Here is a 56359-nt window from a genome sequence, read left to right as displayed (position 1 = left end):
CCTCTACGTCGGCGGCGGTGTCATCAAGTCCGGCGCCACGGCCGAGCTGAAGGTCCTGGCCGAGCTGACCGGCGCCCCCGTCACCACCACCCTGATGGCCCTGGGCGCCTTCCCCGACAGCCACCCGCAGCACGTCGGCATGCCCGGCATGCACGGTGCCGTCACCGCCGTCACCGCGCTCCAGAAGGCCGACCTGATCGTCGCCCTCGGCGCCCGCTTCGACGACCGCGTCACCGGCAAGCTGGACAGCTTCGCCCCGTACGCCAAGATCGTCCACGCGGACATCGACCCGGCCGAGATCGGCAAGAACCGCGCCGCCGACGTCCCGATCGTGGGCGACGCCCGCGAGGTCATCGCCGACCTGGTCCAGGCCGTCCAGGCCGAGCACACCGAGGGCAACAAGGGCGACTACACCGCCTGGTGGTCCGACCTGAACCGCTGGCGCGAGACCTACCCGCTCGGCTACGACCTGCCGGAGGACGGCAGCCTCTCGCCGCAGCAGGTCATCCAGCGCGTCGGGCAGCTGGCCCCCGAGGGCACGATCTTCGCGGCCGGCGTCGGCCAGCACCAGATGTGGGCCGCCCACTTCATCGACTACGAGAAGCCCGCCACCTGGCTGAACTCCGGCGGCGCCGGGACCATGGGCTACGCCGTCCCGGCCGCCATGGGCGCCAAGGCCGGCATGCCCGAGCGCACGGTCTGGGCGATCGACGGCGACGGCTGTTTCCAGATGACCAATCAGGAGCTCACCACCTGCGCCCTGAACAACATCCCGATCAAGGTCGCCATCATCAACAACGGCGCCCTCGGGATGGTCCGCCAGTGGCAGACCCTCTTCTACAACCAGCGTTACTCCAACACCGTCCTGCACTCCGGCCCGGACGACGTCAACCCGGAGGCCAAGGGCACCCGTGTCCCGGACTTCGTGAAGCTCTCCGAGGCCATGGGCTGTGTCGCCCTGCGCTGCGAGTCCCCGGAGGACCTCGACAAGGTCATCGCCGAGGCCAACGCCATCAACGACCGGCCGGTCGTCGTCGACTTCATCGTCCACGAGGACGCCCAGGTCTGGCCGATGGTCGCCGCCGGCACCTCCAACGACGAGGTCATGGCCGCCCGGGGCGTCCGCCCCGACTTCGGCGACGGCGAAGACGACTGAGCAGCGACGAGCCACAGGGAAGAGACCCACACACCATGTCCAAGCACACGCTCTCCGTCCTGGTCGAGAACACGCCCGGCATCCTCGCCCGGATCGCCGCCCTGTTCTCCCGCCGCGGCTTCAACATCGACTCCCTCGCCGTCGGCGTCACCGAGCACCCCGACATCAGCCGCATCACCATCGTGGTCAACGTCGAGGACCTGCCCCTGGAGCAGGTGACCAAGCAGCTCAACAAGCTGGTCAACGTCCTGAAGATCGTCGAACTCGAGCCCAGCGCCGCGATCCAGCGCGAGCTCGTCCTGGTGAAGGTCCGCGCCGACAACGAGACCCGCTCCCAGATCGTCGAGATCGTCAAGCTCTTCCGCGCCAAGACCGTCGACGTCTCGCCCGAGGCCGTCACCATCGAGGCCACCGGTTCGAGCGACAAGCTGGACGCCATGCTCAAGATGCTGGAGCAGTTCGGCGTCAAGGAGCTCGTCCAGTCGGGCACCATCGCCATAGGGCGCGGCGCCCGGTCCATCACGGACCGGTCCCTGCGGGCGCTCGACCGTTCCGCCTGACGAGACCAGAAGACTTCCTGTCCACCACCCGCCGTACGGTGGGACGCAACACCAGCACACCAAGGAGAATCCCAGTGGCCGAGCTGTTCTACGACGCCGACGCCGACCTCTCGATCATCCAGGGCCGCAAGGTCGCGGTGATCGGTTACGGCAGCCAGGGTCACGCCCACGCCCTGTCGCTCCGCGACTCGGGTGTCGACGTCCGCGTCGGTCTGCACGAGGGCTCGAAGTCCAAGGCCAAGGCCGAGGAGCAGGGCCTGCGCGTGGTCACCCCCGCCGAGGCGGCGGCCGAGGCCGACCTCATCATGATCCTGATCCCGGACCCGATCCAGGCCAAGGTCTACGAGGAGTCCATCGCGCCGAACCTGAAGGACGGCGACGCGCTGTTCTTCGCCCACGGCTTCAACGTCCGCTTCGGCTTCATCAAGCCCCCGGCCGGCGTCGACGTCGCCCTGGTCGCCCCGAAGGGCCCGGGCCACCTGGTCCGCCGTCAGTACGAGGAGGGCCGCGGCGTCCCCGCGATCGCCGCCGTCGAGCAGGACGCCACCGGCAACGCGTTCGCCCTGGCCCTGTCGTACGCGAAGGCGATCGGCGGCACCCGCGCCGGCGTCATCAAGACGACCTTCACCGAGGAGACCGAGACCGACCTCTTCGGCGAGCAGGCCGTCCTCTGCGGTGGCGCCTCCGCGCTCGTCAAGGCGGGCTTCGAGACCCTGGTCGAGGCCGGCTACCAGCCGGAGATCGCCTACTTCGAGTGCCTCCACGAGCTGAAGCTGATCGTCGACCTCATGTACGAGGGCGGCCTGGAGAAGATGCGCTGGTCCGTCTCCGAGACCGCCGAGTGGGGCGACTACATCACCGGCCCGCGCGTCATCACCGCCGACACCAAGGCCGAGATGAAGAAGGTCCTCACCGAGATCCAGGACGGCACCTTCGCCAAGAACTGGATGGACGAGTACCACGGCGGCCTGAAGAAGTACAACGAGTACAAGACCCAGGACGAGCAGCACCTCCTGGAGACCACCGGCAAGGAGCTGCGCAAGCTCATGAGCTGGGTGAACGACGAGGAGGCGTAAGCCTCTCGGCGCGGGGCCGGACACTTCGTCCGGCCCCGCGCCGCATCCTTGGACACCTCGTCCAACCACGGACGGGTGATCCTTCCAACGAGGCGTACGACGTGCGCCGATGCGGCACTACACTGCTCAACAACATCGCGTCTGGCCCACAGCGTCGTGCGCTTCCACGCGGCAAGCCCCCTCCACCGCCTGCGGCCGTCGGGACGGCCGTCCGCACTGCCTCTGTGAGGACTCACGTGAGCTCGAAACCTGTCGTACTCATCGCTGAAGAGCTGTCGCCCGCCACCGTCGACGCCCTGGGACCGGACTTCGAGATCCGGCACTGCAACGGCGCCGACCGCGCCGAGCTGATCCCCGCGATCGCCGACGTCGACGCCATCCTCATCCGCTCGGCGACCAAGGTCGACGCGGAGGCCATCGCCGCCGCCAAGAAGCTGCGGGTCGTCGCCCGCGCCGGCGTCGGCCTGGACAACGTGGACGTCTCCGCCGCCACCAAGGCCGGCGTGATGGTCGTGAACGCCCCGACCTCCAACATCGTCACCGCCGCCGAGCTCGCCTGCGGCCTTCTCGTCGCCACCGCGCGCAACATCCCGCAGGCCAACACCGCGCTGAAGAACGGCGAGTGGAAGCGGAACAAGTACACGGGCGTCGAGCTCAGCGAGAAGACCCTCGGCGTCGTCGGCCTCGGCCGCATCGGCGTCCTGGTCGCCCAGCGCATGTCCGCCTTCGGCATGAAGATCGTCGCGTACGACCCCTACGTGCAGCCGGCCCGCGCCGCCCAGATGGGGGTGAAGCTGCTGACCCTGGACGAGCTCCTGGAGGTCGCCGACTTCATCACCGTCCACCTGCCGAAGACCCCGGAGACCCTCGGTCTCATCGGTGACGAGGCGCTGCACAAGGTCAAGCCGAGCGTCCGCATCGTCAACGCCGCCCGCGGCGGGATCGTCGACGAGGCCGCGCTGTACTCGGCCCTCAAGGAGGGCCGCGTCGCCGGCGCCGGCCTCGACGTGTACGCCAAGGAGCCCTGCACGGACTCCCCGCTCTTCGAGCTCGACCAGGTCGTCTGCACCCCGCACCTCGGCGCCTCCACCGACGAGGCCCAGGAGAAGGCCGGCATCGCCGTCGCCAGGTCGGTGCGCCTCGCGCTCGCCGGCGAGCTGGTGCCGGACGCGGTCAACGTCCAGGGCGGCGTCATCGCCGAGGACGTGAAGCCGGGTCTGCCGCTCGCCGAGAAGCTCGGCCGGATCTTCACCGCCCTCGCGGGCGAGGTCGCGGCCCGCCTCGACGTCGAGGTGTACGGAGAGATCACCCAGCACGACGTCAAGGTGCTCGAACTCTCCGCGCTCAAGGGCGTGTTCGAGGACGTCGTCGACGAGACCGTGTCCTATGTGAACGCCCCGCTCTTCGCGCAGGAGCGCGGTGTCGAGGTCCGCCTCACCACCAGCTCCGAGTCGCCCGACCACCGCAACATGGTCACCGTGCGCGGCACGCTCTCCAGCGGCGAGGAGGTGTCGGTCTCCGGCACCCTGGCCGGCCCCAAGCACCTCCAGAAGATCGTCGCCGTCGGCGACTACGACGTGGACCTGGCGCTCGCCGACCACATGGTCGTGCTGCGCTACGAGGACCGCCCCGGCGTCGTCGGCACCGTCGGCCGGATCCTCGGCGAGGCCGGTCTGAACATCGCCGGCATGCAGGTCTCCCGTACGGAGGAGGGCGGCGAGGCGCTCGTCGTCCTCACCGTCGACGACACCGTCCCCGCGGCCGTGATCGCCGAGATCTCCACGGAGATCGGCGCCACCTCGGCCCGCTCGGTCAACCTGATCTGACACCCGGCCCGCACGGCCCGTCTCCCGCACCCGGTCCCCGGACGACCGCCCCTCAGGGGCCGTCCGGCGGCCGGGTGCGGTGCTGTTTGCCCGTGATCCCGCCCCGGCCGGCGGGGTCCCCTCGTACACTCCGGGAATGGCGGAGACACGGGTGGGGGACTGGCTCGTCGACGACACCGCGCCGCTCGGCAGCGGGCACTTCGCGCGGGTGCTGCCGGCCCGCCGGGTGCGGCAGGACATGGACGGACACGTCGAGCACCGGGCGGTGAAGATCTACCACGCCCGGGGCGACGCGGAGCAGCGCCGGCGGGCCCTGGACGAGATCCGGGTCCAGGAGCGGCTGATGGGCTGCCCGCACGCGGTGGCGTACGTGGACGCCTTCATCGCCCCGGAAGGGCCCTTCGCCGGCTGCCTGGTGCAGGTGATGGAGCTGGGCGACCGCTCGCTCGGCCATCACCTGGACGCCGTGGGCCCGCTGCCGCCGTACGACGCGGCCGCCGCGCTCGCGGGAGTGGCGGAGGCGCTGGAGCACGTGCACGGCAGGGGACTGGTGCACGCGGACCTGAAGCCCGGCAACATCGTGCGCTGCCGCGGCCTGTGGAAGATCGCGGACTTCAACGTGGCCACGGCCCTGCGGGAGACCGTCGCCCGGGACCTGGGAGGCACACCGTCCTACATGTCGCCGCAGCGGCTGGCGGCGGCCACGGGAGGGCGCCGCGAGGTGCGGCCGGCCGACGACGCCTGGGCCCTGGGCGTCGTCCTCGCCCAGTGTCTGCTCGGCGGTCTGCCCTCGTACGTCGGCGAGCCGCGCGCCGAGGAGGCGTCCCGGCTGGCCCGGGAGCTCCTGGACGCGCTCGGCGCCCGCGGCACGGATCCGCGCGCGGCCGACCTGGTGCGGGAGCTGCTCGCGGCCGAGCCCGCGGACCGGCCCACCGCGAGGGCGGCCGCGCGCCGGCTGCGGGACCTGGCCGGGACGGTGCCGCTCCCGCGCACCCGCCCGCTGCCGTACGCGGCGGTGGCGGTGGCCTCCTACGGCGACCCGCACCTGGAGGTCTTCGCGGCGGACTCCCGCGGACTGTGCCACGGCTGGAACGTCTACGGCTGGAGCAAGTGGCACCCGATGGACGCGCCCGCGCCCGCCGCCGCCCTGGCGGCCGGCGCCCCGGAGACGTACCGGCAGCACCTGTGGCTCCTCGACCGCGACGGGCGGCTGTGGCAGCGGGCCCTGTCCGTGGATCCGAAGACCCATGTGCCGATCGACGACTGGGCGGCGTGGGAGTCCGTCCCGACGCCCGGCGGTGCCCCGCTGGCGGACATCGCGGCGGCCGGGGCGCCGTGGGCCGCGCACCGGCTGTACGCGGTCGACGGGGACGGCGTCGGCTGGCAGCGGGAGCGGCGGGAGGACGACGGGTGGGCGCCCTGGGCGCCGGTGCCCGGCACGCACGGGGAGCTGGTGGCCCTGCGGCCGGGCGTCGCCTGCGGCGGTCTCGCCGCCGTCGACCGGTCCGGCGCCGTGTGGCGCGGCCACGGGGGCGCCACGGGCCGGTGGCGACGGGAGCCGGACGGGGACGGCCCGGTGCTCGCCGTCGTGCCGCTGCCGGACGAGGCCCTGGTCGTCCTCGCGGGCGGCCGCTGCGTCCTGCGGCCCGGCGGCCTGTACACCGGCCCCTTCCCCGAGCCGCCGCCGGCCGCCTACACGCGCCTCGCCGGCACCTCGCGCTGGAACGGGCACATCGAACTCGTCCTCGGCGACGACGAGGGCCGGCTCGTGCACACCTGGGCCATGCGGGACTCCGCCGGGTGCTGGCGGTGGGACGCCCGGTGGTGGGAGCTGCGGGACGCCGGGCCGACCGGCTGAACCGGCCGGTGCCTCAGAGCCGGTCCCTCAGAGCCGGGCCGCCTTCAGGGCCATGTGGAGGAGGAGGCGGTCCTCGCCGGAGTCCAGGTCGAGGCCGGTGAGCTGTTCGACCCGGGAGAGGCGGTAGTAGAGCGTCTGCCGGTGGATGCCCAGGGCCGCCGCCGTGCGGCCCGCCTGGCCCGCGTGGTCGAGGAACACCTCGGCCGTGCGGGCCAGTTCCGTGTGCGCGGGAGCGAGCAGCGCCCGCACCGCCGGGTCGGGCTCGGCCCGCGGGAGGGCGGTGAGCAGCCGGTACGCGCCGAGCTCCGACCAGTGGGCGAGCGGGCCGAGGCGGGGCTGGGAGTGCGCGGTACGGGCGGCGGCCGAGGCCTCGCGCCAGCAGAGGTCCAGCTCCCCGAGTCCCCGCCGGGGCGCGGCGATCCCCGCCACGGCCGCCGGCCCGGCCGTGTCCCGCAGCCGCCCGGCGGCGGTGGTCGCGGGGGAGAGGTTGTCGCCGGAGCGCAGCCGCACCAGCACCGCGAGGGCCCGCTGCGGCCCGGGCCCGGGGGCGTAGCCCCGGTCGGACGGTGCCGCGGAGGGTCCCTGCCCGGCCGCCGTGCCGCGCGCGGAGCCGGTAGCGGCGGACGCGGCGCGGGCCCCCCGGGCCGGGCCGCCGCGGGCCGGGTCGGGCCCGGGGGCCGCGTCGCCCCCGGTCGTGCCGGCGCCCCGGGCCGGGGCACCGGCGTGGTGGCCGCCCGGGCCCTGCCAGGGGAGGGCGCAGACGGCGGCGGCGCCGGGGACCGTACGGGGGGAGGGGGAGTCCTCGCCGGTCCAGGGGGCGACGCAGAGCAGGGCGTGGAGGCCGTCCGCGTCCGGGCCCAGGGCCGTGCGGAGGGCGGCGACGGCCATGTCGTACTGCCAGCCGCGCTCCGCCGTGAGGACGGCCCGCAGCTCGCGGGAGAGGTCGGCGCCCGCCCGTTCCTCGTCGGCGAGGAGCTCGCCGATGCGCGCGGCGACCTCCATCGCGGCGGTGAGCCGCTCGTGCGAGGGGCCGGGCTCGGCGTCCAGGAGCCAGACGTAGCCGAGGACGACACCCCGATGGCGCACCGGGAGGCAGATCCGGTCCCGGTAGACGCCCGCGTCGGGCGCGGCCGGGATGCGGACGGGGCCGGTGGCCCGGGTGATGCCGAAGCCCTCGAACCAGGCGCGGACCGCCGGGGTGGACTTGCGGGTCAGGATCGAGCGGGTGCGGACCGGGTCCATCGCGCTGTCGTCGTCGCTGTCGTGGGCCCCGAAGGCGATCAGCCCGAAATCGCGGTTCTCCAGGGTCGCCGGGGTGCCGAGCAGCGCCGAGATCTCGTCCACCAGCTCCTGGTAATCGCCCTTCACGGGGCCCATTCTCGCACCGCCGGACGGTTCCTTCAGACAGTTGTCTGAGGGCGTGTTCACGGATGCGTGACAGCTGTAGATGGCGCAGGATCGGAGCGATCCTTAGGTTTCACGGTGGTTACCCGTGCTGTTCCCGGTTCGTACCCCCGCGACCGGTAATGGCCCCGTTCTTCCTTGCCCCTCTGGAGGTGCCCCGTGCTGGGTCCCGTGATCCTCGCCGCCTCGCGCAGCGACAAGATGCGCCGTCTCGTGTCGGCCGCGCCCGGGACCAAGCAGGTCGTCGCGCGCTTCATCGCCGGCGAGATCGTGGACGACGTCGTCCCGATCGTCCGGGACCTGACCGCCCGCGGCCTGGAGGTCACGCTCGACGTCGTCGGCGAGGACATCACCACCGTCGAGCAGTCCCACGCCGCCCGGGACGCCTACCTGGAGCTGATCGGCCGCCTCAAGGAGCTGGGCCTCGGCGAGCGCGCCGAGATGTCCGTGAAGCTCTCGATGTTCGGCCAGTCGCTGGAGAACGGCCACGAGCTGGCCCTTTCCAACGTGCGCCCGGTCGTCGTCGCCGCCGCCGAGATCGGCACCACGGTCACCCTGGACGCCGAGGACCACACCACCCTCGACTCGATGTTCGCCATCCACGAGGAGCTGCGGAAGGACTTCCCGCAGACCGGCTGCGTCATCCAGGCCTACCTCTTCCGCACCGAGGAGGACGCCCGCCGCCTCGCCGCGAACGGCTCCCGGGTGCGCATCGTGAAGGGCGCCTACAAGGAGCCCGCCGAGGTCGCCCTCCAGGACAAGGCCGAGATCGACAAGGCGTACGTCCGGATCATGAAGATCCTGATGGACGGCGAGGGCTACCCGATGATCGGCTCGCACGACCCGCGCCTGATCGCCATCGGCCAGGAGCTGGCCCGCCGCGCCGGGCGCAAGCTGGACGAGTACGAGTTCCAGATGCTGTACGGCATCCGCTCCGAGGAGCAGAACCGCCTCGCCGCCGAGGGCCACCGCATGCGCGTCTACACGGCCTACGGCACCGACTGGTACGGCTACTTCATGCGCCGCCTGGCGGAGAAGCCGGCCAACCTGCTCTTCTTCGTCCGCTCCATCCTGACCAAGGGCTGAGCCCACCTCCCCCTCTTTGAAGGAGTCAAGACCCTCATGGACGCTGTGACCCAGGTCCCCGCTCCCGTCAACGAGCCGGTGCACGGCTACGCCCCCGGTTCCCCGGAGCGCGCCCGTCTGGAGGCCAGGCTCAAGGAGCTGGCCGACAACCCGCGCGAGCTGCCGATGACCATCGGCGGCGTGAAGCGCATGGGCGGCGGCGACGAGTTCAAGGTCGTCCAGCCGCACAACCACAAGTCCGTCATCGGCACCTTCCGCGGCGCCACGCAGCAGGACGCCCAGGACGCGATCGACGCGGCCCTGGCCGCCGCCCCGGCCTGGCGCGCGATGTCCTTCGACGACCGCGCCGCGATCATCCTGCGCGCCGCCGAGCTGCTCGCCGGCCCCTGGCGCGAGACGCTGGCCGCCTCGACCATGCTCGGCCAGTCGAAGACCGCCCAGCAGGCCGAGATCGACACCCCGTGCGAGCTCGTCGACTTCTGGCGCTTCAACGTGGCGTACGCCCGTCAGATCCTGGCCGAGCAGCCGCCGGCCAACTCCCCGGGCGTGTGGAACCGACTGGACCACCGCCCGCTGGAGGGCTTCGTCTACGCGATCACGCCGTTCAACTTCACGGCCATCGCGGGCAACCTGCCCACCGCCCCCGCCCTCATGGGCAACGTGGTGGTCTGGAAGCCGTCCCCGACGCAGACCCACTCCGCCGTGCTCCTCATGGAGCTCCTGGAGGAGGCCGGCCTGCCGAAGGGCGTCATCAACCTGGTCACCGGCGACGGCATCGCCGTCTCCGAGGTGGCGCTGCACCACCGCGACCTCGCCGGCATCCACTTCACCGGCTCGACCAAGACCTTCCAGCACCTGTGGAAGACGGTCGGCACCAACATCGAGAAGTACCGCTCCTACCCGCGGATCGTCGGCGAGACCGGCGGCAAGGACTTCGTCGTCGCCCACCCCAGCGCCGACCGCGCCGTCCTGAAGACCGCGCTGACCCGCGGCTCCTTCGAGTTCCAGGGCCAGAAGTGCTCCGCGTCCTCGCGGGCGTACATCCCGGCCTCCATCTGGAACGACGGCTTCAAGGAGGAGTTCGCGGCCGAGGTCGACGGCATCGCCATGGGTGACGTCACCGACCTGTCGAACTTCATCGGTGCCGTCATCGACGACCGCTCGTTCGCGAAGAACAAGGCGGCGATCGACCGTGCGTCCTCCGACCCGAGCTGCACGATCGTCGCCGGCGGCACCTACGACGACTCGGAGGGCTACTTCGTCCGCCCGACCGTCATCGAGTGCACCGACCCGGAGAACGAGGTCTTCAAGGCCGAGTACTTCGGCCCGATCCTCGCCGTCCACGTCTACGAGGACGACCAGTACGACGCCATGCTGGAGCAGATGGAGTCGGTCTCCGACTACGCGCTGACCGGCGCCGTCATCTCCAACGACCGCGCCGCCGCCGCGCACACGATGGAGAAGCTCCGCTTCGCCGCGGGCAACTTCTACATCAACGACAAGTCGACCGGCGCCGTCGTCGGCCAGCAGCCCTTCGGCGGCGGCCGCGCCTCCGGCACCAACGACAAGGCCGGCGCCCCGCAGAACCTGATGCGCTGGACGCTGACCCGCGCCATCAAGGAGACGCTGGTCCCGCCGACCGAGTACGGCTACCCGCACATGGGCTGAGCCCCGCCCGCCGCGTCAGCGGCCCCTGATCACCGCCCCCCTCCCCGGTCCCCCCAGGCCGGGGTCGGGGGCGGTACTCATGTCCCCCCGGGGGCGCCCGGGCGGCTGTGGAAGGGTGAGGGGATGACGACCGTGCGGACCGCACCCACCCACGAACTCGGCGCGGAGCGGCTGGCGGCCGTCCGCGCGCTGCTCGACGCCGCCTTCGAGGGGGACTTCTCCGCGGAGGACTGGGACCACACCCTGGGCGGGATCCACGCCTGGGCGGAGGACGCGGCCGGGCTCGTCGCCCACGGGGCCGTCGTCCAGCGCCGGGTGCTGCACCGCGGCGGCTCGTACCGGATCGGGTACGTGGAGGGCGTCGCCGTCCGGGCCGACGCGCGGCGCCGGGGGCTCGGCGGGGCGGTCGTGGACGCCCTGGAGCGGGTCGTCGACGCCACCCACCGCTTCGGCGCGCTCTCCGCCTCCGACGAGGGCGCGGCGCTCTACCGGGCGCGCGGCTGGCAGGTGTGGGGCGGCCGGATCGCGGTGCTCGGGCCGGACGGCACCGTCCCGCTCCCCGAGGAGGAGGGCGGGGTCCTCGTCCGCCCGGCCGCCGGGCTCGCGCTGCCCGACCCCGGCGCCCCGCTGGTCTTCGACTGGCGCGACGGCGACGTGGTCTGAGCCCGCCGCGCCCGCCGTCCTACTTCGCCCCGGCCTGCCGCTCGCGGCCGGTGGCCGTCTCCAGGGAGGCCGTCCACACGCCGAGGAGGGACGAGAACAGGGCGACGGCGAGCGCGAACCCGGGGGCGCCGAGCCCGCCGACGAAGAACGCCAACGTCGCGCCGCCCGTCAGGAGCACCCACACCGCGAGCGCCGCCTTGCCCCGGCGGCTCAGGAACAGCCACTGGCGCGGGGCGGCCGGCGGGGCGGCCAGCGCGCCCGCCGGGCCGGCCGTCGCCGCCGCCGGGCGCTTGAAGTAGCCGTACACCAGCCACTCGCCGCACAGCTCCCAGCCCTCCGGCGTCAGCTCGTCCTCGACCCGGGCGCGCCGCCGGCCGGCGATCACCTCGCGGCGGTACTCCCAGCGGAGCGCCGTGCCGGGGGTGCGGCGGCAGACGAAGCGGCCGAGGGGGTCGAGGGACTCGACCTCCCAGCCCTGGGCGCCGTGCACCGTCAGCATCCGCCGGTCGTTGAAGAGGTCGGCGGTCCACGTCCAGTGCTCGGCCGCCTCGTCGGGGCCGTCCGGCTCGGGGGCCCGCCCGCCGAGCCGGGCCGCGAACCTGGCGGCCGGGCCGAACTCCTCCTCGGGGGAGGCGCCGGTCTCGGCGAGGTGGGCCCGCAGGTCCTCCACGGTGGCCTCGATCTGCGCCGCCGGGACGCCGCCGGCGGCGAGGACCCCGGCCACCTCGGCGAAGTAGTCGTCGTCGTTCATGTGGTGCTTCCCCCTGTGTGCGGTGCGGTGTCGTGCAGCGCGCCGTCGACGGCGCGGTGGAACTCCCGCCACGCCCGGCTCTCCCCGGCGAGGCGCTCGCGCCCCAGGGGGGTCAGCCGGTAGTAGCGGCGGCCCGGGCCGCGCTCGGCGGCCCGGAACTCGGCCTCCACCAGTCCGGCCTCCTCCAGGCGGTTCAGGACGGGATAGAGCGTCCCGCCCTTGATCTCGCCGAGGCCCGCCTCGGCGAGCGCCTTGGCGATCTCGTACCCGTAGCTCTCTCCGTCGGTCAGGCGGGAGAGGACGAGCAGGTCGAGGACTCCCTTGAGCCAACTGGATCTGCGGTCTGCGGCCATGATCGCATTGCATCACCACCTAGGTAGGAACGCAAGCTAGGTAGGCACGGCGAGGCCCGGGCGTCTCAGATAGTAGGAAGTCCGAGTAATTGTGGAGACAGATGCGGGTCCCTGGCCTAGCTTTGTAGAAGCCGAACGTCTCGCTTCATCAGCGAATGGCGGTCGAGAGCGCGACGCCCTGTGCAGGCAACCCCTGCGGCGGCGCTCCCCGCCCCTTCCGGCGCCTTCGATCACCACTGATCTCCGCACGCCCGGATCACCACTGATCTCAAGGAGTCGATCCCCCATGGCCGTTCAGACCGCCCCCCGCGTCCGTCACTCCGTCGCCCGTCCCAGCGACGAGGCCCGGCAGAACGCCGCCGCCGCCCTCCAGCGCGCCCTCGACCGCCGTGACAACGGCGGCTCCACCGGCCACTGATCCGTCGGGCCGGACCCGTCCGGCCGCCCGACGCCTGGCGGTTCGTCCACATGGTGGACGTACCGTGTCAGACGATGGGACGAAGAGTAGGGTGCCGCCATGTCTCACAGCATCAATCTCGCAGTCATTCCCGGCGACGGCATCGGCCAGGAGGTCGTGGCCCAGGGCCTCAAGGTCCTCACGGCCGTGCTTCCCCAGGACGTGAAGCTGGAGACGGAGGAGTACGACTTCGGCGCCCGGCGCTACCACGCCACCGGTGAGACCCTCACCGACGCCGACCTCGACTCCCTCAAGAAGCACGACGCCATCCTGCTCGGCGCGATCGGCGACCCCTCGGTCCCGTCCGGCGTCCTGGAGCGCGGCTTCCTCCTGAAGCTGCGCTTCGCCTTCGACCACCACGTCAACCTGCGCCCCTCCCGGCTGCTCCCCGGCGTCGCGACCCCGCTCGCCGGCCAGCCCGCGATCGACTTCGTCGTCGTCCGCGAGGGCACCGAGGGCCCGTACACGGGCAACGGCGGCACCATCCGCAAGGGCACCGAGCACGAGGTCGCCACCGAGGTCTCGGTCAACACCGCCTTCGGCGTCGAGCGCGTGGTCCGGGACGCCTTCGCCCGCGCCCAGGCCCGCCCGCGCAAGAAGCTGACGCTGGTCCACAAGAACAACGTGCTGACCTTCGCAGGCCACCTCTGGACCGACATCTTCAACCGGGTCGCCCAGGAGTTCCCCGAGGTCACCACCGACTACCTGCACGTCGACGCGGCGACGATCTTCCTCGTCACCGACCCGGCCCGCTTCGACGTCATCGTCACCGACAACCTCTTCGGCGACATCATCACCGACCTCGCCGCGGCCGTCTCCGGCGGCATCGGCGTCGCCGCCTCGGGCAACATCAACCCGAGCCGCGACTTCCCGTCCATGTTCGAGCCGGTCCACGGCTCCGCGCCGGACATCGCGGGCCAGGGCAAGGCCGACCCCACGGCCACCGTCCTCTCCGTCGCCCTCCTCCTGCGCCACCTCGGCTACGAGGCCGAGGCCGCCCGCGTCGAAGCGGCCGTCGAGGCCGACCTGACCGAGCGGGGCGCCGCCGTCCGCACGACGGACGAGATCGGCGACGCGCTCGCCGCGCGAGTAGCGAGCTGACCCGCGCGTCACTGACATCTCTCAGCAGCCGCCGGGTCTCCCACGCACCCGGCGGCTGTTCTCGTACGGTCGCGGGGTGCCGCCATCGACCACGGACCGCCTCACCCGCCTTTCGTACCCGGCTTCCCACGCGCGATAATCGGACGTGGGCCGCCACATGCGGGAAAGCTCGGACGTCCTAGCAGTCATGCCGGGCGGGCGGGGCGCGGTCCGACACACACAACCGGTGAAGGACAAGCACCCATGACGACGATCGAGCTCAAGCCCTCCTCCAGCACGCTGTCCGACGCGGAGCGCGCGGAGATCCTGGCCAACCCGGGATTCGGCCGCCACTTCACCGACCACATGGTCACCGTCCGCTGGACCGAGGGCCGCGGCTGGCACGACGGCCAGCTCGTGCCGTACGGCCCGCTCTCCCTCGACCCCGCGACCAACGTGCTCCACTACGCCCAGGAGATCTTCGAGGGCCTGAAGGCGTACCGCCGCCCCGACGGCTCGGTCGCCTCCTTCCGCCCGGACGCCAACGCCCGCCGCTTCCAGCGCTCCGCGCACCGGCTCGGCATGCCCGAACTGCCGGTCGAGACCTTCATCGAGGCGTGCGACCTGCTGGTCCGCCAGGACGAGGCCTGGGTGCCGGAGCACGGCGGCGAGTCCTCGCTCTACCTGCGCCCGTTCATGATCGCCACCGAGGTCGGCCTGGGCGTCCGCCCGGCCAACGAGTACCTCTTCGTCGTCATCGCCTCCCCGGCGGGCCCGTACTTCCCCGGCGGCGTCAAGCCGGTCTCCATCTGGGCCTCCGAGGACCGCGTCCGCGCCGTCCCCGGCGGCATGGGCGACGCCAAGACCGGCGGCAACTACGCGGCCTCCCTGCTCGCGCAGGCCGAGGCGGCGGCCAAGGGCTGCGAGCAGGTCTGCTACCTCGACGCGGTCGAGCACAAGTGGGTCGAGGAACTCGGCGGCATGAACATGTACTTCGTGTACGGGAACAAGATCATCACCCCGGCCCTCACCGGCTCCATCCTGGAGGGCATCACCCGCGACTCGCTCCTCGCCCTCGCCGCCGACCTCGGCTACGAGGTCGAGGAGGGCCGCGTCTCCATCGACCAGTGGCAGGCGGACAGCGCCGCCGGCACCCTCACCGAGGTCTTCGCCTGCGGCACCGCCGCGGCCATCACCCCGGTCGGCACGGTCAAGTCCGCCCGGGGCGAGTGGCAGCAGTCGGGCGGCGAGCCCGGCGAGGTCACGATGAAGCTGCGCGAGGCGCTGCTCGCCATCCAGACCGGCAAGGCCGAGGACGTCCACGGCTGGATGCACGAGCTCGGCAAGTAGTCACTCCGTCGGTCACTCCGACGCCGCCAGGGCTTCCGGGGCCGTCACGGTCCCGGAGGCCCCGCGCGGCGTCAGGGCGGCGTACAGGACGCCGCCCACCACTCCCGAGAGCACGAAGCTGCAGTCGATCCCGCCGGTCAGGGCCAGCAGCGGACCCTCGTACAGCGGGGTGGAGACGGCCGCGAGACCGACGGCCGCGCCGAGCACCCAGGAGGCGGTGGCGCGCGGGTGCCAGCCTGCCGCGTACCAGTAGATCCCGCCGCGCGAGCGCCGGTTGTAGACCTGGAGCGCCTCGGGGTCGTACTCCCCGCGGCAGCGCGCGTGCCCGATGAGGGTGATGACCGCCCACGGGGTGCCGATCGCGGTCAGGAGCAGGACGAACGAGGTCATCGCCGACTGGGCGTCCGAGGCGAAGTGGCCGAGGAAGACGAAGCCGGTGGCGACCGCCGCCACCACGACCGTGGCGCGCGCCCGGGTGGCCCGGGGCAGGATCGCGTCCAGGTCCAGGCCCATCGAGTAGAGCATCAGACCGGCGTTGCCGACGGAGCCGGCGGTGGCGGCCAGCAGCAGCGGGACCAGGTACCAGCCGGGGGAGGCGGCGACCAGCGGCCCCGCGTAGTCGAGGCCCGCGCGGGCGGCCAGCGCCGTGTACGTACCGAAGAGCTGGGGCACCAGCAGGCCGACGAGGAGGCCCAGCCAGGTGGCCCGGCGGACCGCGCGGACGCTGTGCCGGGCGGGGGAGACGTAGCGGGTGTAGTCGCCGAGCAGGGTGATGAAGGCGACCGGGCCGCTGAGCCCCGCGGCGACCGCCGAGAGCAGCCAGGTCGGCCAGAAGGTGCCGAGCAGGTACGGGGTGTCCGGTGCGGGCGCGGCGGTGAAGTCGCCGGCGTACGCGACGAGTCCGAGGCCCAGCAGGGCGGTCATGCCGACGGCGAGCGCCTTGCTGAGGCGGAGCAGCAGCCGGTAGCCGTACACGGCGGCCACCGCCGTGCAGGCCGCGAGCAGCGCGTAGACGACGGCGTGCGCGCCGTCCCCGGTGGACGCCCCGGTGAGCCGGGCGAGCACGCCCACGATGACGTCGCCGCCGATCCACAGGGTCAGGGCGGTGTAGCCGAGCGAGAGCAGCAGCCCCACCACCGAGCCGACGAGCCGGCCGCGGACGCCGAAGAAGGCGCCCGAGGAGGTGGACAGGTTGGTGGCGGTACGCAGCGAGACCAGCGCCAGCGGGGCGGTGACGGCGACGCCGGCGAGGGTGCCGGCGACCACGGAGGTCACCGAGCCCCACAGGCCGAGGCCGAAGGAGACCGGCAGCCAGCCGAAGACGATCACGCCCAGGCAGAGGTTGGAGCCGAGCAGGATCGCGACGAGGTCGCGGGGGCCGCTGGTGCGTTCGGCCTCGGGGATGGTGTCGACTCCGCGTTGTTCGATCGTCGCCATGGGACCTCCGGGGGAGCGGAAGCGGATGTTTTTGAGTGGCGCTCAATGTGGCCTGTGCCTGGCGGACACGTCAATACTTGGAAGCGATCCGTCCAGCATTTAGAGTGTCGCTCAAACGGGAGGTGGATGACGTGCGACCGACCCCCACGGCGCGGGACCGGCTGCTGCCCCGCGGCGCCGCCGCGCCCGGATCGGCCCCGCCGTGCCGTTCCTCGACTCCCGTACCGGCTCCGTCTCCCCGAACCGCCTCTCCTTCCTCTAGGACCCGCCCATGACCTCGTACCGCATGCCCGCCGAGTGGACCCCGCACGAGCGGACCTGGATGGCCTGGCCGAGCCCCAACCCCACCTTCACGAGCGAAGAGGAGCTCGCCGAGGCCCGCGGGGCGTGGGCCTCCGTCGCCCGCGCCGTCCGCCGCTTCGAGCCGGTGACCATGGTCGTCGCCCCCGGCGACGCCGAGGGCGCCCGCGCCCTCCTCGGCGAGGATGTCGAGCTGGTCGAGCGGGAGCTCGACGACGCCTGGATGCGCGACATCGGCCCCACCTTCGTCACCGACGGCACCTCCCTGGCCGCCGTCGACTGGGTGTTCAACGGCTGGGGCGCCCAGGACTGGGCCCGCTGGGAGCACGACTCCAAGATCGCCCGCCATGTCGCGGACGCGGCGGACGTCCCCGTCCTGAGCAGCGAGCTGGTCAACGAGGGCGGCGGCATCCACGTCGACGGCGAGGGCACCGTCCTGCTCACCGACACCGTCCAGCTCGGCTCCGGCCGCAACCCCGAGTGGACCCGCGAGCAGGTCGAGCGGGAGATCCACGCCAAGCTCGGCACCACCAAGGCGATCTGGCTCCCGCACGGCCTCGCCGGCGACTACGGCCTCTACGGCACCCAGGGCCACATCGACATCGTCGCCGCCTTCGCCCGCCCCGGCACCGTCCTCGTCCACGGGCAGCAGGACCCCCGTCACCCGGACTACGGCCGCTCCCGGCTGTACGTGGACCTCCTGCGCGCCCAGACCGACGCCCAGGGCCGCCCCCTGGAGGTCATCGAGGTCCCCGCTCCCACCGTCCTCACCGACGAGGAGGGCGACTGGGTCGACTACTCCTACATCAACCACTACCTCTGCAACGGCGCCGTGATCCTCTGCGCCTTCGACGACCCCCACGACGAGCTCGCCGCCGAGATCTTCCGCCGGCTGTTCCCGGACCGCGAGGTCGTCCTCGTCGACGCCCGGACGATCTTCGCGGCCGGCGGCGGCATCCACTGCATCACCCAGCAGCAGCCCTCGGTGTAGAACGTACGAGTGAGTCAGCAGAGCGATCAGGCCCCCGCCCCCCGCCGCCGCAACCAGGCGGCCCCGCCCCGGGAGGACGTCTTCGCCGCGGCCATGGACACCGTGGCCGCGCGGGGGCTCGACGGGCTGACCATGGCGGGGCTCGGCCGGCAGGTGGGGATGAGCAGCGGCCACCTCCTCTACTACTTCCGCACCAAGGACGAGCTGCTGCTGCAGACCCTGGAGTGGAGCGAGGGCCGGCTCGGGGCCGAGCGGGGAGCGCTGCTCTCCCGGCCCGGCAGCGCCCGCGAGCGGCTCGACGGATACGTCGCGGTGTACGTGCCCGACGGGCCGCGCGACCCCCACTGGACGCTCTGGCTGGAGGTCTGGAACCGCTCGCAGAACGCCGACGACGAGGCCAGGGCCCGCCAGGCCGCCATCGAGCGCGCCTGGCACCGGGACCTCGTCGCGATCCTCGCCGAGGGCGTCTCGCGCGGCGAGTTCCGGGCGGTGGACCCGGACCGATTCGCGAGCCGGATGCGGGCCCTCCTCGACGGCTACAGCGTGCACGTGGCGGTCGGTCTCCCCGGCACCGGACGGAGCGAAGTCCTCGCCCAGGTCAGGGAGTTCATCGACGAAACCCTGATTCCGCGAACGTAACGCACGCAAGTACTCCCGATCGTTGCCCCCTGCACCCTTGCCCGCCGCGGGCGGGGTCCGGCACGGTTCCGGGCCATGGGAAGAGATCACTGGAAGAAGATCTGGGTCGGCTCCGCCGGGAACATGGTCGAGTGGTTCGACTGGTTCGTGTACGCGAGCTTCGCGACCTACTTCGCGGGCGCCTTCTTCCCCGAGGGGAACGACACCGCCAAACTCATGAACACCGCCGGCATCTTCGCCGTCGGCTTCTTCATGCGCCCGGTCGGCGGCTGGCTCCTCGGCCGGGTCGGCGACCGCAAGGGCCGCAAGGCGGCCCTCACCCTCACCGTCACCCTCATGTCCGCCTCGGCGCTGCTCATCGCCGTCGCCCCCACCTACGCGGTCGCCGGCTACGGCGGCGCAGCCGTCCTCCTCGTCGCCCGCCTCCTCCAGGGACTCTCCGTCGGCGGCGAGTACGCGGCCAGCGCCACCTACCTCACCGAGGCGTCGGCCCCGCAGCACCGGGGCTTCGCCTCCAGCTTCCAGTACGTCTCCATGACGGCCGGACAGATCCTCGGCCTCGGCCTCCAGATCGTCCTGCAGCGGACCATGTCCACCGAGGCCCTGCACAGCTGGGGCTGGCGCATCCCCTTCATCGTGGGCGCCCTCGGCGCCGCCGTCGTCTTCTACCTGCGGCGGAACATGCTGGAGACCGAGGTGTACGAGGAGACCGCCGACGACGGCGTCGGTCAGGGCGAGAAGGGCACCCTCAAGGCCCTGTGGGCGCACAAGCGCGAGGCCTTCCTCGTCATCGCGCTCACCATGGGCGGCACGGTGGCCTACTACACGTACACCACCTACCTCACCAAGTACCTCTCCAACTCCGCCGGGCTGTCCAAGCAGACCGCCACCCTGGTCTCCTTCTGTGCGCTGATCGTCTTCGCCTGCGTCCAGCCGCTCGCCGGCCGGCTCTCCGACCGGATCGGCCGCCGCCCGCTGCTCATCACCTTCGCGGTCGGCTCGACGCTCCTCACCGTGCCGATCATGACGATGCTCAAGCACGCGGGCTCCTTCTGGCCGGCCCTCGGCCTCTCGCTCCTCGCCCTGCTGGTCATCACCGGCTACACCTCGATCAACGCCTGCGTGAAGGCCGAGCTCTTCCCGACCGGCATCCGCGCCCTCGGCGTCGCGCTGCCCTACGCCATCGCCAACGCCCTCTTCGGCGGCACCGCCGAGTACGTGGCCCTCTGGTTCAAGGACTCCGGCATCGAGTCCGGCTACTACTGGTACGTCGCCGGCTGCGCGGCCGTCTCCCTGATCGTGTACCTCACCATGCGGGAGACCCGGGACATCGACCTCGGCCGGGTCGGCAAGGCCGTGCCCGAGCAGCGGCGGGACCGGCTGCCCGTATCGTGAGACCGGCGTCCGGCCGGACGCCCGCCTGTGGCAGACTTCCGGCGTGCTTGCTACCACGATGATTATCGGCAGCAGCGCGCCGGTCCGCAGTGACCGCTGATCCGCGGAACGACCCCCCGCGGCAGTGGACACCGTGCCCCAGACCCGCGCGCAGACCTCTCGCACCCGCGAGGGGTTTTTTCGTTTTCCGGCCCCACCCGCGCCGGAGACGGTCGGCGCGTGAGAATGGGGGCAAGTGGATCCATACCTTCCGGAGCCACATCCGACAGGAGCCATCAGAGCCATGACCACGGAGAACGCCGAGGGCTCGCGCCTCGACGACAGTTTCCATGTCTTCGACACCACGCTGCGCGACGGAGCGCAGCGCGAGGGCATCAACCTCACCGTCGCGGACAAGCTGACCATCGCCCGGCACCTCGACGAGTTCGGCGTGGGCTTCATCGAGGGCGGCTGGCCCGGCGCCAACCCGCGCGACACCGAGTTCTTCGCCCGCGCCCGCCAGGAGATCGACTTCCGGCACGCGCAGCTCGTCGCCTTCGGCGCCACCCGCCGGGCCGGCGGCAGCGCCGCCGAGGACCCGCAGGTCAAGGCGCTCCTGGACTCCGGCGCCCCGGTGATCACCCTGGTCGCCAAGTCCCACGACCGGCACGTCGAACTGGCCCTGCGCACCACCCTCGACGAGAACCTGGAGATGGTCCGGGACACCGTCTCCCACCTGGTCGCCCAGGGCCGCCGCGTCTTCGTCGACATGGAGCACTTCTTCGACGGCTACAAGGCGAACCCCGACTACGCCAAGGCCGTGGTCAGCGCCGCGCACGAGGCCGGGGCCGACGTCGTCATCCTCTGCGACACCAACGGCGGCATGCTCCCCGCCCAGGTCCAGGCCGTGGTCTCCACCGTCCTCGCCGACACCGGCGCCCGGCTCGGCATCCACGCCCAGGACGACACCGGCTGCGCCGTCGCCAACACCCTCGCCGCCGTCGACGCGGGCGCCACCCACGTCCAGTGCACCGCCAACGGCTACGGCGAGCGGGTCGGCAACGCCAACCTCTTCCCCGTCGTCGCGGCCCTGGAGCTCAAGTACGACAAGCGGGTGCTGCCCGAGGGCGCGCTCGCCGAGATGACCCGCATCTCGCACGCCATCGCCGAGGTCGTCAACCTCACCCCCTCCACCCACCAGCCGTACGTCGGCGTCTCCGCCTTCGCCCACAAGGCCGGCCTGCACGCCTCGGCCATCAAGGTCGACCCCGACCTCTACCAGCACATCGACCCCGAGCTGGTCGGCAACACCATGCGGATGCTCGTCTCCGACATGGCCGGCCGGGCCTCCATCGAGCTCAAGGGCAAGGAGCTCGGCGTCGACCTCGGCGGCGACCGCGCGCTCGTCGCCCGGGTCGTCGAGCGGGTCAAGGAGCGCGAGCTCCGGGGCTACACGTACGAGGCCGCCGACGCCTCCTTCGAGCTGCTGCTGCGCTCCGAGGCCGAGGGCCGGGCCCGCCGCTACTTCCGCACCGAGTCCTGGCGGGCGATCACCGAGAACCGCCCCGACGGCACCCACGCCAACGAGGCCACGGTCAAGCTCTGGGCCAAGGGCGAGCGGATGCTCGCCACCGCCGAGGGCAACGGCCCGGTCAACGCCCTCGACCGCGCCCTGCGGGTCGCCCTGGAGCGGATCTACCCGCAGCTCGCCAAGTTCGAGCTGGTCGACTACAAGGTCCGCATCCTCGAAGGCCGGCACGGCACCGAGTCCACCACCCGCGTCCTCGTCACGACCAGCGACGGCAACACCGAGTGGTCCACGGTCGGCGTCGGCGAGAACGTCATCGCGGCCTCCTGGCAGGCCATCGAGGACGCCTTCACCTACGGGCTGCTGCGGGCGGGGGTCGACCCCGCCGAGTAACCGATTTCCGCCCGGTATGTCTAGTTCGCACCCATTCGGGTAATTTCGAACCATGAGGACCAGGGCGATTTCGGTGTGGTCGGCCCTCGCCGGGCTGATCCTCCTGCTGCTTCTGGCCCTGGCCCCCGCGTCGGCGGGCGCCAGGGCCACGGGCGTCCCGGACGCGGCCGCCGCGCTCAGACAGGGCCCGGTCTACGTGGACCCGGGCGCCGCAGGAGAGCTCTCGGCGGCCGACGCGGCCGCCCTGGCGGAGAGGATCGAGTCCGCGGACAAGCCGCTCTTCGTCGCCGTCCTCCCGGAGGGCGCGGAGTACCCGCCGAACGGGCTCATCGAGAACCTGCGCGAGCAGACCGGCCTCGCCGGCGTGTACGCCGTCCGGCTCGGCGACGAGTTCGCCGCCAAGGCCGACACCCGGATCCTGTCGGCGGCCGCCGTGGACAACATGGTCGAGGTCGCCGACCGGCCCGGCGCCGACGCCGCCACCGAACTGAACGCCTTCGCCGACCAGGCCCTGCCCGCGATGCGCGGCTCCGCGCCCGCCGCCTGGCCCGGCGGCGCCGCGGAGGACTCCGGCGTCCCGGTCGCCGGCCTCGTCACCCTGGGCGCGGTCGCCGCCGCCGGCGGCACCGCCGCCTTCGCCGTGGTGCGCGGCCGGCGGAAGCGGAAGGAGGCCGAGGAGCGGGCCGCCCTGGAGCGGCTGCGGGTCGTCGTCGACGAGGACATCACCGCCTTCGGCGAGGAGCTGGAACGGCTCGACTTCCACCCCGCCGAGGCGGGCGCCGACGAGGCGATGCGCGCCGACTACGAACAGGCCCTCGACTCCTACGACCGGGCGAAGACGCGGATGGGCGCGGTGACGCACCCCCACGAGGTGCGCGGCGTCACCCAGGCCCTGGAGGACGGGCGCTACTCCCTGGCCGTGCTCGACGCCCGCCGCGCCTCCCGGCCGCTGCCCGAGCGCCGGCCCCCGTGCTTCTTCGACCCGCGCCACGGCCCGTCCACCGAGGACCGCACCTGGACCCCGGCCGGCGGCGCCTCCCGCGAGGTCCCGGTCTGCGCCGCCGACGCGGCCCGCCTGGACGACGGTCAGGACCCCCGGGCCCGCACCGTCGAGACCGACGGCGGCCGCCGCCCCTACTGGGAGGCCGGCCCGGCCTACGGCCCCTGGGCGGGCGGCTACTTCGGCGGCGGCCTCCTCCCCGGCCTCCTCGTCGGCACCATGCTCGGCTCCGCCCTCTCCAGCCCCGCGTACGCGGCGGAGTACGGCGGCGGCGACTTCGGCGGCGGCGACATCTCCTCCGGTGACTTCGGCGGCAGCGACTTCGGCGGCGGGGACGGCGGAGGCGGTGGCGGCTTCGGCGACTTCGGTGGCGGCGGCGACTTCGGCGGCGGCGGCTTCTGAGCCCGGACCGCGTCAGACCAGCGGTTTCACCGACATCAGCAGGTGCCGGTGGCTGCCGTCGGCGCCGTCGGCGAGCAGGGCGCGCTGGCCGGGGCCGAGCAGGTGGAGCCGTACCTCCTCGGCGGTGAAGCGGGTCAGGGCGTCGAGCAGATAGCCGGGGTTGAAGGCGACCGTCATCGCCCCGGCGCCGTCGAGCGCGGCCGGCAGCAGCTGGGAGGCCACGTCGTCCTCGTACCCCGCGCGCAGCCGGAGCGACGTCCCCTCGAAGGCGAGCTGGACCGGGCTGTCGCCCTCGGCGACCACCGCGACCCGCTTCACGGCCTCCACCAGGGCGGCCCGCCCGGTGACCGCGACGGCGTGGTCGCCGAGGGCGAAGAGCTTGTCGTGGCGGGGGAGCCGGCCGTCGAACAGCCGGGCGGTGGTGCGCCGGCCGGCGTGCTCGAAGCCGATGGAGTGCGCGTCGAGCCCGATCCTGGCCCGCCCGGCGCCCGCGAAGGAGCGGGCGGTCTCGGCCAGGCGGCGGGCCGGGACGACCACGTCGGCGGGGTCCGCGAACCCGGCGGCCGGGTGCCACTCCAGGGCGCGGACCGCGTACCGGTAGCGGTCCGTGGCGGCCAGCGTCATCACGGCCCCGTCCAGGGCGAGGCGTATCCCGGTGAGGACCGGGAGCGAGTCGTCCCGGCCGGCCGCCGCCGTGACCTGGCCGACCGCCTCCGCGAAGGCGCCGCCGTCGACCTCGCCGAGCACCGGCGGCAGCGCCGGGGCGGCCGGATAGGAGTCGAGCGGCAGCAGCGAGAGGCCGAAGCGGACGTCGCCCGCGCCGACCGAGAGCCGGGCCTCCTCCACGGCGAGCGCGATCCGCCCCGGCGGCAGCACCTTGCAGATGTCGAGCAGCCGCCGGCCGAGCACCAGGGCGCGCCCCGCCACCACGGTCTCGGCCTCGACCGCCACGCGCGCGGAGGCCTCGTGGTCGAGCCCGGAGACGCTCAGCGTGCCGTCCTCCCCGGCCTCCAGGAGGAGTCCGCCGAGCACGGGCATCGGGGAACGGGCGGGCAGCACGCGCGCGGCCCACGCGACGGCATCGGTCAACACGGCGCTGTCGATACGGATTTCCATGCGCCCGACGCTAACGACCGCCACTGACAACGCCCCTGCGCGAGCGGCCGGCCGGACCGGGAGACGCCGAGCGCCCGCCGTCCGCATCGTCGCGGAGGGCGGGCGCGCTCGTGTCACACGGGGCCCGGGGCCGGGCGGGCCCGGGGGCGGGGAGGTCAGGCGGCGTTCTTGATCGCGGAGATGTCGAAGTTCAGCTTGACCTTGTCGCTGACCATGACGCCGCCGGTCTCCAGGGCCGCGTTCCAGGTCAGGCCCCACGCGGAGCGGAGGATCTCGGCGGAGCCCTCGAAGCCGACGCGCTCGTTGCCGTACGGGTCGGTGGCGGTGCCGTTGAACTCCAGGTCGATGGAGAGCGGCTTGGTGACGTCCTTGATGGTCAGGTCGCCGGTGATCCGGTACGTGTCGCCGCCCAGGTGGGCCGCCTCGGTGGAGCGGAAGGTCATGAGCGGGAACTGCTCGGCGTCGAAGAAGTCGCCGCCGCGCAGGTGGTCGTCGCGGTCGCCGATGCCGGTGTCGATGGAGGCGATCCTGACGTCGATGGCGGCGCTGGAGGCGGACGGGTCGCTGCCGTTCAGCGTCAGGCTGCCCTCGTGCTCGCCGAAGGAGCCGCGCACGTTGGTCACCATGGCGTGGCGGACGGTGAAGCCGATGCTGCTGTGGGCGGCGTCGATCGTGTAGTCGCCGGTCAGGGCGGCGAGGGCCGGGTCCACCGGGCGGGGGGTGGTGGCGACGGCGGACGAGGTGTTCTTGCGGCCGAAGATGCCCATGACGTGCTCCTTGGTGGGGGTGTTTGTTGAACCTTCAACGAGAACGACTGTAACCCCATTCCGTACAACATTCAACCTTTCTCGCGGAGCTTCCCCCGGACGGCCCATGCCGGGCCCCGACGCCCTCTGGCGGACGCGCGTAGAACTGCGGCATCATCCCCGTGCGCGCAGCACCACCTGCACAGCCGTCCCCGCCCGTCACGGTCACCAGCAGGAGGCATCCCCCGTGAAGCTCCGCTCCGTCCTCACCGCCCTGGCGCTCGTCCTCGGCGCCCTCTTCGCCCCCGGCTTCGGCGCCCTCACCTCCGGCGGCGAGGCCCACGCCGTCACCAAGATCAGCCACGCCACCGCGACCTCGATGTTCCGCAACGCGGGCATCACCTGGTCGTCCTCCGGTGGCTGCTCCGACCGGTACAACTCCACCTGCACCTCGTTCGAGCAGCTGAACCTCGCCACCGCCCAGGGCGCCCAGACCCTCAAGAGCGCCAGCGGCTGCGCCCTCAACATCACCGGCGGCACCGAGACCGGCCACGCGAGCGGCACCTACTCGCACTGGAACGGCTACAAGCTGGACTTCAGCAAGTACACGTGCGTCGGGAACTACATCAAGAACACGTTCACCTACATCGGCCCGCGCGGGGACGGCGCCCCGCAGTGGCGCTCCGGCGCGGGCAACGTCTACGCCGACGAGGGCAACCACTGGGACGTGACCTTCTACAACTGCGGCGGCTGCTGAACCACGCGCCGCCACCGAGCGCGGGCCCCCGGAAACCCGGAGGCCCGCGCTCTTCTTTTGTGCACTCCCCACAAACAAAGGGGCCCCAGGGCTGTGGACTCGCTCCGGTGGCCCCACGGTTCTGTCCGTCCCCGCCAGGAATCGACACGCGAGACTGTACGGAGTCGACGGCGGGGTTTCCTTGGTCGAGTTCGTAGGGTCGGTACATGACCCTTGTCGACGAGATCCCGAGCGAGCCCACCGACGCACGTGGCCGCGTCGCCGAACTGCACGTGCTGCGCGAGCAGGCGCTGGCCGGCCCCAGCGAGCGCGCGACCGCGGCCCAGCACGCGAAGGGCAAGCTGACCGCGCGCGAGCGCATCGAGCTGCTCCTGGACGCGGGGTCCTTCAACGAGGTCGAGCAGCTGCGCCGGCACCGCGCGCAGGGCTTCGGCCTGGAGGCGAAGAAGCCGTACACCGACGGCGTCATCACCGGCTGGGGCACGGTCGAGGGCCGCACGGTCTTCGTCTACGCCCACGACTTCCGCATCTTCGGCGGCGCCCTCGGCGAGGCCCACGCCACGAAGATCCACAAGATCATGGACATGGCCATCGCGGCCGGCGCGCCCCTGGTCTCCCTGAACGACGGCGCCGGCGCCCGCATCCAGGAGGGCGTCTCCGCCCTCGCCGGCTACGGCGGCATCTTCCAGCGCAACACCAAGGCCTCCGGCGTCATCCCGCAGATCTCGGTGATGCTCGGCCCGTGCGCCGGCGGCGCCGCCTACAGCCCCGCCCTCACCGACTTCGTGTTCATGGTCCGCGAGACCTCCCAGATGTTCATCACCGGCCCGGACGTCGTCAAGGCGGTCACCGGCGAGGAGATCACCCAGAACGGCCTCGGCGGCGCCGACGTCCACGCCGAGACCTCCGGCGTCGCGCACTTCGCGTACGACGACGAGGAGACCTGCATCGCGGAGGTCCGCTACCTCCTGTCGATGCTCCCGCAGAACAACCGCGAGAACCCGCCGACCGTCCCCTCCGAGGACCCGGCCGACCGCCGCTCCGACGTCCTGCTCGACCTGGTGCCCGCCGACGGCAACCGCCCGTACGACATGCACAAGGTCATCGAGGAGCTCGTCGACGACGGCGACTTCCTGGAGATCCACGAGCGCTGGGCCCGCAACATCATCTGCGCGATGGCCCGCCTCGACGGCCAGGTCGTCGGCATCGTCGCCAACCAGCCGCAGTCCCTCGCCGGCGTCCTCGACATCGAGGCCTCGGAGAAGGCCGCCCGCTTCGTGCAGATGTGCGACGCGTTCAACATCCCGATCGTCACCCTTCTGGACGTACCCGGCTTCCTGCCCGGCGTCGACCAGGAGCACGGTGGAATCATCCGGCACGGCGCCAAGCTGCTGTACGCGTACTGCAACGCGACCGTGCCCCGGATCTCGCTGATCCTGCGCAAGGCGTACGGCGGCGCGTACATCGTCATGGACTCCCAGTCGATCGGCGCCGACCTGACGTACGCCTGGCCCACCAACGAAATCGCGGTCATGGGCGCCGAGGGCGCCGCCAACGTGATCTTCCGCAAGCAGATCGCGGAGGCCGAGGACCCCGAGGCCATGCGCACCCGCATGGTCAAGGAGTACAAGGCCGAGCTGATGCACCCGTACTACGCGGCGGAGCGCGGCCTGGTCGACGACGTCATCGACCCCGCCGACACCCGCCAGGTGCTCATCCGGTCCCTCGCCATGCTCCGCACCAAGCACGCCGACCTGCCGTCCCGCAAGCACGGCAACCCGCCTCAGTAAGACTCGTCAGAGGAGTCATCCACGTGAGCACCCCTGCCAACCTTCTCCGCGTCGAGAAGGGCCACGCCGACCCCGAGGAACTCGCCGCCATCACCGCGGTCCTCCTCGCCCGCGCCGCCACCCACCCCGAGCCCGCCTCCGACGGCCACGGCCGCACCACCGCCGGCTGGCGCCGCCTGGAGCGCGAGAACGGCTTCCGCGCCCCGCACAGCTGGCGCTGACGCCCCGGACACACGCCAAAGGGCCCCCGCTCCTTCGAGGAGCGGGGGCCCTTTCGCGTGGTGTCGTGCCGACGCGCCGTCGGGACGGTTACCGCAGGCGGGCCATGAGGGCGTGCTCGACGAGGGTGATGAGCGCGCTCTTGGCGTCCGCGCGGTGGCGGGCGTCGGTGGTGATGATCGGGGTGTCCGGGCCGATCTGGAGGGCCTCGCGGACCTCCTCGGGCTGGTACGGCTGGTTCCCGTCGAAGCCGTTGAGGGCGATGACGAAGGGGAGGCCGGAGTTCTCGAAGTAGTCGACGGCGGGGAAGCAGTCGGCGAGGCGGCGGGTGTCGACGAGGACGACGGCGCCGATGGCGCCGCGGACCAGGTCGTCCCACATGAACCAGAAGCGGTCCTGGCCGGGGGTGCCGAACAGGTACAGGATCAGGTCCTGGTCCAGCGTGATGCGGCCGAAGTCCATGGCGACAGTCGTCGTCGTCTTGTCGCCGGTGTGGGTGAGGTCGTCGATGCCCGCGGACGCGGACGTCATGACGGCCTCGGTACGCAGCGGGTTGATCTCCGAGACGGCGCCGACGAACGTGGTCTTGCCCACGCCGAAGCCACCCGCCACCACGATCTTCGCGCTGGTGGTTGAACGGGCCGCGCCGCCGCTAGAGCTTGCGAAGTCCACTGAGCACCCTTTCGAGCAGTGTCACGTCTGGCTGACCGCCGGCGGCCTCGTCGCCGCCGGGCTGGTGAATGGCGACAAGTCCGGCCTCGGCCAGGTCGGCGACGAGGATCCGGGCAACGCCGAGGGGAATGGAGAGGAGGGCCGAGATCTCGGCGACCGACTTGATCTCGAAGCACAGCCGGCAGATCCGCTGGTGCTCGGGCAACTGCCCCTGCAGCCTGGCCGGATCGGCCGTGGTGCTGACCAGCGCCTCGATGGCGAGCTGGTAGCGCGGCCGGGTCCGGCCGCCGGTCATCGCGTACGGACGCACGAGCGGGTTGTGCCCGCCGCCGGAGGCGGAGGAGCCCGCCGCGCGCGGGGGCACCGGCTGTGCCTGCTGCTGCCCGTAGGACTGGGGGACACCCTGTCTGCTGGGTGCGGAAGGGAAGTTGTACCGGTTCTGCGCGGTGTCGCCCAACGGCGCCTGATGCGCGTCGAAACCGTTATAGGGGTTCGCCCCCGGGGGTGTTCCCACGTCTCCTCCTCCGACTGCCTCGCGGTCCATGTCCCTTGGAGCCGCGTCACCGCACCCTAACGGTGCGGTGACGTGAAACGCACTGTGTGTCTGTTAGTTGAGAAGACTTCCCTGGAGCTCCGCCCGCAGGTCCGGGGTGAGGACGGAGCCCGCCCGGTCCACGAGGAGGGCCATCTCGTAGCCCACGAGACCGATGTCGGACTCCGGGTGGGCGAGGACGGCCAGCGAGGAACCGTCCGAGACCGACATGATGAAGAGGAAGCCCCGCTCCATCTCCACCACGGTCTGGTTGACCGCGCCGCCCTCGAAGATCCGGGACGCGCCCGCCGTCAGCGAGGTCAGCCCGGAGGCCACCGCCGCCAGCTGGTCGGCACGGTCCCGGGGGAACCCCTCGGACATGGCCAGCAGGAGTCCGTCGGCGGAGACCACCACCGTGTGGGACACCCCGGGGGTGTTGTCCACGAAGTTGGTGATCAACCAGTTCAGATTCTGCGCCGCCTGGCTCATCGCGCTCACACTAACGCTCCTGGTCGTAGGTACTGCCCGGGCCGAAGCCCGATCCGTTCGTGTCCGATCCCGCGGTGCGGCCCTGCTGGACCCCGCGGCGCAGGTTGCTCAACCTGCCCCGCACGTCCTCGGGTGCCCGGGAGACCTGGGGGCCGCCCTGCGGCGTCTGCTCCGCCGTGCCCTCGACCAGGTTGGCCTTGGGGACGCGCCGGGGGAGGCCGGAGGAGGTGACCCCGCCCGCCTTCGGCTCGCGGAGCTTCTTGGCCTGCTCCCAGCGCTCGTCATTGGCCGAACGCCATTCGTCGGAGGCATCGTTCTGGTTCTGCTCGTCCTGCCCCACCGGCCGGTCGGGCTGGGCCGGCGGTACGGGCCGCTGCGCCTGGGGCGCCTGCGGGGCGCCACCGCCACGGCGCGGCAGACCGGCGTCGGTCAGTCCGTGGCCGGTGTCCGGAGCGGGACTGGGAGCCGGGGCCGGACGGTCGAAGCCTACGCGCTCGGCGCCCTGTTCGGGAGCGCGCTGCGAAGATTCCGATTCCGGACGGTAACCCTGGTCGAAAGCGCCCTGGTAGGAGCTCTGCTCCGGCCACTCGCCCTGGTGGGACTGGGGTTCGAACGCCTGCTCGTAACCGCCCTGGGCCGGCTCCTGGGAGCCGTACGCCGCTTCCGCATACGCCTGCTGCGGGTACGCCTCGCCCTGCGGGGCGTACTCCTCGTAGCCCTGCTGCGGGGCATAGCCGTAGCCGTTCTGCGGCTGCTGCTCGTAAGCCTGCTCCTGGCCGTACTCGGGGGCGTACCCCTGGCCCTGCTCGTATCCCTGGGCGTACTCCTGGCCGTAGCCCTGCTCCTGGCCGTACTCGGCGCCGTACGCCTGGCCCTGCTCGGGCTCCTCGTACGCCGCGGAGTCGGCGACGTGCACCTGGGCCTCCAGGGCCGCGCGGCGCTCCTCGCGCATCAGCGAGCGGTTGACCGGGTCGAGCTGCTGGCCTTCGCCCTGCTGCTCGTAGCGCGAGTCGTCGAAGCCGAGCTCGGCGGCGGTGCGCATCGGGGCCGGCTGGACGGCCTCGAAGGCGCCCTGCTGCTGGTGCGGGATGATCTGGGAGACCGTGAAGTCGTCCTGGACCGGCTGCTCGCCACCGCCACCGTGCGTGATCGCGTCCGGCAGCATGACCAGCGAGGTGGTGCCGGCCTGCTCGCCCGAGGGGCGGAGCTGGACGCGGATGCCGTGCCGGTCGGAGAGCCGGCCGACCACGAAGAGGCCCATGCGCTGGGAGACGGCCGCGTCCACGGTGGGCGGGTTCGCCAGCTTGTGGTTGATGTCCGCGAAGTCCTCGGCGGTGAGGCCGATGCCCTTGTCGTGGATCTCGACCATCACGCGGCCGTCGGGGAGACGGGTCGCGGTCACGCGGACCTTGGTCTGCGGGGAGGAGAACGTGGTGGCGTTCTCCAGGAGCTCGGCGAGCAGGTGCACGAGGTCGGTCACGGCCTGGCCGTGGATCTCGGCCTCCGGCACGCCGGCGATCTCGATGCGCTCGTACTGCTCCACCTCGGAGGAGGCGGCGCGGAGCACGTCGACGAGGGGGACCGGCTGGTCCCAGCGGCGGCCCGGCTCCTCGCCGGCGAGGACGAGGAGGTTCTCGCCGTTGCGGCGCATACGGGTCGCGAGGTGGTCCAGCTTGAAGAGGTTCTCCAGCTGGTCCGGGTCGGCCTCGTTGTTCTCCAGGTCGGTGATGAGGGTCAGCTGGCCCTCGATCAGCGACTGGTTGCGGCGCGACAGGTTGGTGAAGATCGCGTTGACGTTGCCGCGGAGCATGGCCTGCTCGGCGGCGAGCCGCACGGCCTCGCGGTGGACCTGGTCGAAGGCGCGGGCGACCTCGCCGATCTCGTCCTGGGAGTCGATCGGGATGGGCTGCACCCGGGTGTCGACCCGGCCGGGCTCGGTACGGGAGAGCTGGTCGACCAGCATCGGCAGGCGCTGCTCGGCGATGCCGAAGGCGGCGGTGCGCAGCTCGCGCATCGAGCGGCTCATCTGGCGGGCCATCATCCCGGCGAGGATGAAGGCGGCGAGCAGGGCGACGACGACGATGGCGCCGGTGACCCAGGCGTCGGTCTTGGCCTCGTCGGAGATGGCGGTGGCCTCGGCCACGGCCTTGTCGACGAGGGTCTTCTCGACCTCGCTGTAGCCGTCGAACTTGGCGGTGGCGATCGCCATCCAGGTCTCGGCGTTGATCTTCTTGGCCGCGAGGGCCTTGATCGCGTCCGCGTCCTCGGCGGAGCCGATCGCGGTGGCGACGCCGGAGTAGACCGAGCCGTCCTTGCCCTTGGGCAGGGTGATGTCGGCGGCCTGCATCTTCCGCTCGCCCTCGGCGGCCTTGCCCGCCATGACCTTCTTCAGGCGCTCGACGTCCTCGGCCGTGCCACCGGAGTTGTACTCGCCGAGGGCGATCTGCTCCAGGTAGTTGTACGAGTTGAAGGCGACCGACTGCTGGGCGAAGACCGCGTCCTTGGCGCTGGGCCGGACGAGCAGCTGGGTGCCGATGGAGCGCTGGAGCGAGCCGGCGGCCTTGGCCAGCTGGATCGCGTAGACGGTCCGGCCGTAGCTGGTGATGTTGCCGGTGCCCAGGCCGAGCTCGTTGGAGAACTCCATGAGGTAGTGCTGCACGCCGGTGTAGCCGAGCTGGGTGTTCACCGGGTCGAGCGCGGCCGTGTAGGCGGCCTTGCGGAGGGCCGCGAGCTTGGGCTCCTCGTTCTTGAACGCCTGCAGACGGCGCTCCAGGCCCTGGCCCGAGGGCATGTTCCGGACGGCCTCGTCGAACGTGGCGCGGGCCGCGTCGGTGGCCGCGTGGGCCTGGGTGATCTCCTCGGAGGCCCGGTCCTTGCCGGAGAGCAGCGGGACGGCCGTCAGGTCGCGCTCGTTGAGGAGGGCGGTGGAGTACTCCGAGGCGGCGCGCACGATGAGCGCCGTCTTCTCGGCGTCCTGCGCCTCCTGCCAGGTGTCGATCGACCCCTTGACCTGGAAGCCGCCCATGACGAGGCCGACGAGCACGGGTATGAGGAGGATGGCGTTCAGCCGGGTGGGCACCCGCCAGTTGCGCGGGGACAGCTTGCTGGAGCTGCCCTGAGGGGCGGGCGCGGGCGCGGGAGTCACCGGTACGTCCGCGGGCGACAGCGCGCTGCGCGACGGCGGGGTGAAGTTGCCCCGCGCCTCCTGCTCCGCGGAGCCATCCATGCTTCGCCTCACTCGACCAACAACCTCTCCGCGTCGGCACCTACGTCGTGCCGGTGTTTCGTTCAGGGCCGTACTACTCGGGAGTTCATGAATTGCAGCACGTGAAGGGGGTCCCTTCCAAACAGTGGGACGGGACGGCTTGCCGTGGCCGACGCCTCACATAAAACGGGCATAAAGAACGAGCCCCGCCAAAAGGCGGGGCTCACGTGAGCGCAGCGACACGGATCGGATGCGTCGGGTGTCCGAGGCGCCCGAATTCTCTGTCGAAATGTTATGAAGCCCGGGGCGGGCCGTGTCGAAGGCCACAGATCGACTCGGGCCGGCCCCGGACGGCGGCATATGACAACTGCCCTGGCTCAAAACCTACTTGAGACGGGCCATGAGGGCGTGCTCGACGAGGGTGATGAGCGCGCTCTTGGCGTCCGCGCGGTGGCGGGCGTCGGTGGTGATGATCGGGGTGTCCGGACCGATCTGCAGCGCCTCGCGGACCTCCTCGGGCTGGTACGGCTGGGCGCCGTCGAAGCCGTTGAGGGCGATGACGAAGGGGAGGCCGGAGTTCTCGAAGTAGTCGACGGCCGGGAAGCAGTCGGCGAGGCGGCGGGTGTCGACGAGGACGACGGCGCCGATGGCGCCGCGGACCAGGTCGTCCCACATGAACCAGAAGCGGTCCTGGCCGGGGGTGCCGAACAGGTACAGGATCAGGTCCTGGTCCAGCGTGATGCGGCCGAAGTCCATCGCCACCGTGGTGGTGGTCTTCCCGCCGGTGTGCGTGAGGTCGTCGATCCCGGCGGAGGCCGCGGTCATCACGGCCTCGGTGCGCAGCGGGTTGATCTCCGAGACGGCGCCCACGAACGTGGTCTTGCCCACGCCGAAGCCACCGGCCACCACGATCTTCGCGCTGGTGGTCGATCTCGCCGCGCCGCCGTTAGAGCTTGCGAAGTCCACTGAGCACCCTTTCGAGCAGTGTCACGTCCGGCGTGCCGCCGGCTTCTCCGTTGCCCGGCTGGTGGATGGCCACCATGCCCGCCTCGGCCAGGTCGGCCACGAGGATCCGGGCGACACCGAGCGGCATCGACAGCAGGGCGGACACCTCGGCCACCGACTTGACCTCACGGCACAGGTGGCAGATGCGCTGGTGCTCGGGCAGGAGCGTGGCGAGGTGCGCCGGGTCGGCCGTGGTGCTGACCAGCGCCTCGATGGCGAGCTGGTAGCGCGGCCGGGTCCGGCCGCCGGTCATCGCGTACGGACGGACCAGCGGCTGGTCGCCCTCATGACCGTACGGGTCGTCCAGCGACGAGCCACCGTACGGATCGTGAGAGGCGGGGGGCGGGGTCATGAATCCTCCGGGCGTGACAGCAAGCCTTCTGCCGTCTGATGGGGCCGGTGGGGGGCCGGATGGGGCGGCCGGACGATGAACGGTGCCGGGGGCGGTACGTGTGGGGGGCGTACCGCCCCGACGAGGGGGTGGGACAGGTGCCGCGAGCGGGTGGGGACCGCTAGTGCAGCAGGCTGCCCTGGAGCTCCGCGCGGAGATCCGGGGTGAGGACGCTGCCGGCCCGGTCGACCAGCAGCGCCATCTCGTAGCCCACGAGGCCGATGTCGCACTCCGGGTGCGCGAGCACGGCGAGCGAGGAGCCGTCCGAGACCGACATGAGGAAGAGGAAGCCGCGCTCCATCTCCACCACGGTCTGTGCCACGGGACCGCCCTCGAAGATCCGGGAGGCGCCCGCGGTCAGCGAGGTGAGCCCGGACGCGACCGCCGCCAGCTGGTCGGCACGGTCACGGGGGAATCCTTCGGACATGGCCAGCAGCAGGCCGTCGGCGGAGACCACCACCGTGTGGGACACCCCGGGGGTGTTGTCCACGAAGTTGGTGATCAACCAGTTCAGGTTCTGCGCCGCCTGGCTCATCGCGCTCAACTATCGCTCCTGCTGGTGGTTCGGACCGAGGTGGAAGCTACCCGTGGTCGAGTTGCCCGCCTGACGGCCCTGCTGGATACCGCGGCGCAGGTTGGTGAGTCGGCCGCGGACGTCGTCGGGTGCACGCGAGACCTGGGGGCCGGCCGTGTGGGCCTGCTCCTGTGCGGTCCCGGGTACGAGGTTGGCCTTCGGCACACGGCGCGGAAGACCGGAGGTGGTGACCCCGCCGGCGGACGGCTTGCGCGCCCGCTCGGCCTGGCGCACCAGGTCGTCGTTGGGCGAGGGCCGCCAGGTGGCAGGCCGTCCGCCGTCGGGAGCCTGGCCGGGGGCCGGGCGCTGCGCCGCCGGGGCGGGCTGCTGGACGACCGGGGTCTGCATGGTCCGGTCGACCTCGTGCGCCTGCGGCTGCTGCGGCTGGGCCTGCTGCTGGCCCTGCTCCTGCTGGAACCAGTTGGTCTCCAGCGTGTCGTAGAGCGGGGTGCGCCCGTCGCCCGCGGCCGGCGCCGGCGGCAGGGCCTCCGGACGACGCGGCCGGCCGAGCTGCGGCTGACCCGGCTGCGGCTGACGCGGCTGGGGCGCCTGCGGGGCGGCCTGCTGCGGACCGGCCTGCGCGAAGCCCTGCTGCGGGTGACCCGTCTGCGGGAGGCCGGGCCGGCCGCCGCCGAAGTCGTCGCCGGTGCGCTGCCGCGGGGCCGGGGGCTGCGGGGCCTGCAGGTTCTGCGGCATCTGGGGAGCCTGCGGGACCTGCGGGGCCTGGGGTACCTGCGGAGCCTGCGGTACGAAGGGCTGGCTGCCGTACGGCGGCTGGGCCTGGTACTGCGGGGCCTGGGGAGCCTGCGGCGCCTCGAAGTCCGGGCGGGCGAAGGCCGCGGTGGACGCCGGGTCCTGGAACTGCGGGACCTGCGGAGCCATGGGCGCCTGCGGGGCGTTGAAGTCCGGCCGCGGGAACTGGCCCGTGGAACCGGGGCCCTGCGGGGCGCCGGGCGCGGCGAACGAACCCGTGGTCTCCATGTCGTCGTGGCCGCGCGGGGCGTCCAGCGGCGTCATGTCCTGCTGCGGGCGGCGCACCGGCTGCTGGGCCGGGTCGCTGCCCCAGCTCGCACCCTGCGGGCGCTGCGGCTGCGGGTTGCCGCCGGGCAGCTCGGCGCGCGGGAAGCCGTTCGGGTCCTGCTGCTGCGGCGCCTGGGGTGCCTGCGGGGTGCGCGGGCTGCCGCCCCACACGTCCGTGCGGGACGGGATGGCGCTGGCCGCGCCGCCGATGAGACCCGCGCCCGGGCCGGGCTGCGCCGGCTGGGGGAGCTGCGGCAGCTGACCGGTCTGATCCAGCTGGGCGTTGGCCGGCTGGGGCTGCTGCGGGGCCGGGGCCTGCGGCGCGCCGTCCCGGGCGGGCAGCGCGGTGCGCGGTCCGCCGGCCGGGCCGACCTGGGGACGCGCGGCACCGGGGCCCGCGCCGAGCCGGCCGGCCGGGGCCGAGGGGCCGCCGAGACCCGGACGTCCGGCGCCGGGTCCGCCGGCGGGGCCGCCGAGCGCGCCGGGACCGCCGGCCGCGCCGGGGCCGCCGGGGAGACGGCCGCCGGGGGCGTTGCCGCCCTGCGGGGCCGCGCCCTGGGAGCCGGGGCCGGACTTGGGGGCCGGCTTGCGGCCGCCCTGGGCCACGTCGACCGGGAGCATGACGAGCGCGGTGGTGCCGCCCGAGTCGGACGGGCGCAGCTGGATGCGGATGCCGTGTCGCAGGGACAGGCGGCCGACCACGAAGAGGCCCATGCGGCGGGAGACGGAGACGTCCACGGTGGGCGGCGAGGCGAGCCGCTCGTTGATCGCGGCGAGGTCCTCGGGGGAGAGGCCGATGCCGGTGTCGTGGATCTCGACGAGCACGCGGCCGTCGGGCAGCGCGTGACCGGTGACCCGGACCTTGGTCTGCGGGGAGGAGAACGAGGTGGCGTTCTCCAGCAGCTCGGCGAGGAGGTGCACGAGGTCGTTGACGACCCGGCCGGCGACGTCCGTCGCCGGGACCGCGGCCAGTTCGATGCGCTCGTACTGCTCCACCTCGGAGGCGGCGGCACGCAGGACGTCGACCAGCGGGACCGGGCGGGTCCAGCGGCGGCCCGGCTCCTCGCCGGCGAGGACGAGGAGGTTCTCGCCGTTCCGGCGCATACGGGTCGCGAGGTGGTCGAGCTTGAACAGCGAGGAGAGCTGGTCCGGGTCGGCCTCGCGGGACTCCAGCTCGGAGATGAGCGAGAGCTGGCGCTGGATGAGGCCCTGCGAACGGCGCGAGAGGTTGGTGAACATCGCGTTGACGTTGCCCCGGAGGAGGGCCTGCTCGGCGGCGAGGCGGACGGCCTCGCGGTGCACGTCGTCGAAGGCCGCGGCCACCTGGCCGATCTCGTCCCGGGAGTGCACACCGACGGACTCGACGGAGGTGTCGACGTCCTGCGGGTCGGACTCGGAGAGCTGCTTGACCAGCTCGGGCAGGCGTTCCTGGGCGACCTTGGTGGCGGTGTCCTGGAGCCGGCGCAGCGAGCGGATCATGGAGCGGGCCACGACGAAGGCGCCGATGAGCGAGACGCCGAGGACGAGCAGGATCAGCGCACCGTTGATGATGGCCTCGCGCTGCGACTCCTGGCGCAGCTCACGGGCCATCGTCTCCATGTCGCCGAGGAGCTGGTTCTCGATGCGGCCCATGGCCGCGATCTTCGTCTCGTACTCGTCGGTGAAGTTGAGGTAACCGCGGCGCACGCCGCCGGGCATGGCGCCGTCGGAGGCGAGGACGCGCTCGGCGTACTTCTCGGCGTCCAGGATCGTGGGGTTGCCCGAGTGCAGCGAGTCGGTGAGGTCGGTGGCGTCGCCGCCGGTCCCCTCGTAGATCGCCGTGAACGTCTTGAAGGCGTTGTTCTCACTCTTGAGCGCGGCCTCGCCGTAGAGGCGGTCACCGGGCTGGATCCGGCCGGCGGTCTTGTCGCTGGCCGGCAGGGCGCCCGCGATGATCGCCTGCTGGATGGAGGCGTACTCCTTGGCGGACGAGAACGCGGCGAGCGCGCGGGTCCGCTTGATCATCTCGGGGTTGCTGGTCGCCTGCGCCATGTCCTGCGAGAGGCTGAGCAGCGAGCGGATGAGGCGGCTGTACGCCTCGACCGTCACCGAGTGCTGGACGCCCTTCTGGTAGGCGTTCGTCCGGATGTTGTGGAGGTCGATGACCTGCGCGGCGATGGTGCCGACGTTGGAGCGGATGCTCTGCAGCGCCTCGTCGTCCTCGCTGTTCGGGATGGCCCGGGTGGCGTCGAGGAAGGCGTCGTAGGAGCGGTCCGTGCGGCGTCGCGGGTTGGCGACCTGGTAGTCGCTGACCGGACGGCCGTTGGCGAGCGGGCCCGCGGAGAGGTCGCGCTCGGCCTGGAGGGCCTGCGCGAGCGCGGTCGCCTCACGGGTGAGCTTGGTGAGCAGCTGCATGTGGTCGAGCTGCTGCATGTCCTGGAGCGACTCGCTGATGCGGATGCCGCCGAGGCTGGTGGCCGCGACCACGGGGAGGGTCAGCAGGGCCACGAGGCGGGTGGAGATGCGCCAGTTCCGCAGGGCTATTCGGGGGCCGGCCGCGTTCTCGGGCGTCGCGGGCGTGGCGCCCTTGTCGCCGCGCGCGGCGGCGGGCGCGCCGGACTGTTCGCCGGACTCGCCGTTCGGCCGCGTCCCCTTGCCCTTGCCCTTGCCCTGGGTCTTGCCCTGGGGCCTGCTCTGGCCGCCCGCGCCGGGCGCCTGCTGGGTGGGGTGCGGGGCCGCGGGACCGCGGTCGGTCCCGGCACGCGGTTCCTGCTCCGACGGAGCCTCCGCGCGGCCCTTGCGGGCCTGGGCAGAGCCCGTGCCATCCCTCTTGAAACGTCCCTGCACTAGCGTCGCAACCTCTGGACCAGGCGTCCTTCCGGGTGGAACCGGAGCGGACGGTGTCGGCGTCGTCGGGACGCATCGGTGCGCCCCAGGTGGTCGTCGGTGACCGGCGCAGATCCCCCTTTCCCACCACTCGGCCGGCGCTGCGTTGCGCCCCTGCGTGCCGGCTTCGAACCCGCGGCGGTGCGTGGAATTCCAGCACAGTGCCGGAACTCCAACAAGGGCTGCGGTCTGTACCGCAGGGGGGATGACCAACCGTGCGCGGCAGGTCACGGCGCGTAGAAGATGATCGCGGAGGATTCGGACTTTTCCCTGCCAAAGGTCCGGCATCCCCGTGTGTCCCAGTCGCGATGATCAGGGGCGGAATAGCTGCTTCAGTGGCGGAATGTCCCTTTCCGTAACCTGACATGCGCGTCCGCAATGCCCGGAAAATCCACCCGTTGGTGAGCAAACTCACACCGGAATCGATGTCTTGGCCATGTATTCGAAGGGAACGCCTTGATTTAGCCTGACGCTTTACACCATTCTCGCGCCCGTAGGGGCGCCCGTCCCGGACAAGGTCTGCCTGCGCGATGACTGCACCCACGCCCGCCACCACGGCCAACCCGCGCCGTTCCACCCTCGCCCACCTCGCGGACGCCGCCGCCCTCGGCCGCGGCGCCACCCCCGAGTACGCGACGGAGCTCCCCGGCGCGACGGCCAACCCGCGCCGCACCGTCCTGATGCAGGCCCCCGCGCCGTACGTCCCGGCCTACCTCGCCGAGGCCTGATCGGGCGCTCCACCCGCCCGCCACCGGCGAAAACCGCCGGGCGGCCGCCCCGCGCCGCGTTAGCCTGGAGCGTCAGACTCCAGCCAGTACCAAGTGAGGGGCGACAGCACTCGTGCGCATCGCCAGATTCTCCATCGACGGCAATGTCGCCTTCGGCGCGGTCGAGGGCGAGGGGACCGTCGAGTCCGGCGGCCTCGTCCTCGACATCATCAAGGGCATCCCGTACACCGACTTCGAGCTCAGCGGCACCAAGGTCCCGCTGAGCAAGGTACGGCTCCTGCCGCCGGTGCTCCCCAACAAGGTCGTGGCCATCGGCCGCAACTACGCGGAGCACGCCAAGGAGCTCGGCAACGAGGTCCCCGAGGTCCCGGTCGCCTTCTTCAAGCCGACCACCTCGGTCATCGGCACCGGCGACGCCATCGAGTTCCCCTCCTTCTCCAGCGAGCTGCACCACGAGGCCGAACTGGCCGTGGTGATCGGCCGCATGTGCCGAGAGGTGCCCCGGGAGCGCGTCAAGGACGTGATCTTCGGCTACACCTGCGCCAACGACGTGACCGCCCGCGACGTCCAGAAGCGCGAGGCCCAGTGGGCCCGCGCCAAGGGCTTCGACACGAGCTGCCCGCTGGGCCCCTGGGTGGAGACCGACCTCGACCCGAGCGACCTCGCCATCCAGGCCACGGTCAACGGCGAACAACGCCAGCTCGGTCGGACGAGCGACATGATCCGCTCCATCGAGGACCTGGTCGTCCACATCACCGAGGCCATGACGCTGCTCCCCGGCGACGTCATCCTCACCGGCACTCCCGCCGGGGTCGGCCCCCTCACCGTCGGCGACGAGGTCGCCGTCACCATCGAAGGCATCGGCACTCTCACCAACAGGGTGATCAAGCGTGGCTAACGCGATCCGCGTCCGTTTCTGTCCGTCCCCGACCGGCAACCCCCATGTGGGCCTGGTCCGCACCGCCCTCTTCAACTGGGCCTTCGCCCGGCACAACCAGGGCACCATGGTCTTCCGCATCGAGGACACCGACGCGGCCCGCGACTCCGAGGAGTCGTACGAGCAGCTCCTCGACTCGCTGAAGTGGCTCGGCCTCGACTGGGACGAGGGCCCCGAGGTCGGCGGCCCGCACGCCCCGTACCGCCAGTCGCAGCGGATGGACATCTACAAGGACGTCGCCGAGAAGCTGCTCGCCGGCGGGTACGCGTACCCCTGCTACTGCACCACCGAAGAGCTCGACGAGCGCCGCGAGGCCGCCCGCGCCGCCGGCCGCCCGTCCGGCTACGACGGCCACTGCCGCGACCTCACCCCGGAGCGGAAGGCGGCGTACGAGGCCGAGGGCCGCGCGTCGATCGTCCGCTTCCGGATGCCCGACGAGCCGATCACCTTCACCGACCTGGTCCGCGGCGAGCTCACCTTCACCCCGGAGAACGTGCCGGACTACGGCATCCTCCGGGCCAACGGCGCCCCGCTCTACACCCTGGTCAACCCGGTCGACGACGCCCTGATGGAGATCACCCACGTCCTGCGCGGCGAGGACCTGCTCTCCTCCACCCCCCGCCAGATCGCCCTCTACAAGGCGCTGATCGAGCTGGGCGTCGCCAAGGAGATCCCGCACTTCGGCCACCTGCCGTACGTGATGGGCGAGGGCAACAAGAAGCTCTCCAAGCGCGACCCGCAGGCCTCCCTCAACCTCTACCGGGAGCGCGGCTTCCTCCCCGAGGGCCTGCTGAACTACCTGTCCCTGCTCGGCTGGTCCTTCTCCGCCGACCAGGACATCTTCACCATCCCCGAGATGGTGGCGAAGTTCGACATCGCGGACGTCAACGCCAACCCGGCCCGCTTCGACCTCAAGAAGGCCGAGTCCATCAACGCGGACCACATCCGCATGCTGGACGTGAAGACCTTCGCCGAGGCCTGCGAGCCCTGGCTGCGCGCCCCGCACGCCCCCTGGGCGCCCGAGGACTTCGACCGCGCGGCCTGGGAGCGGATCGCCCCGCACGCCCAGACCCGCCTGACCGTCCTCTCCGAGATCACGGCCAACGTCGACTTCCTCTTCCTCGCCGAGCCGGTCTTCGACCAGCCCTCCTGGGACAAGGCGATGAAGGGCGAGCCCGCGGCCCTCCTGACCACCGCCCGCGAGAAGCTGGTGGACGCCGACTGGAACGACCCCGAGTCGCTCAAGAACGCCGTCCTCGCCGCCGGCGAGGCCCACGGCCTCAAGCTCGGCAAGGCCCAGGCCCCGGTCCGCGTCGCCGTCACCGGCCGCACCGTCGGCCTCCCCCTCTTCGAGTCCCTGGAGATCCTGGGCGAGGAGAAGACCCTGGCCCGCATCGACGCGGCCCTGGCGAAGCTCGCCGCGTAACCGCGCCACCCGTACGACGACGGGGGCGGCACCCGGAACACCCTCCGGGCGCCGCCCCCGTCGGCGTACCAAGATCCACCGATCCCCTCCCGGCGGGGCCGCCCGGGGCGTACGGTCGGTGCCATGAGCATCCGGGCCGTCCTCTGGGACGTGGACGACACGATCTTCGACTACGCGGGCGCCGACCGCGCCGGCATGCGCGCCCACCTGGCCGCCGAGGGCCTGACCGGTCTGCACGGATCCGTCGAGGACGCCCTGCGGCTCTGGAAGGAACTCACCGAGCACCACTGGCGGCGGTACGAGGACGGCCTGGGCGACTGGCAGGAGCAGCGCCGGTGGCGCGTCCGCGACTTCCTGGACCGGCAGGAGATGGCCGACGCCGAGACCGACGCCTGGTTCGACCGGTACGTGGCCCACTACGAGGCCGCCTGGGAGCTCTTCCCCGACGCCCTGCCCGTCCTCGACCTGCTCGCCGCCGACTACCGGCAGGGCGTCCTGTCGAACTCCAGCCTCCACGCCCAGGAGCCCAAGCTTCGCGCCCTCGGCGTCCGCGACCACTTCGAGGCCGTCCTGTGCGCCGCCGAGCTGGGCGCCGCCAAGCCGGCCGCCGAGGCCTTCCACGCCGCCTGCGCCGCGCTCGGCCTCGCCCCGCGCGAGGTGGCGTACGTGGGGGACCGCCCCGACATCGACGCGCTCGGCGCCCAGGAGGCGGGGCTCCACGGCATCTGGCTGGACCGCGCCGACACCGGCGGACAGCCGGGCCTGCACCGCATCACCGACCTCCACCAGCTGCCTCCGCTGCTCCGCGGGGATACCCGTTTTGGAGCACCGTCCACCTTCGGGTAATGTTCTTCCTGCGCCGAGGGGAGCAAGCCGAAAGGCAAGAACCCGGAAAGCGCAAGCCGAGCAAGATCCCCCTCACGGGGAAGTTGCCCCGGTGGCCTATGGTGTAATTGGCAGCACGACTGATTCTGGTTCAGTTAGTCTTGGTTCGAGTCCAGGTAGGCCAGCTCGCAGAGCTCATCTGCAAACCAGTGGATTGGCATCCACGAGCCCCCGTTGTGTAGCGGCCTAGCACGCCGCCCTCTCAAGGCGGTAGCGCCGGTTCGAATCCGGTCGGGGGTACAGATCCTTCCCGCGGGATCACCTGGGTAGCTCCCGGTGACACCGATGCAGGATCGCTAGGGCCCCCGTTGTGTAGCGGCCTAGCACGCCGCCCTCTCAAGGCGGTAGCGCCGGTTCGAATCCGGTCGGGGGTACGACGCTGGTCTAACCACGTATTGGTCTATGGTGTAATTGGCAGCACGACTGATTCTGGTTCAGTTAGTCTAGGTTCGAGTCCTGGTAGACCAGCTCGGATCTGCGGCGGTACCAACGCCCGCATGATCCAAAGCCCCCGTTGTGTAGCGGCCTAGCACGCCGCCCTCTCAAGGCGGTAGCGCCGGTTCGAATCCGGTCGGGGGTACGCGAAACGAAGAAGCCCTTCCCTTCGGGGGAGGGCTTCTTCGCTGTTCCCGGCACGGCGCAGGGACAACTCCGGCCCACCGCTGCGGCGTTGGAGCGGTGAGCCGGAGAACGTACAGATGAACAGAGGAAGATCAGCCGTTGCGACGGAGCGCCTCGCTGAGACGGGCGGCGGCGTCGATGACCGCCTGGGCGTGCATACGGCCCGGGTGGCGGGTCAGGCGCTCGATCGGGCCCGAGACCGACACGGCGGCCACCACGCGGTTCGACGGGCCCCTGACGGGCGCGGAGACGGACGCGACGCCCGGCTCCCGCTCACCGATCGACTGGGCCCAGCCGCGGCGCCGTACGCCCGACAGGGCCGTCGCCGTGAAGCGGGCGCCCTGGAGGCCGCGGTGCAGCCGCTCGGGCTCCTCCCAGGCCATCAGGATCTGCGCCGAGGAGCCGGCCTTCATGGTCAGCGTCGAGCCCACCGGGACGGTGTCCCGCAGGCCGGACAGCCGCTCGGCCGCCGCCACGCAGATCCGCATGTCGCCCTGGCGTCGGTAGAGCTGCGCGCTCTCCCCGGTCACGTCGCGCAGATGCGTGAGCACCGGACCGGCCGTCGCGAGGAGCCGGTCCTCGCCGGCCGCCGCCGCGAGCTCCGCGAGCCGCGGGCCGAGAATGAAACGGCCCTGCATGTCGCGGGCCACCATCCGGTGGTGTTCCAGTGCCACGGCCAGTCGGTGGGCCGTGGGTCGTGCGAGTCCCGTCGCCGCGACCAGTCCTGCGAGGGTGGCCGGACCGGACTCCAGGGCGCTCAGGACAAGGGCTGCCTTGTCGAGAACGCCTACGCCGCTAGAGTTGTCCATGCAACGATATTCGCGTCTCACTCTGTGAAACGCAAGTTCAATTTTCCGAGGAACTTGTCACTCTGGTGAGGCGGCCGCACAACGGACCGCACAACGGTCTCTAGTGGTGCCGGCGCAGCCGCCGGCCGGAGGGAAAGCGATGGGTAGGACACTCGCGGAGAAGGTCTGGGACGACCACGTCGTCCGGCGCGCCGAGGGCGAGCCCGACCTCCTCTTCATCGATCTTCACCTGCTGCACGAGGTGACCAGCCCCCAGGCCTTCGACGGCCTCCGCCAGAACGGACGGCAGGTCCGGCGCCTCGACCTCACCCTCGCCACCGAGGACCACAACACCCCCACCCTCGACATCGACAAGCCCATCGCCGACCCGGTCTCCCGCGCCCAGCTGGAGACCCTGCGCAAGAACTGCGCGGAGTTCGGCGTGCGGCTCCACCCGCTCGGCGACGTCGAGCAGGGCGTCGTCCACGTGGTGGGACCGCAGCTGGGCCTGACCCAGCCCGGCATGACCGTGGTCTGCGGCGACTCCCACACCTCCACGCACGGCGCCTTCGGCGGCCTGGCGTTCGGCATCGGCACCAGCCAGGTCGAGCACGTCCTGGCCACCCAGACGCTGCCCATGGCCCGCCCGAAGACCATGGCCATCACCGTCGACGGCGAGCTGCCGGCCGACGTCACCGCCAAGGACCTGATCCTCGCCGTCATCGCGAGGATCGGCACCGGCGGCGGCCAGGGCTACGTCCTGGAGTACCGGGGCTCCGCCATCGAGAAACTCTCGATGGAGGGCCGCATGACCATCTGCAACATGTCCATCGAGGCCGGCGCCCGCGCGGGCATGATCGCCCCCGACGAGACCACCTTCGCCTACCTCAAGGGCCGTCCGCACGCCCCCGAGGGCGAGGACTGGGACGCCGCGGTCGCCTACTGGAAGACCCTGAGGACCGACGAGGACGCCGTCTTCGACGCCGAGGTCGTCATCGAGGCCGCCGAGCTGGCCCCGTTCGTCACCTGGGGCACCAACCCCGGCCAGGGCGCCCCGCTTTCGGCGAACGTCCCCGACCCGGCTTCGTACGAAGACCCCTCGGAGCGCCTCGCCGCCGAAAAGGCCCTGGAGTACATGGGGTTGACCGCCGGGCAGCCGCTGCGCGACATCAAGGTCGACACCGTCTTCGTAGGCTCCTGCACCAACGGCCGCATCGAGGACCTGCGCAACGCCGCCTCCCTCCTGGAGGGCCGCAAGGTCGCCGACGGCGTCCGCATGCTGGTCGTCCCCGGCTCCGTCCGGGTCGCCCTGCAGGCCGTCGAGGAGGGCCTGGACAAGGTCTTCAAGGCCGCCGGCGCCGAATGGCGGCACGCGGGCTGCTCCATGTGTCTGGGCATGAACCCCGACCAGCTGGCCCCCGGCGAGCGCTCCGCGTCCACCTCCAACCGCAACTTCGAGGGCCGGCAGGGCAAGGGCGGCCGCACCCACCTGGTCTCCCCCCAGGTCGCCGCCGCCACCGCCGTCCTCGGCCACCTGGCCTCCCCGGCCGACCTGTCCGACGCCGTCACCACCGCGGGGGTCTGAGAACCATGGAAGCTTTCACCACGCACACCGGCCGTGCCGTCCCGCTGCGCCGCAGCAACGTCGACACCGACCAGATCATCCCCGCGCACTGGCTGAAGAAGGTCACCCGCGACGGCTTCGAGGACGGCCTCTTCGAGGCCTGGCGCAAGGACTCCGAGTTCGTCCTCAACCGCCCCGAGCGGCAGGGCGCCACGGTCCTGGTCGCCGGCCCCGACTTCGGCACCGGCTCCTCCCGCGAGCACGCCGTCTGGGCGCTCCAGAACTACGGCTTCCAGGCCGTCATCTCGGCCCGCTTCGCCGACATCTTCCGCGGCAACTCGCTGAAGAACGGTCTGCTGACGGTCGTCCTCCCGCAGGAGACGGTCGACGCCCTCTGGGAGCTGACCGAGGCCGACCCGACCGCCGAGATCACCGTCGACCTTGAGGCCCGCAAGGTCCTGGCGGCCGGGATCGACGCCGACTTCGAGCTCGACGAGAACGCCCGCTGGCGGCTCCTGAACGGCCTGGACGACATCAGCCTCACCCTTCAGAACGAAGCCGACATCGCGGCCTACGAGGCGGGCAGGCCGTCCTTCAAGCCCCGTACAATTACGGCCTGAGCAGCGCTTTTCCAAGACTGCGCCCCCCACCCTCCGGTGGGGGGCGCAGTCGCTTGTTGAGACCCTGTCGGGCGACAACTCGCCCTAGATGGCACAATCGGTGCATGGAACGCGACAACCAACTCAAGCTCTACGAGGAAGTCGCCGACCGATTGAAAGAAGCGCACTTCCGGGTGCGCGCACTGCAAGTCCCGGAGGGCGTAAGGATGGCGCTGTCCCGGAAGCTGCTGGTCGTCACGGCCGCGGCGAAGCACGATCTCGCGGACGCGGCGACGCGTCTGGACCGGTTGATGAAGGACCTCGACGAGGGTCGATTCCCTGAAGACGACTGACACCAGGAACTCCGCAACGGCACTTCCGCGTTGCGGCACTAGGGTGATTAGCCCGTTTCGTGTTTGATTTGCGGTATATACATGCCTAACGTGCGAAAAAGCTTGAACACTTTCGTTCCGGCAAAGTCTCCGAAGGGGAAGACGTGAACAAGGCGCAGCTCGTAGAAGCGATTGCCGACAAGTTGGGCGGTCGCCAGCAGGCCGCCGAAGCCGTCGACCACGTGCTCGACGCCATCGTGCGCGCCGTGGTCTCCGGCGACCGTGTCTCGGTCACGGGCTTCGGCTCGTTCGAGAAGGTCGACCGCCCGGCCCGCTACGCCCGCAACCCGCAGACGGGTGAGCGCGTGCGGGTCAAGAAGACCTCCGTTCCGCGCTTCCGCGCGGGCCAGGGCTTCAAGGACCTGGTCAGCGGGTCGAAGAAGCTCCCCAAGGGCGGCGAGGTCTCCGTCAAGAAGGCCCCCAAGGGCAGCCTGACCGGCGGCGCCTCCGCCACCGTGAAGAAGGCCGCGGCCAAGAAGGCCACCACGGCCAAGAAGGCCGCCGCCAAGAAGGCCACTCCGGCCAAGAAGACCACGGCCGCCGCCGCCAAGAAGGCCACGCCGGCCAAGAAGACCACCACCGCGGCCGCGAAGAAGACGACCGCCACGGCCAAGAAGGCCGCCGCCAAGAAGGCGACCCCGGCCAAGAAGGCCACCCCGGCCGCCGCGGCCAAGAAGACGGTCGCCAAGAAGACCGCCCCGGCGAAGAAGACCGTGGCGAAGAAGGCGCCCGCCAAGAAGACCACGGCGCGCAAGACCGCCACGGCCAAGAAGGCCGCCGCCAAGAAGTAGGACGATCACCGCACGTCCGCCGGGCCGGGCTCCCACCACGGGAGCCCGGCCCGCGGCGCGTTCCCGGAGCCGTACGGCCGTCGGGCGCCGGGGGAGGGGCTCAGAAGGTCTGGAGCGTCACCAGCGTGATCCGCGGGGCCGCGCCCCGGGCGCCCGGCTCCGTCTCGATCCGCACCCGCTGCCCCGGACGCAGCAGCCGCAGCCCGCCCGCGTCGAAGGCCTCCGTCCCGAACTCCACCGGGGTGCCGTCGTCGAGCAGCACACTGCCGCTGCGGGTCTCGGGGTCGTACGTGTACGCGGTCGCCTGCATGGACCGCAGCCTATCCGGCCGCCGCCGGACGCCGGGCCGCCGTCCGCGGACCGAGGCCCAGCGAACCCGCCGCCGCCAGATCCTCGCCGGTGTCCACGTCCCGGCGCACGGAATCCACCCCGGACAGCGTGATTTCCACCGCGCCCGAAGACAAATGCCGAAGCCGCGACGCACCACCGAATGCCGGTTCCAATTCCACCCCCGGGGCCGCCGAGAGGAATGTCGTACCGATTTCGGCGGCATCCGCGAGAAATGCCCTAGGGAATTGCCGGGCAACCGCCAGGACCCGTGCCAGCTCCACCGGACGCAGCGCCGGCAGATCCGCGTTCAGGGCCGCCACGCGCCCGTGCGGCCGCCGCTCCCGTACCGCCCGGGCGCCGTGCGCGAGCGCCGCGTTGAGCCCCGCCGCCGGGGCGTCCGGCACCACCAGGGCCCCCAGCGCGGCCAGCGCCCGCCCGGCCGAGGCATCGTCCGTGACCACCACCACGTCCCGGACCTCCGGGCACTCCAGGGCCGCGGCCACCGTGTCCTCGGCGAAGGCCAGGGCGAGGCGGGGCCGCAGCAGCTCCCCGGCGGCGGGGGCCAGCCGGCTCTTCGCCAGGGCCAGGGGCTTCAGGGGTACGACCAGGGACCAGCCGTCGTCCGCATCCGTGTTCATCGCGGCCCATTCTGTCCCGCCCCGGCGGTACGGGCCGGGCCCCGGGGCGTACGGTGTCACTCGACACAGCAGGAGCATGGGGCGACACTTGACCCCCTGCCAGCAAGACCCGGAGAAAGGTGCGCCGAGTGCCCCGCCGCAGAATCGGCTTCTGGTACCGCCTCGCGGCGGTCATCGCCAAACCCCCCCTGGTGGTTCTGTTCAAGCGGGACTGGCGCGGCATGGAGCACATTCCGGCCGACGGCGGTTTCCTCACCGCGGTCAACCACAACTCCTACCTGGACCCGCTCTCCTACGCGCACTACCAGTACAACACCGGCCGGGTGCCCCGCTTCCTGGCCAAGGCGGGGCTCTTCAAGGGCGGATTCGTCGCCACGATGCTCCGCAACACGGGCCAGATCCCCGTCTACCGCGAGACCGCGAACGCCCTGGACGCCTTCCGCGCCGCCGTGGACGCCATCGAGCGGGGCGAGTGCGTCGCCTTCTACCCCGAGGGCACCCTCACCCGGGACCCCGACATGTGGCCCATGCCGGGCAAGACCGGCGCCGCCCGCGTCGCGCTGCTCACCAAGGCGCCCGTCATCCCGGTGGCCCAGTGGGGCGCCAACCTCGCGATGCCGCCGTACGCGAAGAAGGACAAGTTCAGCTTCTTCCCGCGCAAGACGCTGATCGTGCAGGCCGGCCCGCCGGTCGACCTCTCCCGCTTCGACGGCCTGGAGCCCACCCCCGAGGTGCTGCGCGAGGCCACCGAGACGATCATGGCCGCCATCACCGCCCTCCTGGAGGAGGTCCGCGGCGAGCAGGCCCCCGCCGAGCCCTACGATCCGCGCCGCGCCCGTCAGGCCCTGCGCCGCAAGGCCGCCGAGGGAGGCGCCGTATGACCAAGGCCGCCGTCTTCGGGAACGGTTCCTGGGGCACCGCCTTCGCCATGGTGATGGCCGACGCGGGCTGCGAGGTGAGCCTCTGGGGCCGCCGTCCCGCGCTCGCCGAGACCATCAACACCACCCGGACCAACCCCGACTACCTGCCCGGTGTCGAACTCCCCAAGGGCATCACGGCCACCGCCGACGCGGGTGAGGCGGCCGAGGGGGCCGACTTCGCGGTCCTCGTCGTCCCCTCCCAGACGCTGCGCGAGAACCTCGCCGCCTGGGCGCCGAAGCTCGGCCCCGACACCGTGCTCGTCTCCCTCATGAAGGGCATCGAACTCGGCACCGCCAAGCGGATGAGCGAGGTCATCACCGAGGTCGCCGGCGTCCCCGCCGAGCGCGTCGCCGTCCTCACCGGCCCCAACCTGGCCCGTGAGATCGCCGCCCGGCAGCCCGCCGCCGCCGTCGCCGCCTGCGTCGACGAGTCGGTCGCCCAGCGGCTCCAGGCCGCCTGCATGACCCCGTACTTCCGCCCGTACACCAACACCGACGTGGTCGGCTGCGAGCTCGGCGGCGCGGTGAAGAACGTCATCGGCCTCGCCGTCGGCATCGCCAACGGCATGGGCCTCGGCGACAACTCCAAGGCCACGCTCATCACCCGCGGCCTCGCCGAGACCACCCGCCTCGGCCTCGCCATGGGCGCCGACCCGCTGACCTTCTCCGGCCTCGCGGGCCTCGGCGACCTCGTCGCCACCTGCTCCTCGCCGCTCTCCCGGAACAACACCTTCGGCACCAACCTCGGCCGCGGGATGACCCTCCAGGAGGCCGTCGCGGCCACCAAGCAGACCGCGGAGGGCGTCAAGTCCTGCGAGTCGGTGCTCGATCTGGGCCGCCGCCACGGCGTCGACATGCCCATCACCGAGACCGTCGTCTCGATCGTCCACGACGGGAAGCCGCCGACGGTCGCCCTGAAGGAGCTCATGTCGCGCAGCGCCAAGCCCGAAAGGCGCTGAGCCGACGCGCTGAGCCGTCCGCGCGAGGCGGCGAGCGGGGCGCTCAGGAGTTCGGACACCGCAAGGTACGCTCATCGCGATATGAGCGAGAACACCCAGAGCCCCCGCAAGCCGCGCGTGGCCGTCGTCTTCGGCGGACGCAGCTCCGAGCACGCCATCTCCGTCGTCACCGCCGGCGCCGTCCTCAAGGCGATCGACCGGACCAAGTACGACGTGCTGCCCATCGGCATCACCCGGGAGGGGCGCTGGGCCCTGACCGCCGACGCCCCCGAGCGGATGGCCATCGCCGAGCGCTCCCTGCCGGACGTCGCCCAGCTCGCCGAGTCCGAGACCGGCGGCGTGGTCCTCCCCGTCGACCCGGCCAGCCGCGAGGTCGTCCTGCACGAGCCCGGCTCGCTGCCGCAGGCCCTCGGCGAGGTCGACGTCGTCTTCCCCATGCTCCACGGCCCCTACGGCGAGGACGGCACCCTCCAGGGCCTCCTGGAGCTCTCCGGCATCCCGTACGTCGGCGCGGGCGTCCTCGCCTCCGCCGTCGGCCAGGACAAGGAGTACATGAAGCGGGTCTTCGTCTCCTACGGCCTGCCCGTCGGCCCGTACGAGGTCATCCGGCCGCGCGAGTGGGACCGCAACCCGGCCGAGGCCCGCAAGAAGATCGTCGAGTTCGCCGCCGACCACGGCTGGCCGCTCTTCGTGAAGCCGGCCCGCGGCGGCTCCTCCGTCGGCATCACCAAGGTCGACGACCTCTCCGGCCTCGACGAGGCCGTCGAGGAGGCCCGCCGCTACGACCCGAAGATCATCGTGGAGGCGCTGCTGCGCGGCCGCGAGATCGAGTGCGGCGTCCTGGAGTTCGAGGACGGCCCGCGCGCCAGCGTGCCCGCCGAGATCCCGCCGGTCACCGACCACGACTTCTACGACTTCGAGGCCAAGTACATCGACTCGGCCTCCGGCATCGTGCCCGCCCCGATCGGGGACGAGGCCACCGCCGAGATCCAGCGCCTGGCCGTCGCCGCCTACGAGGCGGTCTCCTGCGAGGGCCTGGTCCGCGCCGACTTCTTCCTCACCGAGGACGGCGACTTCGTGATCAACGAGATCAACACCATGCCCGGCTTCACCCCGATCTCCATGTACCCGCGCATGTGGCAGGAGAGCGGCGTGAGCTACCCCGAGCTGGTCGACCGGCTGATCCAGGCCGCGCTGACCCGCTCCACGGGCCTGCGCTAGCCCCCGGAAGCCTGGGCCCCGGTCACCGGGGCCCTAGCGGCACTCGGGCTCCAGGGCGCACGGCACCGTCCGGTCCACCGGGCCGGCCAGGTCCACCAGCGGGCCGATGTCGTGGGCGTACCGCTCGTCCAGGGCGACCTCGACATAGGTCTTCCGGTACACCGAGGTGAACCGGGGGCCGCCCTGCTCGGGCTGCTCCAGCATCCAGCGCACGCCCTCGGCGGAGACGGCCCGCGCCTGCGGATCGCTCATCTTTTCGGGCCGGTCCACCCCGCAGCGCAGTACGATCGCTCCGTCTCCCCACCCGGCGGTCAGCTCGGAGCCGGGAGACGGATCGCTCCGCTCCTGCCCCGCCACGGTGTCCGGGAGCTCCTCCGCCAGCGCACGGCAGAGCGCCGCCTCCGCCGCGGGCGGAGTCGGCACCCGCACGGACGCCTGGGCGCCGGAGGAGCAGCCGGTCACGGCCAGCAGCAGGACGGCGGCCGCAGCGGGCAGGCCGAGAGGCCGGTGGGAAGAGGTCACCGGCCAAGGGTAGACGGGGGCTACAGATGGACGACCGGGCAGGTCAGGGTGCGCGTGATGCCGTCCACTTGCTGGACCTTCGCGACCACCATGCGGCCGAGCTCGTCGACCGTGTCGGCCTGGGCCCGCACGATCACGTCGTACGGCCCGGTCACGTCCTCTGCCTGGATCACCCCCGGGATCTTGGAGATGGTGTCGGCGACGCTCGACGCCTTGCCCACCTCGGTCTGAATCAGGATGTACGCCTGTACCACGGAACCTCCAGGACGGCCACGAGGATCTTGTGGGAGAAAGAGACGCCACGGTACCGCGTCGCCGGAAGCCACGGGGAGACCCGCGCCTTCCGGAGCGCCCGGGGTGTGGCGTACACAGGACGGAAGTTGACGGTCAACTTGACGGTACCCAGCACGGTGACGGCCCGCGACCCGCGGCGCGAGCGGACGCTCGGCCGACGGCCGGCCGGCACGACGACACGAGGTGAGACGCGGTGAAGGGCACAGTCGGAGAACTGGGCGAGTTCGGGCTCATCAGGGAGCTCACGTCCCGGCTCACCTCCACCCCGGCGGTACGGATCGGGCCGGGCGACGACGCCGCCGTGGTCTCCGCCCCGGACCGGCGCGTGGTGGCCAGCACGGACATCCTGCTCGAAGGACGGCACTTCCGCCGCGACTGGTCGACGGCGTACGACGTCGGCCGCAAGGCCGCCGCGCAGAACCTCGCCGACATCGCCGCCATGGGCGCGGTCCCCACCGCCCTCCTCCTCGGCCTCGTCGTCCCCGCGGAACTCCCCGTCACCTGGCCCACGGAACTCATGGACGGGCTGCGCGACGAATGTCAGGTCGCGGGCGCCGCGGTGGTCGGCGGCGACGTCGTCCGCGGCGACACGATCATGGTCTCCATCACCGCCCTCGGCGACCTCCGCAACGCCGACCCGGTCACCCGGGGCGGCGCGCAGCCCGGCGACGTCGTCGCCTACACCGGCTGGCTCGGCTGGTCCGCCGCCGGCTACGCGGTCCTCTCCCGGGGCTTCCGCTCGCCGCGCGCCTTCGTCGAGGCCCACCGCCGTCCCGAGCCGCCGTACCACGCCGGCCCGGCCGCCGCCGGGCTCGGCGCGACCGCCATGTGCGACGTCAGCGACGGCCTCATCGCCGACCTCGGCCACATTGCCGAGGCCAGCAACGTCCGCATCGACCTGCGCTCCGGACTCATCGACATCCCCGGCCAGATGCACGACATCGGCCAGGCCGTCGGCGTCGACCCGCTCCAGTGGGTCCTCACCGGAGGCGAGGACCACGCGATCGTCGCCACCTTCCCGCCGGACGTGAAGCTGCCCGCCCGCTGGAAGGTGATCGGCGAGGTCATCGCCCCCTCCGCGCTGCCCCAGGTGACCGTCGACGGCGCCCCCTGGCACAGCACCGGCGGCTGGGACCACTTCGGGGAGACCGAGTGAACCCCCGGCCGCCGCTGGTGCTCACCGTCGCCGGATCCGACTCCGGCGGCGGCGCGGGCATCCAGGCCGACCTCAAGACCATGCTCGCCCTCGGCGTCCACGGCATGAGCGTGGTGACCGCCGTCACCGCGCAGAACTCGCGCGGGGTCCACGGCGTCTGGGAGCTGCCCGCGGAGGCCGTCCGGGCCCAGTACCGGGCCGTCGTCGACGACATCGGCGTCCACGCGGTCAAGACCGGGATGCTCGCCACCGCCCCGCTCGTCGAGACCGTCGCCGAACTCCTCGCGGGGACGGACGCGCCCGTGGTCGTCGACCCCGTCGGCGTCTCCAAGCACGGCGACCCGCTGCTCGCGGCCACCGCCCTGGAATCCGTACGGAAGCGGCTCCTGCCGGCCGCGACCGTCGCCACGCCCAACCTGGACGAGGTGACGCAGCTCACCGGGATCGTCGTCGAGGACGAGGACGGGATGCGCCGGGCCGCCGACGCGATCCTCGGGTACGGGCCGCGCTGGGCGCTCATCAAGGGCGGCCACCTGCCCGGGGACGCCGCCGAGGTCGTGGACCTCCTCACCGACGGCACCGAGGAGCACTGGCTGTACGCCCCCCGGTACGACAACCGGCACACCCACGGCACCGGCTGCACGCTCGCCTCGGCGGTCGCCTCCGGCCTCGCCAAGGGACTGCCCGTGCCGAAGGCCGTACGGGAGGCGAAGGCGTACGTGACCGGGGCGCTCGCCGCCGGCTTCGCCCTGGGGGAGGGCATCGGGCCCGTCGACCACGGGTGGGAGCTGCGCCGCTGACGCGACCGTGCCGCCGGGCACGACGAAGGGCGGGTCCGACCCCCGAGGTCGGACCCGCCCTTCGCGCTCATGCGGGCAATGCGGGCACGGCGTGTGGCGCAGACAAGGCGGAAGGCCGGGCCACCGAGGTGGACCGGCCTTCCCAGGCAACCGCAGGGGCTGCGCTACGACACGGAAACGTCGCGATTAGCGCGAGACCTTGCCGGCCTTGATGCACGAGGTGCAGACGTTGAGCCGCTTCGGCGTCCGACCGACCACGGCACGCACACGCTGGATGTTCGGGTTCCAGCGACGAGACGTACGGCGGTGCGAGTGCGAAATGTTGTTGCCGAAGCCCGGCCCCTTGCCGCAGACGTCGCAGTTGGCAGCCACGGGTCACTCCAAAGACTTCAGATTTACAGTGAGATCCGGCGCACCGGAATCAGGAGTCTGAAGTGGCTTGCCGGGGATGGCCCGGCGAGTGCCGGGCAACCGAAGCAGCATACAACGACTGCTTCGGTGGAACGAAACTACCACGGTCCGGTCCGACGCCGTCCCGGCCCCCGGACCCGGAAGCCCCCGGTCTACCCTGCGGTGGACTTCACCGCCGAAGGAGGACCCCCGTTGTCGCGAGCCCCGCAGCCCTTCGACCCCGCCGTCCGAGGTGACGAGCGTCTCGTCCTCGACGCCGAGGCGGTCCGGGCCTGGAGCGCGCGGACGGCCGAGGCCCTCGGCCGGGAGCGGGCCGCGATCGACGCCATCAACGTCTTCCCGGTCGCCGACGGGGACACCGGCACCAACCTCTACCTGACCGCCGACGCGGGCCACCGGGCCGTCGAGGCCGTCTTCGCCGCCCCCGGCGCCGCCGGGGCCTCCGCGCCCGACACCGCCGACGCGGTCCGCGCCCTGGCCCACGGGGCGCTCCTCGGCGCCCGCGGCAACTCCGGCACCATCCTGTCCCAGCTGCTGCGCGGCATGGCCGCCGTCCTCGCCGACGGCGCCGACGGCGACCACCTCGCCCGCGCCCTCGACACCGCCGCCGCCTCCGCCCGCGCCGCCGTCGCCCACCCCGAGGAGGGCACCATCCTCACGGTCGCCTCCGCCGCCGCGGCCGGCTGCGCGGACGGCGGCCCCCTCCCGGACGTGGCCAGGAAGGCCTACGACGGGGCCAGGACGGCCCTGGAGGCCACCCCCGGCCAACTGGCCGTGCTCGGCCGCGCCGGGGTCGTGGACGCCGGAGGACAGGGCCTGGTGGCCGTCCTCGGCGCGCTCGTGGAGACCGTGACCGGACGGGCCCCGGAACCGCTGCCGCCGTCCCCGGCGGTACGCGTCCTGCCCGAGCGGCCGGGGGAGACCTGCGGCCACGACGGCGAGCAGGGCCCCGGCTACGAGGTCCTGTACCTCCTGGAGGCCGAGGACGCCGCCGTCGAACTCCTCAGGGCCCGGCTCGACGCCCTCGGCGACTCCCTCGTCGTCGTCGGCGGCGACGGGCTCTGGAACGTCCACGTCCACGTCGACGACGCGGGCGCCGCCGTCGAGGCCGGGATCGAGGCCGGCCGGCCGCACCGGATCCGCGTCACCCACTTCGCGAGCGCCGGCCCCGCGCCCGTACCCGACGACGAGGCCGGGACGCCCGCCCACGCGCGCGGGGAGCGGGCCCAGCGGGCCGTCGTCGCCGTCCTCCCCGGCGAGGGCCTGGCCGGACTCTGCGCCGAGGCCGGCGCCACCACCCTCCAGGCCAGGCCCGGAGAAGCGCCCACCGGCGACGAACTCCTCGATGCCGTCCGCCGCGCCCACGCGCGCGAGGTGGTCCTCCTGCCCAACGACACCGACCTGCGGGCCGCCGCCGCGTCCGCCGCCGAACGGGCCCGCGCCGAGGGCATCCGGGTCGCGCTCATCCCCACCCGGGCCGCCGTCCAGGGCATCGCCGCCCTCGCCGTCCACGAACCCGAGCGCACCTTCGACGAGGACGTCGTCGCCATGACCGCCGCCGCCGGCGCCACCCGCTACGCCGAACTCGCCGTCGCCGCCCGCCAGTCCTTCACCAGCGCCGGCGTCTGCCAGGCCGGCGACGTC

At 72.2% G+C, this 56359-nt stretch carries 53 protein-coding genes and 5 tRNA genes (2 of these 58 only partly in view); 38 read left to right on the top strand and 20 right to left on the bottom strand.

Going from position 1 to position 56359, the window contains the following annotated elements:
* From ABZ621_RS08080 to ABZ621_RS08060, 5 genes are all read left to right on the top strand, one after another.
* Positions 1 to 1156, top strand: the 3' portion of a protein-coding gene (locus tag ABZ621_RS08080) for an acetolactate synthase large subunit (RefSeq protein WP_360601871.1). The gene continues 692 nt to the left of window position 1, outside the view; 1156 of the gene's 1848 nt are visible here — the last part of the coding sequence; its start codon lies beyond the left edge, outside the window; it ends in the stop codon at positions 1154 to 1156.
* 35 nt (positions 1157 to 1191) lie between these two features.
* Positions 1192 to 1716 carry an acetolactate synthase small subunit gene (gene ilvN / locus ABZ621_RS08075; protein WP_360601869.1) on the top strand — a complete coding sequence of 175 codons (525 nt, stop codon included), beginning with the start codon at positions 1192 to 1194 and terminating at the stop codon, positions 1714 to 1716.
* 74 nt (positions 1717 to 1790) lie between these two features.
* A complete protein-coding gene (gene ilvC / locus ABZ621_RS08070; RefSeq protein ID WP_360317357.1) occupies positions 1791 to 2792 on the top strand; it encodes a ketol-acid reductoisomerase in 1002 nt (333 codons plus the stop codon).
* Between the two features lie 236 nt (positions 2793 to 3028).
* Entirely contained in the window at positions 3029 to 4618 is a 1590-nt protein-coding gene (serA, locus tag ABZ621_RS08065) for a phosphoglycerate dehydrogenase (RefSeq protein WP_360601867.1), read from the top strand.
* A 136-nt stretch (positions 4619 to 4754) separates the two neighbouring features.
* Entirely contained in the window at positions 4755 to 6476 is a 1722-nt protein-coding gene (locus ABZ621_RS08060) for a protein kinase (protein WP_360601865.1), read from the top strand.
* Positions 6477 to 6503: 27 nt separating this feature from the next.
* On the opposite strand, the gene ABZ621_RS08055 is transcribed toward ABZ621_RS08060, so the two are convergent.
* Entirely contained in the window at positions 6504 to 7844 is a 1341-nt protein-coding gene (locus ABZ621_RS08055; RefSeq protein ID WP_360601863.1) for a helix-turn-helix domain-containing protein, read from the bottom strand.
* A gap of 195 nt (positions 7845 to 8039) precedes the next feature.
* Between ABZ621_RS08055 and ABZ621_RS08050 the strand changes: the two genes are divergently transcribed.
* The 3 genes from ABZ621_RS08050 (at position 8040) to ABZ621_RS08040 (ending at position 11297) form a co-directional block, all read left to right on the top strand.
* The gene (locus ABZ621_RS08050) at positions 8040 to 8966 is read left to right on the top strand and encodes a proline dehydrogenase family protein (protein WP_360601861.1); all 927 of its coding nucleotides are present in this window, start codon (positions 8040 to 8042) and stop codon (positions 8964 to 8966) included.
* A gap of 36 nt (positions 8967 to 9002) precedes the next feature.
* Positions 9003 to 10634: an L-glutamate gamma-semialdehyde dehydrogenase gene (gene pruA, locus ABZ621_RS08045; protein WP_360601859.1), complete on the top strand. Its 1632-nt coding sequence runs from the start codon at positions 9003 to 9005 to the stop codon at positions 10632 to 10634.
* A gap of 123 nt (positions 10635 to 10757) precedes the next feature.
* The gene (locus ABZ621_RS08040; protein WP_360601857.1) at positions 10758 to 11297 is read left to right on the top strand and encodes a GNAT family N-acetyltransferase; all 540 of its coding nucleotides are present in this window, start codon (positions 10758 to 10760) and stop codon (positions 11295 to 11297) included.
* A 19-nt stretch (positions 11298 to 11316) separates the two neighbouring features.
* On the opposite strand, the gene ABZ621_RS08035 is transcribed toward ABZ621_RS08040, so the two are convergent.
* Together ABZ621_RS08035 and ABZ621_RS08030 are read right to left on the bottom strand one after the other, a co-directional pair.
* Positions 11317 to 12048 carry a hypothetical protein gene (locus tag ABZ621_RS08035; protein ID WP_360601855.1) on the bottom strand — a complete coding sequence of 244 codons (732 nt, stop codon included), beginning with the start codon at positions 12046 to 12048 and terminating at the stop codon, positions 11317 to 11319.
* The gene (locus ABZ621_RS08030; RefSeq protein ID WP_360601853.1) at positions 12045 to 12401 is read right to left on the bottom strand and encodes a PadR family transcriptional regulator; all 357 of its coding nucleotides are present in this window, start codon (positions 12399 to 12401) and stop codon (positions 12045 to 12047) included. Before ABZ621_RS08030 ends, ABZ621_RS08035 begins: the two co-directional genes overlap by 4 nt.
* A 286-nt stretch (positions 12402 to 12687) precedes the next feature.
* On the opposite strand from ABZ621_RS08030, the gene ABZ621_RS08025 reads away from it, so the two are divergent.
* The 3 genes from ABZ621_RS08025 (at position 12688) to ABZ621_RS08015 (ending at position 15288) form a co-directional block, all read left to right on the top strand.
* Positions 12688 to 12819, top strand: a complete 132-nt coding sequence (locus tag ABZ621_RS08025) for a hypothetical protein (RefSeq protein WP_360601851.1) — start codon at positions 12688 to 12690, stop codon at positions 12817 to 12819.
* Positions 12820 to 12918: 99 nt separating this feature from the next.
* Positions 12919 to 13959 (top strand): 3-isopropylmalate dehydrogenase, encoded by a 1041-nt coding sequence (locus ABZ621_RS08020; protein WP_360601849.1) that lies wholly within the window; start codon positions 12919 to 12921, stop codon positions 13957 to 13959.
* Between the two features lie 243 nt (positions 13960 to 14202).
* Positions 14203 to 15288, top strand: coding sequence for a branched-chain amino acid aminotransferase (locus tag ABZ621_RS08015; protein WP_360601847.1), 1086 nt, complete (start codon positions 14203 to 14205; stop codon positions 15286 to 15288).
* Between the two features lie 12 nt (positions 15289 to 15300).
* Here ABZ621_RS08015 and ABZ621_RS08010 read toward each other — a convergent pair whose 3' ends face one another.
* Positions 15301 to 16725: a cytosine permease gene (locus ABZ621_RS08010; protein WP_360601845.1), complete on the bottom strand. Its 1425-nt coding sequence runs from the start codon at positions 16723 to 16725 to the stop codon at positions 15301 to 15303.
* Between the two features lie 271 nt (positions 16726 to 16996).
* On the opposite strand from ABZ621_RS08010, the gene ABZ621_RS08005 reads away from it, so the two are divergent.
* The 5 genes from ABZ621_RS08005 (at position 16997) to ABZ621_RS07985 (ending at position 23352) form a co-directional block, all read left to right on the top strand.
* A complete protein-coding gene (locus tag ABZ621_RS08005; RefSeq protein WP_360601843.1) occupies positions 16997 to 18016 on the top strand; it encodes an agmatine deiminase family protein in 1020 nt (339 codons plus the stop codon).
* Between the two features lie 93 nt (positions 18017 to 18109).
* Positions 18110 to 18655 carry a TetR/AcrR family transcriptional regulator gene (locus ABZ621_RS08000; RefSeq protein WP_360602273.1) on the top strand — a complete coding sequence of 182 codons (546 nt, stop codon included), beginning with the start codon at positions 18110 to 18112 and terminating at the stop codon, positions 18653 to 18655.
* A gap of 75 nt (positions 18656 to 18730) precedes the next feature.
* Positions 18731 to 20050 (top strand): MFS transporter, encoded by a 1320-nt coding sequence (locus tag ABZ621_RS07995; protein WP_360601841.1) that lies wholly within the window; start codon positions 18731 to 18733, stop codon positions 20048 to 20050.
* A 283-nt stretch (positions 20051 to 20333) separates the two neighbouring features.
* Entirely contained in the window at positions 20334 to 21950 is a 1617-nt protein-coding gene (gene cimA, locus ABZ621_RS07990) for a citramalate synthase (RefSeq protein WP_360601839.1), read from the top strand.
* A gap of 52 nt (positions 21951 to 22002) precedes the next feature.
* Positions 22003 to 23352, top strand: a complete 1350-nt coding sequence (locus ABZ621_RS07985) for a hypothetical protein (protein WP_360601837.1) — start codon at positions 22003 to 22005, stop codon at positions 23350 to 23352.
* A 12-nt stretch (positions 23353 to 23364) separates the two neighbouring features.
* Here ABZ621_RS07985 and dnaN read toward each other — a convergent pair whose 3' ends face one another.
* Complete coding sequence (gene dnaN, locus ABZ621_RS07980; protein WP_360601835.1) at positions 23365 to 24468, bottom strand: DNA polymerase III subunit beta; 1104 nt, start codon at positions 24466 to 24468, stop codon at positions 23365 to 23367.
* A 155-nt stretch (positions 24469 to 24623) separates the two neighbouring features.
* Positions 24624 to 25235, bottom strand: a complete 612-nt coding sequence (locus tag ABZ621_RS07975; protein ID WP_360601833.1) for a YceI family protein — start codon at positions 25233 to 25235, stop codon at positions 24624 to 24626.
* A 226-nt stretch (positions 25236 to 25461) separates the two neighbouring features.
* Here ABZ621_RS07975 and ABZ621_RS07970 point away from each other — a divergent pair, with 226 nt between their 5' ends.
* The 3 genes from ABZ621_RS07970 to ABZ621_RS07960 all read left to right on the top strand — a co-directional run bounded on the left by ABZ621_RS07970 (position 25462) and on the right by ABZ621_RS07960 (position 27982).
* Positions 25462 to 25971 carry a hypothetical protein gene (locus ABZ621_RS07970; protein ID WP_360601831.1) on the top strand — a complete coding sequence of 170 codons (510 nt, stop codon included), beginning with the start codon at positions 25462 to 25464 and terminating at the stop codon, positions 25969 to 25971.
* Between the two features lie 206 nt (positions 25972 to 26177).
* Positions 26178 to 27761 (top strand): acyl-CoA carboxylase subunit beta, encoded by a 1584-nt coding sequence (locus tag ABZ621_RS07965; RefSeq protein ID WP_360601829.1) that lies wholly within the window; start codon positions 26178 to 26180, stop codon positions 27759 to 27761.
* A gap of 23 nt (positions 27762 to 27784) precedes the next feature.
* A complete protein-coding gene (locus ABZ621_RS07960) occupies positions 27785 to 27982 on the top strand; it encodes an acyl-CoA carboxylase subunit epsilon (RefSeq protein WP_360601827.1) in 198 nt (65 codons plus the stop codon).
* An 88-nt stretch (positions 27983 to 28070) separates the two neighbouring features.
* Here the strand turns inward: ABZ621_RS07960 and ABZ621_RS07955 are convergent, their stop codons facing one another.
* From ABZ621_RS07955 to ABZ621_RS07920, 8 genes are all read right to left on the bottom strand, one after another.
* Complete coding sequence (locus tag ABZ621_RS07955) at positions 28071 to 28652, bottom strand: ATP/GTP-binding protein (RefSeq protein WP_015036414.1); 582 nt, start codon at positions 28650 to 28652, stop codon at positions 28071 to 28073.
* A complete protein-coding gene (locus tag ABZ621_RS07950; protein WP_360601825.1) occupies positions 28633 to 29166 on the bottom strand; it encodes a DUF742 domain-containing protein in 534 nt (177 codons plus the stop codon). The genes ABZ621_RS07955 and ABZ621_RS07950 overlap by 20 nt, the downstream gene beginning before the upstream one ends.
* 93 nt (positions 29167 to 29259) lie before the next feature.
* Positions 29260 to 29673, bottom strand: coding sequence for a roadblock/LC7 domain-containing protein (locus ABZ621_RS07945; protein WP_030496939.1), 414 nt, complete (start codon positions 29671 to 29673; stop codon positions 29260 to 29262).
* Positions 29674 to 29683: 10 nt separating this feature from the next.
* Positions 29684 to 32911, bottom strand: a complete 3228-nt coding sequence (locus ABZ621_RS07940; RefSeq protein ID WP_360601823.1) for a nitrate- and nitrite sensing domain-containing protein — start codon at positions 32909 to 32911, stop codon at positions 29684 to 29686.
* A gap of 351 nt (positions 32912 to 33262) precedes the next feature.
* Entirely contained in the window at positions 33263 to 33844 is a 582-nt protein-coding gene (locus ABZ621_RS07935) for an ATP/GTP-binding protein (protein WP_360601821.1), read from the bottom strand.
* Positions 33825 to 34235, bottom strand: a complete 411-nt coding sequence (locus tag ABZ621_RS07930) for a DUF742 domain-containing protein (protein ID WP_031013914.1) — start codon at positions 34233 to 34235, stop codon at positions 33825 to 33827. The genes ABZ621_RS07935 and ABZ621_RS07930 overlap by 20 nt, the downstream gene beginning before the upstream one ends.
* A 160-nt stretch (positions 34236 to 34395) precedes the next feature.
* On the bottom strand, positions 34396 to 34809 hold the full coding sequence (locus ABZ621_RS07925; RefSeq protein ID WP_030496942.1) for a roadblock/LC7 domain-containing protein: 414 nt from the start codon (positions 34807 to 34809) through the stop codon (positions 34396 to 34398).
* A 9-nt stretch (positions 34810 to 34818) separates the two neighbouring features.
* On the bottom strand, positions 34819 to 38694 hold the full coding sequence (locus tag ABZ621_RS07920; protein ID WP_360601819.1) for a nitrate- and nitrite sensing domain-containing protein: 3876 nt from the start codon (positions 38692 to 38694) through the stop codon (positions 34819 to 34821).
* A gap of 569 nt (positions 38695 to 39263) precedes the next feature.
* On the opposite strand from ABZ621_RS07920, the gene ABZ621_RS07915 reads away from it, so the two are divergent.
* The 9 genes from ABZ621_RS07915 (at position 39264) to ABZ621_RS07875 (ending at position 43289) form a co-directional block, all read left to right on the top strand.
* Complete coding sequence (locus tag ABZ621_RS07915) at positions 39264 to 39461, top strand: hypothetical protein (protein WP_360601817.1); 198 nt, start codon at positions 39264 to 39266, stop codon at positions 39459 to 39461.
* A 112-nt stretch (positions 39462 to 39573) separates the two neighbouring features.
* Entirely contained in the window at positions 39574 to 40359 is a 786-nt protein-coding gene (locus tag ABZ621_RS07910; RefSeq protein WP_360601815.1) for a fumarylacetoacetate hydrolase family protein, read from the top strand.
* Complete coding sequence (gene gltX / locus ABZ621_RS07905; RefSeq protein ID WP_360601813.1) at positions 40352 to 41824, top strand: glutamate--tRNA ligase; 1473 nt, start codon at positions 40352 to 40354, stop codon at positions 41822 to 41824. Before ABZ621_RS07910 ends, gltX begins: the two co-directional genes overlap by 8 nt.
* 123 nt (positions 41825 to 41947) lie before the next feature.
* Positions 41948 to 42670, top strand: a complete 723-nt coding sequence (locus ABZ621_RS07900) for an HAD family hydrolase (protein ID WP_360601811.1) — start codon at positions 41948 to 41950, stop codon at positions 42668 to 42670.
* A 92-nt stretch (positions 42671 to 42762) separates the two neighbouring features.
* A tRNA-Gln gene (locus tag ABZ621_RS07895) sits at positions 42763 to 42834 on the top strand.
* A 42-nt stretch (positions 42835 to 42876) separates the two neighbouring features.
* Positions 42877 to 42949, top strand: a tRNA-Glu gene (locus tag ABZ621_RS07890).
* A 61-nt stretch (positions 42950 to 43010) separates the two neighbouring features.
* A tRNA-Glu gene (locus tag ABZ621_RS07885) sits at positions 43011 to 43083 on the top strand.
* A gap of 22 nt (positions 43084 to 43105) precedes the next feature.
* Positions 43106 to 43177, top strand: a tRNA-Gln gene (locus tag ABZ621_RS07880).
* Between the two features lie 39 nt (positions 43178 to 43216).
* Positions 43217 to 43289: transfer RNA gene (locus tag ABZ621_RS07875), tRNA-Glu, on the top strand.
* A gap of 133 nt (positions 43290 to 43422) precedes the next feature.
* Here ABZ621_RS07875 and ndgR read toward each other — a convergent pair.
* Positions 43423 to 44139, bottom strand: a complete 717-nt coding sequence (gene ndgR, locus ABZ621_RS07870; protein ID WP_005311436.1) for an IclR family transcriptional regulator NdgR — start codon at positions 44137 to 44139, stop codon at positions 43423 to 43425.
* Between the two features lie 139 nt (positions 44140 to 44278).
* Here ndgR and leuC point away from each other — a divergent pair, with 139 nt between their 5' ends.
* From leuC to ABZ621_RS07850, 4 genes are all read left to right on the top strand, one after another.
* Complete coding sequence (gene leuC, locus ABZ621_RS07865; protein ID WP_360601809.1) at positions 44279 to 45703, top strand: 3-isopropylmalate dehydratase large subunit; 1425 nt, start codon at positions 44279 to 44281, stop codon at positions 45701 to 45703.
* Positions 45704 to 45708: 5 nt separating this feature from the next.
* On the top strand, positions 45709 to 46302 hold the full coding sequence (leuD, locus tag ABZ621_RS07860) for a 3-isopropylmalate dehydratase small subunit (protein ID WP_360601807.1): 594 nt from the start codon (positions 45709 to 45711) through the stop codon (positions 46300 to 46302).
* Between the two features lie 104 nt (positions 46303 to 46406).
* The gene (locus ABZ621_RS07855; RefSeq protein ID WP_360601805.1) at positions 46407 to 46634 is read left to right on the top strand and encodes a hypothetical protein; all 228 of its coding nucleotides are present in this window, start codon (positions 46407 to 46409) and stop codon (positions 46632 to 46634) included.
* 143 nt (positions 46635 to 46777) lie between these two features.
* Positions 46778 to 47464, top strand: coding sequence for an HU family DNA-binding protein (locus tag ABZ621_RS07850; RefSeq protein WP_360601803.1), 687 nt, complete (start codon positions 46778 to 46780; stop codon positions 47462 to 47464).
* Between the two features lie 100 nt (positions 47465 to 47564).
* Here ABZ621_RS07850 and ABZ621_RS07845 read toward each other — a convergent pair whose 3' ends face one another.
* The gene (locus tag ABZ621_RS07845) at positions 47565 to 47774 is read right to left on the bottom strand and encodes a hypothetical protein (protein ID WP_360601801.1); all 210 of its coding nucleotides are present in this window, start codon (positions 47772 to 47774) and stop codon (positions 47565 to 47567) included.
* 10 nt (positions 47775 to 47784) lie between these two features.
* Positions 47785 to 48432: a 2-phospho-L-lactate guanylyltransferase gene (cofC, locus tag ABZ621_RS07840; protein ID WP_360601799.1), complete on the bottom strand. Its 648-nt coding sequence runs from the start codon at positions 48430 to 48432 to the stop codon at positions 47785 to 47787.
* Positions 48433 to 48560: 128 nt separating this feature from the next.
* On the opposite strand from cofC, the gene ABZ621_RS07835 reads away from it, so the two are divergent.
* From ABZ621_RS07835 to ABZ621_RS07825, 3 genes are all read left to right on the top strand, one after another.
* Positions 48561 to 49313, top strand: a complete 753-nt coding sequence (locus ABZ621_RS07835) for a lysophospholipid acyltransferase family protein (protein WP_360601797.1) — start codon at positions 48561 to 48563, stop codon at positions 49311 to 49313.
* Entirely contained in the window at positions 49310 to 50311 is a 1002-nt protein-coding gene (locus ABZ621_RS07830) for an NAD(P)H-dependent glycerol-3-phosphate dehydrogenase (protein WP_360601795.1), read from the top strand. The genes ABZ621_RS07835 and ABZ621_RS07830 overlap by 4 nt, the downstream gene beginning before the upstream one ends.
* Before the next feature lie 81 nt (positions 50312 to 50392).
* Positions 50393 to 51532, top strand: a complete 1140-nt coding sequence (locus ABZ621_RS07825; protein WP_360601793.1) for a D-alanine--D-alanine ligase family protein — start codon at positions 50393 to 50395, stop codon at positions 51530 to 51532.
* A 33-nt stretch (positions 51533 to 51565) separates the two neighbouring features.
* Here ABZ621_RS07825 and ABZ621_RS07820 read toward each other — a convergent pair whose 3' ends face one another.
* Positions 51566 to 52054 (bottom strand): DUF3515 domain-containing protein, encoded by a 489-nt coding sequence (locus ABZ621_RS07820; protein WP_360601791.1) that lies wholly within the window; start codon positions 52052 to 52054, stop codon positions 51566 to 51568.
* Positions 52055 to 52074: 20 nt separating this feature from the next.
* Complete coding sequence (locus tag ABZ621_RS07815; protein WP_360601789.1) at positions 52075 to 52308, bottom strand: Lrp/AsnC ligand binding domain-containing protein; 234 nt, start codon at positions 52306 to 52308, stop codon at positions 52075 to 52077.
* A gap of 233 nt (positions 52309 to 52541) precedes the next feature.
* Here ABZ621_RS07815 and ABZ621_RS07810 point away from each other — a divergent pair, with 233 nt between their 5' ends.
* On the top strand, positions 52542 to 53504 hold the full coding sequence (locus ABZ621_RS07810) for a thiamine-phosphate kinase (RefSeq protein WP_360601787.1): 963 nt from the start codon (positions 52542 to 52544) through the stop codon (positions 53502 to 53504).
* Positions 53501 to 54304, top strand: a complete 804-nt coding sequence (gene thiD, locus ABZ621_RS07805) for a bifunctional hydroxymethylpyrimidine kinase/phosphomethylpyrimidine kinase (protein WP_360601785.1) — start codon at positions 53501 to 53503, stop codon at positions 54302 to 54304. The genes ABZ621_RS07810 and thiD overlap by 4 nt, the downstream gene beginning before the upstream one ends.
* A gap of 186 nt (positions 54305 to 54490) precedes the next feature.
* Here the strand turns inward: thiD and rpmB are convergent, their stop codons facing one another.
* Positions 54491 to 54676, bottom strand: a complete 186-nt coding sequence (gene rpmB, locus ABZ621_RS07800) for a 50S ribosomal protein L28 (RefSeq protein WP_003957616.1) — start codon at positions 54674 to 54676, stop codon at positions 54491 to 54493.
* A 231-nt stretch (positions 54677 to 54907) separates the two neighbouring features.
* Between rpmB and ABZ621_RS07795 the strand changes: the two genes are divergently transcribed.
* Positions 54908 to 56359: the 5' portion of a DAK2 domain-containing protein gene (locus tag ABZ621_RS07795; RefSeq protein ID WP_360601783.1), read on the top strand. Its footprint extends 243 nt past the window's final position; the window shows 1452 of its 1695 coding nt (coding positions 1-1452); the start codon lies at positions 54908 to 54910; its stop codon lies beyond the right edge, outside the window.

Source organism: Streptomyces sp. NPDC007863 (genome assembly GCF_040633895.1).
GTDB lineage: Bacteria > Actinomycetota > Actinomycetes > Streptomycetales > Streptomycetaceae > Streptomyces.
This window is presented reverse-complemented; position numbering and strand designations above follow the sequence as displayed.

Excerpts from the sequence above, each read along its gene's own strand:
- cimA (WP_360601839.1), top strand. The coding sequence starts at position 20,334 with ATGACCACGGAGAACGCCGAGGGCTCGCGCCTCGACGACAGTTTCCAT.
- ABZ621_RS07975 (WP_360601833.1), bottom strand. The coding sequence starts at position 25,235 with ATGGGCATCTTCGGCCGCAAGAACACCTCGTCCGCCGTCGCCACCACC.
- ABZ621_RS08035 (WP_360601855.1), bottom strand. The coding sequence starts at position 12,048 with ATGAACGACGACGACTACTTCGCCGAGGTGGCCGGGGTCCTCGCCGCC.
- ABZ621_RS08040 (WP_360601857.1), top strand. The coding sequence starts at position 10,758 with ATGACGACCGTGCGGACCGCACCCACCCACGAACTCGGCGCGGAGCGG.
- ABZ621_RS08000 (WP_360602273.1), top strand. The coding sequence starts at position 18,110 with ATGGACACCGTGGCCGCGCGGGGGCTCGACGGGCTGACCATGGCGGGG.
- ABZ621_RS07830 (WP_360601795.1), top strand. The coding sequence starts at position 49,310 with ATGACCAAGGCCGCCGTCTTCGGGAACGGTTCCTGGGGCACCGCCTTC.
- ABZ621_RS08030 (WP_360601853.1), bottom strand. The coding sequence starts at position 12,401 with ATGGCCGCAGACCGCAGATCCAGTTGGCTCAAGGGAGTCCTCGACCTG.
- ABZ621_RS07995 (WP_360601841.1), top strand. The coding sequence starts at position 18,731 with ATGGGAAGAGATCACTGGAAGAAGATCTGGGTCGGCTCCGCCGGGAAC.
- ABZ621_RS07845 (WP_360601801.1), bottom strand. The coding sequence starts at position 47,774 with ATGCAGGCGACCGCGTACACGTACGACCCCGAGACCCGCAGCGGCAGT.
- ABZ621_RS08010 (WP_360601845.1), bottom strand. The coding sequence starts at position 16,725 with ATGGCGACGATCGAACAACGCGGAGTCGACACCATCCCCGAGGCCGAA.
- ABZ621_RS07930 (WP_031013914.1), bottom strand. The coding sequence starts at position 34,235 with ATGACCCCGCCCCCCGCCTCTCACGATCCGTACGGTGGCTCGTCGCTG.
- ABZ621_RS07825 (WP_360601793.1), top strand. The coding sequence starts at position 50,393 with ATGAGCGAGAACACCCAGAGCCCCCGCAAGCCGCGCGTGGCCGTCGTC.
- ABZ621_RS08025 (WP_360601851.1), top strand. The coding sequence starts at position 12,688 with ATGGCCGTTCAGACCGCCCCCCGCGTCCGTCACTCCGTCGCCCGTCCC.
- ABZ621_RS07915 (WP_360601817.1), top strand. The coding sequence starts at position 39,264 with ATGACTGCACCCACGCCCGCCACCACGGCCAACCCGCGCCGTTCCACC.
- ABZ621_RS07945 (WP_030496939.1), bottom strand. The coding sequence starts at position 29,673 with ATGAGCCAGGCGGCGCAGAATCTGAACTGGTTGATCACCAACTTCGTG.
- dnaN (WP_360601835.1), bottom strand. The coding sequence starts at position 24,468 with ATGGAAATCCGTATCGACAGCGCCGTGTTGACCGATGCCGTCGCGTGG.
- pruA (WP_360601859.1), top strand. The coding sequence starts at position 9,003 with ATGGACGCTGTGACCCAGGTCCCCGCTCCCGTCAACGAGCCGGTGCAC.
- ABZ621_RS07965 (WP_360601829.1), top strand. The coding sequence starts at position 26,178 with ATGACCCTTGTCGACGAGATCCCGAGCGAGCCCACCGACGCACGTGGC.
- ndgR (WP_005311436.1), bottom strand. The coding sequence starts at position 44,139 with ATGGACAACTCTAGCGGCGTAGGCGTTCTCGACAAGGCAGCCCTTGTC.
- ilvN (WP_360601869.1), top strand. The coding sequence starts at position 1,192 with ATGTCCAAGCACACGCTCTCCGTCCTGGTCGAGAACACGCCCGGCATC.
- ABZ621_RS08015 (WP_360601847.1), top strand. The coding sequence starts at position 14,203 with ATGACGACGATCGAGCTCAAGCCCTCCTCCAGCACGCTGTCCGACGCG.
- ABZ621_RS08005 (WP_360601843.1), top strand. The coding sequence starts at position 16,997 with ATGACCTCGTACCGCATGCCCGCCGAGTGGACCCCGCACGAGCGGACC.
- ABZ621_RS08020 (WP_360601849.1), top strand. The coding sequence starts at position 12,919 with ATGTCTCACAGCATCAATCTCGCAGTCATTCCCGGCGACGGCATCGGC.
- cofC (WP_360601799.1), bottom strand. The coding sequence starts at position 48,432 with ATGAACACGGATGCGGACGACGGCTGGTCCCTGGTCGTACCCCTGAAG.
- ABZ621_RS07855 (WP_360601805.1), top strand. The coding sequence starts at position 46,407 with ATGGAACGCGACAACCAACTCAAGCTCTACGAGGAAGTCGCCGACCGA.
- ABZ621_RS07925 (WP_030496942.1), bottom strand. The coding sequence starts at position 34,809 with ATGAGCCAGGCGGCGCAGAACCTGAACTGGTTGATCACCAACTTCGTG.
- ABZ621_RS07985 (WP_360601837.1), top strand. The coding sequence starts at position 22,003 with ATGAGGACCAGGGCGATTTCGGTGTGGTCGGCCCTCGCCGGGCTGATC.
- leuD (WP_360601807.1), top strand. The coding sequence starts at position 45,709 with ATGGAAGCTTTCACCACGCACACCGGCCGTGCCGTCCCGCTGCGCCGC.
- ABZ621_RS07900 (WP_360601811.1), top strand. The coding sequence starts at position 41,948 with ATGAGCATCCGGGCCGTCCTCTGGGACGTGGACGACACGATCTTCGAC.
- ABZ621_RS08060 (WP_360601865.1), top strand. The coding sequence starts at position 4,755 with ATGGCGGAGACACGGGTGGGGGACTGGCTCGTCGACGACACCGCGCCG.
- leuC (WP_360601809.1), top strand. The coding sequence starts at position 44,279 with ATGGGTAGGACACTCGCGGAGAAGGTCTGGGACGACCACGTCGTCCGG.